A 40,715-nucleotide genomic window follows, 5' to 3' on the forward strand; every position below is an offset into this window, starting at 1 on the left:
GGCAATCTCGCGCTGGGCGATCCGGGCCAGCATGTCGGCGTCGGGCTGCGGCGGTTCGGCGCCAAAGTAGCGGTCATCAGAGGCCAGGTCGCGGAAATACTCGGCAATGGCCTTCATTGTGCCGAAGGAATCCTCAAACCCTTCCAAAGTGCAGGAAAAGGTTCCATAGGATACGGTCAAGACTTTGTTGTTATGTACCATCAGCTCGCTCGTCTTCGTCACATCAGTTGTCATTTACCATATTGGCTTGAAGGACCAATTTTGCTCGAATCCGTGCAATTGATCGTATCATTTTGTGTTCACATTGTGACTTGTTTCCGAAACTGCCAGGAATGCGCCCCATGAACTGTCTGATTGTTGATGTACCGGAACCAATCACACTGATTGGCGGCGGTGAGCTTGGATCCGGCGATCTGGAGGCGGCGCTGGCTCTGGCGCCGGTGCTTGTGGCGGCAGATGGCGGGGCTGCTGCGGCACTGGCCGCGGGGCATGTGCCAAGCGCGGTGATCGGTGATTTCGACTCGCTGACAGAGGGTGCGCGCGCGCAGTTGCCGCCGGGCAGCCTGTTTCCGGTGGCGGAGCAGGACAGCACCGATTTCGATAAGGCCTTGCGGTCTGTTGCGGCGCCGGTGGTGCTGGCGGTGGGGTTTCTGGGCGCGCGGGTGGATCACCAGCTGGCGGCGTTTAATACGCTGGTGCAGGGGCATCAGACCCCATGCGTGCTGATTGGTGAGACGGAGGTGATCTTTCACCTGACCCATGCAGTGGAATTGCCCGCGGAGAAGGGGGAGGTGATTTCGCTGTTTCCGATGCAGGAGGTGACCGGGCGGTCCGAGGGGCTGGAGTGGCCCATCGACGGGTTGCGGATGTCGCCGATGGGGCGGGTCGGCACCTCGAACCGGGCGCTGGGGGCGGTGCGGCTGGCGCCGGAGGGGCCGGGGCTGCTGGCGATTGTGCCGCGGCGGCTGCTGGCGGATGTGATGGCGGCGGTCAGGCTGGATTGATGCGTTTCCGGGTTTCCGAGTCCCTGCGCTCGCGCATCACGGCATAAAGGCCTGCGCTGATGGTCAGCAGGATGCCGATGGCGGCGAGCGTGTTGGGCAGTTCGGAAAAGATCAGCCAGCCAAAGAACACTGCCACCGGGATTTCCAGGTACTGCATCGAAGCGAGGGTCGAGGTGGGAGCGAACCGCAGGCTCCAGGTCATCAGGAGATGCGCCACGGTGCCGAGTGCGCCGGCGGCGGCCAGCAGGGTCCAGGTGTCTTGCGGCGGCAGGGCTGTGGAGAGGGCGGCCACACCGGCGGCATCGCCGATCAGGATCGCCGGCGCCAAGAGTACAGTGCCCATGACGCCCGCCACTGCCTGGACGGAAACCGGATCGGTTTCCTTGGCGATCTTGCGGGTGATCAGCATGAACAGGGCAAAGATGACCGCCACCAGCAGCGGCCACAGGGCATTCCAGCCGACGGCGGCAAAGCTGGGTTGAATGACCAAGAGGGTGCCGGTGAAGCCGACGGCACAGGCGCCGAGGCGGTGCAGGCCGACGTTCTCGTGCAGGGCGTATTTTCCCAGCAGCAGCATGATGAACGGCATCACAAAGGCAATGGCCACCGCATCGGCCAGCGGCAGGTATTTGAAGGCGGTGAACATGGCGGCGATGCCGCCCATCTGCAAGAGCGTGCGCAGGAACAAGAGCGGCGCCACCCGGCGCGACAGGCTGAGCGGCAGCCGCATTGCCAGTGCCAGCGGCAGCAGGATCGCGGCCTGGGCGGCAAAGCGGATGAACACGATCTGGGCAACCGGCACCCGGTTGGTCAGCAGTTTTGCAATCGCGTCCCCGAGCGGGATCACCATGCAGAAGCCCAGCATCAGGGCGATGCCGAGGAGGGGGCGGTCCTGTGTCATGGCGCCACGCTAGGCGGGGCAGGGGCGGGATACAAGAAAAGGTTGTTTCTATCAGGTTGCGCAATCGGGGGCGTGTTGCGCAGCAGCACGGCCCGTGCCTGACCTTGGGAAGGCGCTTTGACACCTCCCCAAGGTCAGGCACGGGCCTTTTGTTGGACTAACTGTGTAGGGAAGCCGCGGCGTCAGCAGTTCGGCACGTTCACCGCGAGGCCGCCGAGCGAAGTTTCCTTGTACTTGTCGTGCATGTCGGCGCCGGTCTGGCGCATGGTCTCGATGCAGGCATCGAGCGGCACAAAGTGCTGGCCGTCGCCGCGCAGGGCGAGGGAGGCTGCGGAGACCGCCTTGATCGCCGCCAGGCCGTTGCGTTCGATGCAGGGGACCTGGACCAGGCCTTTTACGGGGTCGCAGGTCATGCCGAGGTGATGCTCCAGCGCGATCTCGGCGGCGTTTTCCACCTGTTCGGGGGTGCCGCCCATCACCGCGCAAAGACCCGCGGCGGACATGGCGGCGGCGGAGCCGACCTCCGCCTGGCAGCCCGCCTCGGCGCCGGAAATCGAGGCGTTGTATTTCACCAGGCCGGCAATCGCGGCGGCGGTCAGCAGGAAATCCTCCACATGGGTCTCGGACGCGCCCGGCACATGGTCGAGGTAGTAGCGGATCACCGCCGGAAGGGTGCCTGCAGCGCCGTTGGTCGGCGCGGTCACAACCTGGCCGCCGGCCGCGTTTTCCTCGTTCACCGCCATCGCATAGACGCTCATCCAGTCGTTGATGGTGTGCGGCGCGGTCAGGTTCATGCCGCGTTCGGCCATCAGCGCGTCATAGATGCCCTTGGCGCGGCGGCGCACCTTGAGGCCGCCGGGCAGGATGCCGTCGCGCTCCAGCCCGCGGTTGATGCAGTCGTTCATCACCTGCCAGATGCGGGCGGTGCCTTTGGCGAGGCTGACTTCGCAGCCGCGGGCGATTTCATTGGCGCGCTTCATGCCGGCAATGGATTTGCCGCTGGATTTGGCCATCTCCAGCATCTCGGCGGCGGATTTGAACGGGAAGGGAACCGGGTCGCCTTCGTCGGTTGCCTTACCCCGGTCCAGTTCTTCCTCGGTGACGACAAAGCCGCCGCCGATCGAGTAGTAGACCTGTTTCAGGATCACGTCGCCCTGGGCGTCGGTGGCCATCAGGATCATGCCGTTGGAGTGGCCCGGCAGCGCGTGATCATAGTCAAAGATCATGTCGGCCTTGGGGTCGAAGTGCAGTTCGCCCAGCCCCTCGGGGTGCATGGTATGGGTCTTGTCCAGCTCCGCCAGGAAGGCCGTGGCCTTGGCGTCGTCATAGTCATGGGCGACAAAGCCGCCAAGCCCGAGGATGGTGGCGCGGTCGGTGGCGTGGCCGACGCCGGTGAAGGCCAGCGAGCCGTGCAGCGAGGCGCGCAGCCCGTGGAATTCAAACGGCGACGCGCGCATCATATCGAGGAAGCGCGCGGCGGCGACCATCGGGCCCATGGTGTGCGAGGACGACGGGCCAATGCCCACTTTGAACATGTCGAAAACGGAGAGGAACATCAGGTGGCTGATCCTTCTGGGGGATTGGCATAGGCCGGGGCGGTGAACGGGGTGGCGCCGAGGCCCTCGGCCTCGCACGCGATGGCAACGGCGGGGCGGTGTTCGAGCACGGCGCAGAGGCGCTGCAGGCAGGGGTAACCGGCAATGCGGAACCAGGATCTGTCCGCATTGGCAGGGTAAAGCCCCATCCAGCGCATCTGGCAGGCCAGGTAGTAGTCCAGCACCGAGGGCTGCGGCGCGCCGAGCCAGGCAGGCCGTTCAGCGGCGGCGCGGTCGAGACTGGTCAGATGCTGATGCAGCCGCTGGCGGATGACGGACTGCAGCTGCGCCTGCTGGGCGGAGTCAGCGCCGATGTATTTTTGCGGATAGAACAGCATCCGCAGATCAGCATGCAAGGTGTTGGAGGCAAAGAACAGCCATTTCAGGAACGGCGCGTAATCCGCGAACCCTGCTGCCGGGGCCATCGCCCCATGCCGGGCGGCCAGCCACAACAGGATGGCGGCGGTTTCAAACAGCGGCCCGTCGGGGGTTTCCAGCACCGGGATCAGCCCGCCCGGATTAAGCGCCAGGTATTCGGCGCTGCGCTGTGCCATTGCCTTGCGGTCGACGAGAACGGCGTCAAACGGCAGGCTAAGCTCGTCCAGCACCAGCCGGATGACCAGTGAAGCGTTGTCGGGGGCGTAGTGCAGGCGGTATTCGGGTTTCATGACGCAATATTATGACGCAGACGCCCGAAATACGTGTCCGTTTCCGGCGTTTCCAATAGGAAACCCGCCTTTGTGATGCATGTTTCGCTGCCGGGGCGCCGGGTGGCTGTTTCCTGCTTGTGCTTCAGGCGGCTATTGCCGCCGGGCGGTGCAGACAAAATGGGTGAGCGACATGAAGAATCTGCCCTCGGCGGCCAGTTCCTGCTGCTCGCGGGTCCAGGCGGCGGCATCGTCGGGGTCGGTGGCGCCGATGTCCACCGCAAAGGCGCGGATCAGCTGGATCATCATCGCTGCCAGCCCGTCCGGGCGCAGGGTGATGTCGCAGACGGCAAGCGGCTGCATCTGCTGGACTTCGAACCCGCAACTGCGCATTTCGGACGGCAGTTTTGCAGGCAGATCGCGCACTGCCATATGGCGGTTCCAGGCCTCCAGCATCCGGTTCATACGGGTGGTATTGTCGCTGTGCCAGGCCAGGGTGTCCCAATGCATGTCGCCAACCACCAGCCGCCCGCCGGGCTTCAGCACCTTGTGCAAGGCGCGCAGGGCAAGGCGGCGGTCGGTCAGATATTCGAACACTTGCAGCGAAACGGCTTTGTCAAAGCTTTCCGGTTCAAACGGCAGCCGGGCAGCATCGCCCTCGGCCAGGGTGGTATTGGCGCGCCCCTCCAGCCGGTTGCGGGCGGCGGCCAGCATGTCGGGGCTGGCGTCCAACCCGGTCACGTGGCCCGCGGCGCCGACAGCGCGGGCCAGTTCCAGCGTCAGCAGCCCGTTGCCGCAGCCCAGATCCAGGATGCGGTCGCCCGGCTGCGGCAACAGTGCGTCGAAACTGGCCCGCCGCCGCTGCGACACATCGGCGCCCTGATAGGCGTCTTCCAGGACCCGGGCGGTTTCCTCGTCGAATTGCAGCATGGTTTTGATCCCCCAAGTTGTTGATCAATAGCCCGGCTGCGGCGCATTTCCAGCCGCGGTGCCGGAATCCGCTGCAAGCCCCCTCGCACAGAGGCGGCAAACCGCCTATAACCGCGGCAAACGCGTATTCATGGAGTCACCTGATGACCGGAGAACTGTCGCCCATCGACAAGGCGAAATTTGTGGCTGCCAAACGGGCCGCTGAAATGGTTGAGGATGGCATGCGGGTTGGTCTTGGCACCGGGTCCACCGCCGCCTGGCTGGTGCGCTGCCTGGGCGAGATGGTGAGCCGCGACGGGTTGAAGATCACCGCAGTGCCGACCTCCAGCCGCACAGCCGCGCTGGCGCGGGACGTGGGCATCAATGTGGTGTCGCTGGACGAGGCCAAATGGCTGGATATGACCATCGACGGCGCCGATGAGTTCGATGCCGATCTGAACCTGATCAAGGGCGGCGGCGGCGCGCATCTGCAGGAGAAAATCGTGGCCACCGCCTCTGATCAGATGGTGGTGATTGCCGATGCCAGCAAATCGGTTGAGACGCTGGGCGCCTTCCCGCTGCCGGTTGAGGTGCTGCCGTTCGGCTGGCAGAGCAGCCAGGCGCTGATCGAGGAGACCCTGGTGTCGATGGATGTGATGGGCCGCACCACGACGCTGCGGATGAACGGCGATGCGCCCTTTGTGACCGACGAGGGCAATTACATTCTTGACCTGCATCTGAAACGCATCGGCAATGCCCGCCAGCTGGCGCTGGTGATGAACCAGATCCCCGGCGTGATCGAGAACGGGCTGTTCATCGACATCTGCGACACGGTGGTGATCGGTTTCGGCGACGGCCGGGTCGAGGTGCGCGACATCAACGAAGGCACGGTTGAGAAGGACAAGCTGGACTTTGTCGAGAACGACAATCTGTTCACTGATCTGCAGGATTAATCCTGGCTTCGAATGAAATGCTCCGCCCGGGTGGGAGGCGGGGCACTGCCCTGCGCAAATTTGTGCAGGGCTTGCCTTTACCAAATTGAGACCATTCCGCCTCACAACCTCGCGTGAATACGCAGCAAAAGGTTGAATGCGGCGCAATAACGCCCACTTGGGCATATAGCGTTTGGTGGCCCGTTATGGGATACACCTGCACAAGACATGCAAAGGGCGGAAACTCATGAGCTTTGATTACGATCTGTTTGTCATCGGCGGCGGCTCGGGCGGGGTGCGGGCGGCCCGCGTGGCAGCACAGGAAGGCGTCAAGGTGGCGCTGGCTGAAGAGGACCGCTATGGCGGCACTTGCGTGATCCGGGGCTGCGTGCCGAAAAAGCTGATGGTGTTTGCCTCGGAATATTCCGGCATGGCCGAGGACGCCCAGGCTTATGGCTGGGACATCCAGCCCGGCGCCTTCAACTGGGACGCCTTCAAGGGCAAGCTGCATGCCGAGCTGGACCGGCTGGAAGGCATCTACCGGGGTATCCTGAAGAACAACGGCGTCGAAAGCTTTGACCAGCGCGCCAGGCTGGCCGATGCCCACACGGTTGAGCTGGCCGACGGCACCCGCAAGACGGCCAAGCATATTCTGGTTGCCACCGGCGGCTGGCCGACCGTGCCGGAGTTTCCGGGCTCGGAGCTGGCGATCACTTCGAACGAGATCTTCCACCTGGATACGCTGCCCGAAAGCCTGCTGATTGTCGGCGGCGGTTATATCGCGTCTGAATTTGCGGGCATCATGAATGGCTTGGGCGTCAAGACCACGCAATTCTACCGCGGCCCGCAGATCCTGCGCGGCTTTGATGAGGAAGCGCGCGGCGTGATTGCGGAGGGCATGGTGGAAGCGGGCGTGGACTTGCAGCTGAACACCAATATCACCGAGATGCGCGCAGAAGGCGGCAAGATCCGGGTGACCGATACGCACGGCAATGAACATCTGTTCGACAAGGTGATGTACGCCACGGGCCGCGCGCCCAATGCGGACAACCTTGGCCTTGAAGACATCGGCGTCGAGCGCGGCAAGGGCGGGGCCATTATGGTCGATGCCTACAGCCAGACCGCGGTGCCCTCGGTCTTTGCCGTCGGCGACGTGACCGACCGGGTGAACCTGACGCCGGTGGCGATCCGCGAAGGCATGGCGTTCGTCGAGACCGTGTTCAAGGGCAACCCCACCAGCCCCGATCACGAGCTGATCCCGACGGCGATTTTCACCCAGCCGGAAATGGGCACTGTGGGTCTCAGCGAAGAAGACGCGGCCAAGCAGGAAGCGATTGAGGTGTACTCCACCTCCTTCAAACCGATGCAGCAGGCCTTTGCGGGCCGCGCCCAGAAGGTGCTGATGAAGCTGGTGGTGTCGAAAGCCACGCGCAAGGTGCTGGGCTGCCATATCGTCGCACCGGGTGCGGGAGAGATGATCCAGCTGGCCGGAATTGCGGTAAAGATGGGCGCAACCAAGGAAGATTTCGACCGTACGGTTGCGGTCCACCCGACAATGTCGGAAGAGTTGGTAACGCTGAAGACTCCGGTGCGCACGACCTGATCGGGCAGACCGGCAATAATTTAGACCTCATGCCGCCCATTGTGAAACATTCATGGGCGGCAGCAAACGGATAGGAGACAAATGGCGGGCAATAGCGGTGGCCCATGGGGGGGCGGTGGCTCCTCTGGCGGCGGAGGAGGCAACCGGGGCAATAACGGCGGCAACAATGGCGGCGGCGGCGGCCGCAAGCCGGAGGACCCCCAGATCCCCGAGATTGACGAACTGGTGAAGAAAGGCCAAGAGCAGCTGCGCGTCCTGATGGGCGGGCGCGGCGGTTCCGGCGGACGGGGCGGCCGCGGCGGCGGCTCCGGCGGCGGCGGGCCGCTGTTCACCAAGGGCACCTTGGGGCTGGCTGTCATTGCCGGCGCCGTGCTGTGGGGCTTTGCCAGCTTTTATACCGTGAAGCCGGAAGAGCAGTCGGTTGAGCTGTTCCTGGGCGAATATTCCTCGACCGGGCTGCCGGGGCTGAACTTTGCGCCCTGGCCGCTGGTGACCAAGGAAATCCTGCCGGTGACCCGCGAACAGACCGAAGACATCGGTGTCGGCGGCGGCCGCAGCTCGGAAGCCGGGCTGATGCTGACCGGGGACGAGAACATTGTCGATATCGATTTCCAGGTGGTCTGGAACATCAATGATCCGGCGAAGTTCCTGTTCAACCTGCGCGATGCCCGCACCACCATCCGGGCGGTATCGGAATCGGCGATGCGCGAGATTATCGCCCAGTCGGAACTGGCGCCGATCCTGAACCGCGACCGTGGCTCGATCGCCTCGCGGCTGCAGGAGCTGATCCAGTTCACGCTGGACGATTACGACAGCGGCATCAACATCATCCGCGTCAACTTTGACAAAGCGGATCCGCCTGCGTCCGTGATTGCCGCCTTCCGCGATGTTCAGGCTGCTGAACAGGAACGCGACAGGCGCCAGAACGAAGCCGACGCCTATGCCAACAATGCGCTGGCTGAGGCCCGAGGTCAGGCGGCTGAGCTGCTGGAACGGGCCGAAGGCTACCGTGCGCGCGTTGTCAATGAAGCCCAGGGTGAGGCGAGCCGCTTTAGCGCGGTTCTGACCGAATACCAGAAGGCGCCTGAGGTGACACGCAAACGGCTGTACATTGAAACCATGGAAAAGGTGCTGAGCCGGGTCGACAAGATCATCCTCGACGAGCAATCCGGCGAAGGACAGGGCGTCGTGCCTTACCTGCCGCTGAATGAACTGCGCCGCGGAGGAAGCAACTGATGCGTAAGACAACTCTTTTGCTGCCGTTGCTGGTGATCGCTGCGATTGCCGCGCTGTCGTCGGTGTTCATTGTGGACGAGCGTGAAAAGGCGCTGGTGCTGCAGTTCGGCCGGGTGGTCTCGGTCAAGGAAGATCCGGGCCTGGCGTTCAAGATCCCGGTGATTCAGGAAGTGGTGCGCTATGACGACCGCATCCTGAGCCGCGACATTGACCCGCTGGAAATCACCCCGTCGGACGACCGCCGTCTGGTTGTTGACGCCTTTGCGCGCTATCGCATCGTGGACGTGAACCGGTTCCGTCAGGCGGTTGGTGCCGGCGGTATCGCCACTGCGGAAAACCGGCTGGATTCGATCCTGCGGGCGCAAACCCGCGAGATCCTCGGCTCGGTCAGCTCGAACGATATCCTGTCTTCGGACCGTGCCGCACTGATGCTGCGGATCCGCAATGGCGCCATCGCCGATGCGCGCGCTTTGGGCATTGCCATCATCGACGTGCGTCTGAAGCGCACCGACCTGCCTTCGGAAAACCTGGATGCGACGTTTGAGCGGATGCGGGCCGAGCGTGTGCGCGAAGCCACCGACGAACGCGCCCGCGGCAACGAAGCCGCACAGCGGATCCGGGCCCAGGCCGACCGGACCGTGGTTGAGCTGGTGTCGGAAGCGCAGCGCGAGGCGGAGATTATCCGCGGTGAATCGGATGCCGAACGCAACGCGATCTTTGCCCAGGCTTATGGTGCGGACCCGGAGTTCTTTGAATTCTACCGCAGCCTGAACGCCTATGCGAATTCGCTGCTGGCGGGGAATTCGACCATGGTGCTGTCGCCGGACAACGAGTTTTTCAACTACCTGAAATCCTCGGACGGCAAGCGGCCGGCAGGGCAGTAATGGGGTTCATCCTCCTGGCCCTTGGGCTGGTACTGATTGCAGAGGGGCTGGTGTACGCACTGGCCCCTTCGCTTGTGGAGCGCCTGCTGGAGATGCTGCGCGCGCTCTCTGAAGACCAACGCCGCAATGCCGGGCTGGCGGCCTTGGCGCTGGGGCTGATCCTGGTCTGGCTGGCGTTCTGGTTCGGGGTTTGAAGACGCCGTTTTCCCCCTAGATTTTCAGCGAAAATGCAGACTTTCCCTGCTAGAATAACCTGCAGCAGGACGCGCGCGTGCCGTTGCGGGCGGAAAACCCGGTCACAGCGGCTTTATTCCTTGCAACATTTGTTGCGGGGCGGGCGGAAGTTCCTACATTGGAGCCATAAGACTCTGCCCGGCTATCCTGGTGTTTATGCCGGTCCGTGGCGGACAAGAAGAATTAGAAGTGACAAGGAGTAGATCCGTGCAGCCACAGGCAATTGCAATTTCCGGCCGGGCAGGCGGCAGCAGCGCGATGATGCGCATGATCTGGCTTGCGGTGCTGGCCATGGCGGTCCTGCTGATGCAGGCGGTATCCGCGATGGCGCGCCCCGAAAGCCTGGCACCGCTGGCCGATCAGGTGAGCCCGGCAGTGGTCAACATCACCACCACAACCGTGGTCGAGGGCCGCACCGGCCCGCAGGGCATTGTCCCCGAAGGCTCGCCGTTTGAAGATTTTTTCCGTGAATTCCAGGACCGCAACGGCAATGGCAATGGCAACCGCCCGCGCCGGTCTTCGGCGCTGGGGTCGGGGTTTGTGATTTCCGAGGACGGTTACATCGTCACCAACAACCATGTGATTGAAGGTGCGGATGAGATCGAGATCGAGTTTTTCCCCGGCGACGGCCAGCCTAAGGAGCTGCTGCCGGCCAAGGTGATCGGCACCGATCCCAACACAGATATCGCGCTGCTCAAGGTGCAGGCGCCCGCACCGCTGAAATTCGTCAAATTCGGCGACAGCGATACCGCCCGTGTCGGTGACTGGGTTGTCGCCATGGGCAACCCTCTGGGGCAGGGGTTCTCAGTTTCTGCCGGCATCGTGTCGGCGCGCAACCGCGAGCTTTCGGGGTCTTATGACGATTACATCCAGACCGATGCGGCGATCAACCGGGGCAACTCGGGCGGGCCGCTGTTCAACATGGATGGCGATGTGGTCGGTGTGAACACTGCGATCCTGTCGCCTAATGGCGGCTCCATTGGCATTGGCTTTTCGATGGCGTCGAATGTGGTGGTCAAAGTGGTCGACCAGCTGAAGAAATTCGGCGAGACCCGCCGCGGCTGGCTGGGTGTGAAGATCCAGGATGTGGATGCGGATCTGGCTGAGGCGATCGGCCTGGACAAGGCGCATGGCGCGCTGGTGACCGATGTGCCCGAAGGCCCCGCCAAAGAGGCCGGAGTGCTGGCGGGCGATGTGATCGTCAGTTTTGACGGCGGCGAGGTGAAGGACACCCGCGGCCTGGTGCGCCGGGTCGGCAATGCCGAGGTCGGCAAGACCGTGCGGCTGGTGGTTTACCGCGAAGGCAAGACCGAAACTCTGCGGGTGACCTTGGGCCGCCGAGAGGATGCCGAGCGCGGGCCGTCCAGCCAGCAGAACGGCGACGGCGGGTCCGGCCAAACCGAAAAGGAACTGCTGGGCCTGTCGGTCGGAGTTCTGACTGACCAGATGCGCGGAGAGCTTAGTGTGGGCGAAGATGTCGAAGGGCTGGCTATTCTGTCAGTGGATGAGACTTCGGAGGCCTGGGAGAAAGGCCTGCGCGCCGGCGATGTGATCACCGAGGCGGGCCAGCAGAAAGTCGCCTCGATCAGCGAGCTGGAGACCCGCGTTGCCGAAGCGAAGGAGGCGGGCCGCAAGTCGTTGCTGCTGCTGGTGCGCCGCGGCGGCGAGCCGCGCTTTGTGGCGCTGAACCTGGCGGAGTAGGAGCCGCCAGGCAGAGTAAGAAAGAACGATTAAAGGCCGGGCATTTGCCTGGCCTTTTTTGTTCCCGCAGGGGGGCTATGCGCGTTTCATGAACAACACACCGCGGCTGTCCTGTTCAGTGTGCCAGGCACCCGGTTCCGCGGCAAAGATCCGGCGGAAATCCTCTAGGTTGCCTTTTTCATCAGAGATCAGAACCCAGCCGCCCGGACACAGATGCGGCAGGCTGCGGGTCAGGACCGCCCGCCGGTCCGGCGCGGCCAGCATGTGCAGGGTCCGGTCGAACAGCAGGATGTCATAGTCCTCCTGCGGCTCCCAAGCGGTGAGGTCGGCGGCAATGCCGGTGACGTCCAGGCCTTCCTGCGCGGCGGTGGCCAGCATGCCCTGGATGCCATGCGGGGCACAGTACCGGCCCGGTTCCAGGAAGGCTAAGTGAAATATTCCGTGAGGTCCCGGGGGCCGGGGGAGGAGCCGGAAAAAGGGAAGAGCCATGCGCTGGCGGGCGCATGGCTCTTTGGGGACAGGCAGCCATTGGGATGGAACGGATAATGGCTGTCTGTATCCGGTTATCGCCAGCTGCGCGCGCGCGTTCTGTAACCCGGATTACAGAACAGGGATTTTCTTGCAGGTTTAGAACAGATCTCCGCAGGCAAGCGCCCTTAGATCGAGTCCGGCTCGGCCAGCACCGCCAGTTCCGTCCGGTCCAGGATCTGCACGCCGCCGCGGCTGATGCTGACCAGGCCGTTGCGCTTCCAGGCGGCCAGGGTTTTTGAAACCGCCTCGCGGGTGGCGCCGACGAATTCAGCCAGTTCCGCTTGCGACAGGGCGACACGGCCGTCGCGGCCTTCCGGTGCCAGATACAGCAGCTTGCGGGCCAGCCGCACCGGCATCGGCAGAAACACCTGTTCGTTCAGCTGGGTGTTCATCCAGCGCATCCGCTGCCCGGCCAGCCGCAACAGGTCGGCGGCCAGATCCGGGTGCTGGCGGATCTGAGCCAGGACATCGCCGCTTCGCAGCCGCAGCACCCGGCTGGGCTCGGCGGCGATGGCGGTGGCGGTGCGCTCGCCCGGATCGAACAGGGTGATCTCGCCGAACACCGCGCCGGGGCGCATCATGTCGAGCGACAGTTTGCGCCCCGAAGCAGACAGCACCGAAAACTCCAGCGCGCCTTCGGCAATGGCATACAGCGCATCGCCCGCATCGCCCTGTTCAAACAGCACTTCGCCCTGGTGGAGCTTTACTTCTGCGGCCTGGCTTTCCAGCATCCGCCTGAGCGGGCCGGAGGCGCCGGAGAGAAAGCCGGTATCGGGCAGGCGGGTTGTCAGCATGGCCAAATCTCTTTGTGTCTGGTGCCCAGTCCGGCGGACCTTAGCAGAGGCATGGACACCGGGGAACCGGGGAGCTGAACCGGCTGGTTCAGCCCCCCACAGCCACCAGTCCCAGCTTGCGGGCGGAGGTGAGTGTCAGGGTGCCGCTGTCCAGTCCCAGCGGTGCCTGATAGCGTTGCACAGCTTTGCGGGTGGCTGCGTCCATCTGTCCGTGAAGGGGGCCGCGGTAGATCCCGCGGGCGGCCAAGGCGCGTTGGATTGTCCGGATAAAGTCCGGCGTCATCATTGCGGGGCAGGGGATTTCGATCCAGCGTTTCTGCCGCGGCTGCACGATCTGCTGGCGGGTCTCGGTGCGGAAGGCGGCGGGGCGGATGATCTGGCCGTTGCTGCCGGTTAGCGCCGGTTCTGCCATGACCTGGCTGGTGACGGTTTCGATCACCGCGGGGGAAGTGTGCGTGCTCCAGCAGGTATCGGGCGCCGCGCCGGGCGGGGCATAGCGGCCGGCGCGGGAAACGTCGCCGCCGGGCGGCGGCGGGACGCAGGCCGCCAGCAGTGCCAGCAGCAGCCCGGGCCAAAGCCGGAGGCTGGTATCGAATATGCTCGGCGTCATGCCCGGGTGCCTTTGTCACTGTGCCTCTGCCGGCGCGCATGTCCGTTCCGGGCGCCGGTGCTTTGACGGCAGGTTAGCCCAGTTCCTGCCCTTGCGCAAAGGCGGGATCATCCCGGCGGCCTTGTTCCGCCAGCAGCAGGTCCAGCATCGGCGAAATGTCCTCAACCGTCTCGGCAATCACATGGGTGACGGAATGCGCCCGCTGCAGCCGCCCGGTGACGCGCAAGAACCGCCCCGAGATCACCGCACGGCGGAAAGCCTCGTGAATCTTACACCAGACGATCACGTTGACGATGCCGGTTTCATCCTCAAGCGTGACAAAAATCACCCCCTTGGCAGTGCCGGGGCGCTGCAGCAGGATCACCAGCCCGGCCACGGTGATGCGGGCGTTCTGGGGCGGTTCCTGCAGCCGGGCGGCGGGCAGGCAGTGCGGCGGGCGCGGCCAGGGCTGTGATTTGTGCCGGTCTGCTGCACAGGCTGCGGCAGGGATTGGAGCGGGGGCGGGGGCTGGCATGAGGAAAACGGCTCTGCAGTTGAAAAATATCCGGAGTGAACAAATACAGAACATTGGCTCGAAAAGCCCAGCTGCGGCAGGGCGGGGTCGCAATTGGGGGTGGCACCGGCGCAGGGGCTTGGCTACACAGTCGCGCAAGTACCGGAAAAGGGAAGAGAGCTGACAATGGCAAAGATCACTTACATCGAGCACAACGGCACCAGCCATGTGGTGGACGTCGCCAACGGGCTGACCGTGATGGAAGGCGCGCGCGACAACAATATTCCGGGCATCGAGGCCGATTGCGGCGGCGCCTGCGCCTGCTCGACCTGCCACGTCTACATCGCGCCGGACTGGGTGGAGAAGCTGCCGGCCAAGGACGATATGGAAGAGGATATGCTGGATTTCGCATATGAACCCGATCCCGCCCGCTCGCGCCTGACCTGCCAGATCAAGGTGAGCGACGCGCTGGAAGGGCTGGTTGTGCATATGCCCGAAAAGCAGATCTGATGACCGCGGGGGCAGCGGCGCGGCGTCTGAGGATGCGCGCCCGGCCCCGTTCCGCCCGCTGCGCATGGCGGGCGTTGTGCCTGGGGCTGGCCTTGGCTGGCCCTTCTGCACTGGTGGCTGAGGACCGGGTGGTCTCGGCGCGTTACGGCGATCCCACCACCCGCTACGGGCACGGTGTGCTGGGTGATGATGTGGAATACGGGACGCTGGTGCTGACCGTAGAAGGCACAGATGAGGTCGGACTCACTAACAGAGCGGTCAACCGGAAATCCAAAATTCTAGTCCGCCTGCCGCAGGATCATGTGTTCGAGGACACCGCGCCGCGGCTGGCGGATGTGGACGGCGATGGCAGCCCCGAGGTCCTGGTGGTCGAAACCGATGTGGCGCAGGGCGCCCAGCTGGCCATTTATGATGCGCGTGGGGAGAAGATTGCCGCTACTCCGCATATTGGCACCCGCAACCGCTGGCTGGCCCCGATTGGCGCCGCGGATCTGGATGGCGACGGGTATGTGGAGGTCGCCTATATCGACCGGCCGCATCTGGCGAAAACCCTGCGCATCTGGCGGTTCAAGGACGGCGCGCTGACTGAAACTGCCAGCCAAGCCGGGCTGACCAATCACCGGACCGGCCAGGACTTCATCACCTCCGGCATTCGCAATTGCGGGCTGGGACCGGAGCTGGTGACGGCCAGCGGTGATTGGCGCAGGATCATCGCATCCCGTCTGCAGGACGGCAGGATCGCCAGCCAGGATATCGGCCCTTTCGGGCAAGGAACGGGTCTGCAGGCCGTATTGGCCTGCCGTTAGGCGCTGCCCGCGGCGCGCATGGCGCGGCGCCGTGCCCTACTGGGAAGTGCATCCGCAAGGATGGGCTGGAGCAGGCGGGAGTGCTTGCCGGCTCTGCCGCCCGGAAAGACAGGCTTGCTGCACCGCGTCCAACCCGGTTTTTGCGCGGTGTTTCATATTTATTCATCACCTTTGGTTACCTTGCCTCTGACGAGCGGCGCCAGGCGGCTACCTGTCTGGGCCGGTTTTACAGGAGACAGGCGCGTGAGCTTTACACCCTATGTGTTGGGCACCGGTATCAGCGGGTGGACCTTCCTGCAGCGGACCCGCGACCAGCAGCAGGAAATTTATGAGAAATCGCCGGTCATCGACCGGACGGTGCAGGACTTCAGTCAAAAAATCACCGGCATTCAGACTGCGGACGAGCTGCTGGATGACTACAACCTGCTGACCGTGACGCTGGGCGCCTTTGGCCTGGACGAGGATATCGGCAACAGGGCGTTCATCAAGAAAGTGCTTGAATCCGACGTCAGCGATTCGGGATCTTTTGTGAACCGGCTCAACGACGTCCGGTATCAGGCGCTGGCGGCAACCTTTGGTTTCAACAGTCCGGATGGACCAACGCTCCCCACTGCCAAAGGGGGCGCTGAATTTGCCAGCGTCGCCTCGCCGGATGATTTGCTGGCAAACGGCACCCTGCTGCGCAAGGCACTTGGAAATGTCGGGCTTGAAGGTCTCGAAAATAATCAGTTCTTTTTGCAGAAAGTTCTGGAATCCGACCTGGAAGATCCGGACTCCTTTGTCAATAAGCTGAGCAATCCCAAATACGCCGAGTTTGCTCAGCAATTCAGTTTCAACGCGCCGCCGGTGTATGACAACAGCATTCAGGCGCTGGTCGGGGAATTCAACGAATACACCAACGGCCTGGCAAGCGCGGATGATCTGCTTGAGGATGAAAACCTTCTGCAAGCTGTCATCGAAACCTTTGACCTGGAAAGCTCCAATCCCGTTTTCCTGCGGCGTGTTCTCGAATCGGATACAACCGATCCGGATTCCTTTGTGAACCAGCTGGAGGACACAAGGTATCTTGCGGTTTCAGAGGCCTTTGCCTTCGGCTGGCCGGATATCAATGAAATGACCGATCCGGATGAGCTGTTGTCTAATCCGGAGGTGCTGGAGCATGCGCTGGACACTTTCGGCCTTTTTGGCAGGGACGAGGCCGAGCTGCGCCAGATTCTGGAATCCGACCTGTCAGACCCGAACTCCTATGTGAACCAGCCGGAAAATGCTGCCTACTATGACTTTGCCGACGCGTTCCAGAACGGCTGGCCGGATCATGTCAGCAAGATGCAGGTGTTCTCCAATGAGATCACCGACAAGCTGGGCACCTTCTCCGACCCAAGGGAGCTGGTCTTTGATTTGAGCCTGTTTGAGGCGACTCTGGACATTTTTGGCCAGAGTAAACGGAATGTGGATTTTGACACTGTGATCCGCGCCTTTGAATCTGACCTGTCATCCAGCACGTCATATGCAAACTTGCATTATGACACGGGCTTGAAAGCCATGGCGCATGCCTTTTCCTTCAACGGGGGAGAAACCGGCCGGGAGTATCCCGAAGGCTTTGCCGAGCAACTTTCAGAGCTTTACACCACCCGCCAGTTTGAAATTGAGATCGGCGAGAGCGATCAGAACATGCGCCTGGCGCTTGCCTTTGAGCGCGAGCTGCAAACTATTGCTGATGCGGGCGGCAGCGAAAACGCCCATTGGTACGGTATTATCGGTTCGCCGCCGCTGAAAACGATTTTTGAAAGCGCGCTGGCGCTGCCGTCCGGTTTCGGCCAGCTGGATGTGGACAGGCAGGTGGAAGAGATGAAGGAGCGTTCGTTTGCTGCCTTTGGAACCACCCATCCTGCAGATTTTCTCGAAGCCGGAAAACTGGATGAATTCCGCAACAGGTTCCTGATGCTGGCAGATCTCAACGCACCTTTGAACACAGGCGTCAGCGATCCGATCTTGTCGCTGTTCTGACCCGGCGGATGAGTTTTGGTCTGATGACGGCTCAGGCACTGGCTGGCTTCGAGGTCTGGCGCTAAAGCGCCAAGCGCATGGTGATGTCCGTCACCCTGTTGTGGCCGGGATGGGAGTTTTCTGCGGTCTTGACGAACCCCAGCCGGGCAAACGTGCGGTGGTTTTCCACCAGTTCGATCCTTGTCTGCAGCTCAAGCGCCGGCAGGCCAAGATCGCTGGCGCGCTGCGCCGCCAGATCCACCAGCTGCCTTGCCAGGCCTGACCCGCGGTACGCCTGATCGACTGCCAGCTTGCCCAAATACAGGCAGCCCGCCTTTGGTGTCAGGAATATGCAGGCCACAGGCGGGTTGCCGGCGGCCCAGATCTCGCCGCCGGCCTGACAGTGATCTTTCATTCGATCCACTGTCAGCCGGTGCATGGAAGAGGGCGGATCAATGCGCCCGTCCATATAGGCAAAGCTGCGCCGGATCAGGGCCAGCACGTCTGCAAGCAGCGGATCGTCAGCATTGATCCGGCGGGGCAGCTTCACGGCTGGGCCTTCCGGAGGGCGGCGGGAAAGTGCTGTCGGCCGGCCAATACCAGAAGGCAAGCCGCGCAGACGGCGAGAGAGGCTGCAGGAAGGGACTGGCACGGCCTGCCGCTTTCCTGCAGGTGCTGGTCTTTGCCGCCTTGGACCGATCTCATCGCTTTACTGCATCCCGGTTCTGACTGAAGTCCAGCGTACCGCAATCCACCGGTCAGGGATACTGCCGGCTGGTGCAACAACGGCCGGCCAGGCAAAACCGCCGCGCCGGACGTATTTGCGCCCGGCCACGCCCAACTGAGACTGTCAATCTGCGATTGACTGGAAACAGACGGGAGAGCCGCCGCCGCGGCAGACGCTCAGTCCAGCGCGCGCCAGCCGATGTCGCCGCGGAAAAACCCCTGCGGCCAATCAACCCCGTCCACCATTGCATAGGCGCGGTCGCGGGCCTCCTGCAGGGTTTTACCGCGGGCAGTCACGTTCAAAACCCGGCCGCCGGCTGCCAGAACCTTGCCATTTTCCGCCTTGGTGCCGGCGTGGAAGACCATGCTGCCGCTATCCTCGGGCAGAGCCTTCAGCCCCTTGATTTCCGAGCCTTTTTGGTAAGGTCCGGGATAGCCGTCAGCCGCCATCACCACCGTGATTGCATGATCGTCGCCCCAGTTCACCTGCGCCTCGCCCAGACGGCCCTCTGCCGCGGCGTGCATCAGGTCCAGCGCCTGCGCGCCCAGCCGCATCATCAGCACCTGGCATTCCGGATCGCCAAAACGGACGTTGTATTCCACCAGCCGCGGCTGCCCGTCCTTGATCATCAGACCAGCATAAAGCACGCCCTGATAAGGCATGCCGCGTTCGGCCATCACCCGCATGGTGGGCTTGACGATCTCATCCATCGCGCGAGCTTCGATCTCGGCGGTCAGCACCGGTGCCGGGGAATAGGCACCCATGCCGCCGGTGTTGGGGCCAGTGTCGCCTTCGCCCACGCGTTTGTGGTCCTGGGCAGAGCCGATCGCCAGCACATCCTCGCCATCGACCAGCACAAACAGGGAGGCCTCTTCGCCTTCCATGAACTCCTCAATCACCACCTCGGCGCCGGCCCCGCCAAAGGCGCCGCCGAACATGTCGTCGATGGCGGCGATGGCCTCTTCTTCGGTCATGGCGATGATCACGCCCTTGCCGGCCGCCAGACCGTCGGCCTTGACCACAGTGGGCGCGCCGTGTTCGCGCACATGCGCCTTGGCAGCCTCTGCCCCGGTGAAATGGCCATAAGCGGCGGTGGGCGCTTTGGCTGCGTCGCAGACCTCTTTGGTAAAGCTCTTGGAGGCTTCCAGCCTGGCCGCCGCTTCCGTCGGGCCAAAGACCAGCAGGCCTGCCTCGCGCAGGCGGTCGGCCACACCTGCGGCCAGCGGCGCCTCCGGGCCGATGATCACGAAATCAATGGCGTTTTCCTCGGCAAAGCCGGCCACAGCACCGCCATCTTCGATATCAAAGGAGGCGCAATCAGCAATCTGGGCAATGCCGGCATTGCCCGGCGCCACGATCAGCCTGTCGCATTTGGGGTTCTGCATTACCGCCCAGGCCAATGCATGTTCGCGCCCGCCGCTGCCAAGGATAAGGATGTTCATCTGCGTGTTCTCCGATCTGCCTGAGCCAGGAGAGGCCAACAAAAGTCTTTGGCGGTCTCCAGGGCTTGCCTTGCTTGCGGCGGGTTCTATGCTGCGCGCGACTTCAAAACAAGAACCACCTGTGCCGCAGGAGAGCAGCCCGTCCATGTCCGACCTGTTTGACGATCCCAACCCTGTTGACCAGCCGGGTCAGAACGCCCCTGAATTCACCGTTTCGGAAATTTCCGGCGAGGTGAAACGCACGCTGGAGGGCACTTTCGGCCGCATCCGGGTGAAGGGCGAAGTGGGCCGGGTGTTCAAGGCGCGCTCGGGCCATTTGTATTATGACATCAAGGACGACCGCTCAGTGCTGGCCTGCACCACCTGGAAGGGGCAGGTGGCGGGCCTCTCGGTGGTGCCCGAAGAAGGGCTGGAGGTGGTTGTCACCGGCCGGCTGACGGCCTTTGGCGCCCAATCCAAATACAACATGAATGTGGATGAGGTTGCGGTTGCGGGCCAGGGCGCGCTGATGGCGCTGCTGGAGAAACGCAAGAAACAGCTGGAAGCGGAGGGCCTGTTTGCCTCCGAGCGCAAAAAGCCGCTGCCCTATCTGCCGCAGATCATCGGTGTGGTGACATCGCCGTCGGGCGCGGTGATCCGTGATATTCTGCACCGCCTTCGCGACCGGTTCCCGCGCAAGGTGCTGGTCTGGCCGGTTGCGGTGCAAGGCCAGAACTGCGCGCCGGAAGTGGCCCGCGCCATCGAAGGCTTCAACCGCCTGACCCCCGGCGGCGCGCTGCCGCGCCCCGATCTGATCATCGTCGCGCGCGGCGGCGGCTCGATCGAGGACCTGTGGGGTTTCAATGAGGAAATCGTCGCCCGTGCCGTGGCTGCCTCGCAGATCCCGCTGATCTCAGCCGTGGGGCATGAGACGGATACGACGCTGATTGATTTTGTGTCTGACCGCCGGGCGCCGACCCCGACGGCGGCGGCGGAACTGGCGGTGCCGGTACGGCTGGAACTGATGGCCTGGGCCGAGACCCAGGGGGCGCGGCTCACCCGTGCCGCGGGGCAGGCGGTTCAGCTCAGGCGCCAGCGGCTGAACGATCTGGCCCGTGCATTACCCAAGCCCGATACCCTGCTGGAAACCCCGCGCCAGCGGCTCGACCGGATATCCGACCGGTTGCCGGGTGCGCTGATATCCGGTGTGCAGCGCCGCCGGGTGCATCTGAGTGAAACCGCCGCGTCCTTGCGCCCTTCCACCCTGCGCCAACTGGTGCAGGGGCGCCGCGACCGGTTGCAAAACCTGTCCTCCCGTCTGACCCTGCGCCCGATCCAGCGCGAGATCACAGCCCGCAAGGACGCGCTGGGCCGTCTTGCGCAGAGGCTGGATGCCGCACAATCGCTGCGTCTTGACCGCCAGCGCCAAAGCCTCTCCGCCGCAGGCCGCCAGTTGGAGATCCTCAGCTACAAGGCCACGCTTGAGCGCGGCTATGCGGTGGTGCGTTCGGGCGCGGAGATCCTCACCACCAGGGATGCAGCAGCCAAGGCCGGCTCGCTGCAGATCGAATTTGCCGACGGCACGCTGGATCTGGAGGAGGGCACTGTGGACCCGGCGGCCAAGACCGCCGCGCCGAAACCGCCCGCCGGCGGTCAAGGCTCGCTGTTTTAGCTTCTTTCTGGTCCTAAATACCCAATGCGCTGCCGCAACCCTCAGACCCCGGCGTCAGGGCCGTAGCACAGCATTTCCTCGCCGATGTCTTCGGCCTCGTACAATTCGGTCGAGGCCGGGTCATCCTCAAACCGGGCGGTCAGCCCGCCGGGGGTGAGCTCAAAGCTCCAGCACTGCGGATCGCCCCGGTTTTCATAGATAAAACAGATCCGGCCTGCGTCTTCGTACCAGCTGCCTTCCTGGCATCTGCCGTCCAGAAAAGACCAGATCACCCGCCGTCCGGGCAGGTAGCGCTCCACCCCGTACATGCTGCCGCCGAAACCGTAAAACAGGGTGCGGCCCTGGGTGTAGCGGTCGAATTGCTCGGCGTTCAGCGGCTCGGCAGCCTGCAGCGGCCCAGTGAGGGCGGCAATCAGGGGAATCATCATCAGACAGCGCATGGGCTCACTGTGCCAGAGTGTCCGGGTCCCGGCCAAGGGAAACACACCGGGCGCAAACAGGCCGCAAAGCGGAGCGGCGCTGCCAAGCTCCCGTTTGGTCACCTTTGACCCGGCGGGTGTCTTGCGGCCAACTGGCGCAAACGGGCAGGGGGCAGCAACGTGATGATGCAATGGACAGCAGCAGGGGCCGCGATCTGCGCCGCCGGGTATTTGTTTCTGACCGCGCAACCGCCCGGTATTCTGCGCAGCCTGGCAAAAACCGCGGCGGTTGCGCTTCTGGCTCTTGGCGGCGGGCTGGCGGGGGCACCGCTGCTGCTGGTGCTGGCGCTTGGCCTTTGTGCGCTGGGTGACCTGTTCCTGTCGCGCGACGGCGAAAGCGCCTTTATGGCAGGGGTGGGGGCCTTTGCCGCAGGGCATCTGGCTTATGCGGCGCTGTTCCTGGGTCCTAAATACCCAATGCGCTGCCGCAACCCTCAGACCCCGGCGTCAGGGCCGTAGCACAGCATTTCCTCGCCGATGTCTTCGGCCTCGTACAATTCGGTCGAGGCCGGGTCATCCTCAAACCGGGCGGTCAGCCCGCCGGGGGTGAGCTCAAAGCTCCAGCACTGCGGATCGCCCCGGTTTTCATAGATAAAACAGATCCGGCCTGCGTCTTCGTACCAGCTGCCTTCCTGGCATCTGCCGTCCAGAAAAGACCAGATCACCCGCCGTCCGGGCAGGTAGCGCTCCACCCCGTACATGCTGCCGCCGAAACCGTAAAACAGGGTGCGGCCCTGGGTGTAGCGGTCGAATTGCTCGGCGTTCAGCGGCTCGGCAGCCTGCAGCGGCCCAGTGAGGGCGGCAATCAGGGGAATCATCATCAGACAGCGCATGGGCTCACTGTGCCAGAGTGTCCGGGTCCCGGCCAAGGGAAACACACCGGGCGCAAACAGGCCGCAAAGCGGAGCGGCGCTGCCAAGCTCCCGTTTGGTCACCTTTGACCCGGCGGGTGTCTTGCGGCCAACTGGCGCAAACGGGCAGGGGGCAGCAACGTGATGATGCAATGGACAGCAGCAGGGGCCGCGATCTGCGCCGCCGGGTATTTGTTTCTGACCGCGCAACCGCCCGGTATTCTGCGCAGCCTGGCAAAAACCGCGGCGGTTGCGCTTCTGGCTCTTGGCGGCGGGCTGGCGGGGGCACCGCTGCTGCTGGTGCTGGCGCTTGGCCTTTGTGCGCTGGGTGACCTGTTCCTGTCGCGCGACGGCGAAAGCGCCTTTATGGCAGGGGTGGGGGCCTTTGCCGCAGGGCATCTGGCTTATGCGGCGCTGTTCCTGACCCGCCCGGACAGCGACCCTGTGCGGGTCATGCAAATGCCGGCTGCAGCGGTTGCCGCCGGGCTGCTGGTGCTGGGGCTGATCATGATGCGCGTTCTGGCGCCGCGGGCGGGCGCGCTGAAAGCGCCGGTGCTGGCCTATATCCCGATCATTCTCGGCATGGGGGCGGCAGCGCTGACCCTGCCGTTTGGCACTTGGGTCTTTGCTGCCGCCTGTGCCTTTATGCTGTCGGACATGATCCTGGCGGCGGAAACCTTTGTTCTGAGCGACGAGCACCCGCTGCGGCGGATCACGCCATATGCGGTTTGGGTGCTGTACTGGGGAGCGCAAGCCGGGTTTCTCGCTGCATTTTCCTGAACCCGGCGGTGCCTTGCGCTTTGCACTCCGGGTAAATCCGCATTAGGTGGGGTGCAGACCCTTTTGCGGAGACCAAGATGGCGTTTTTCTCAAAGCTCAAGGAACGGCTGTTCAAATCCTCTTCCAAGCTCGAGCAGGGGCTTGATGCGATTGTCGAGGAGGGGGCCGGGAGCGGTGCGGCCGAAGCCCTGGCAGAGGCCCCGGCAGTGACGCCGGAGCAGCCCGCCCCGGCACCTGTTCCGCAGCCGAAAGCTGTTGCCGAGACCGCACCCGAGCCGGAGCCTGCGCCCGAACCTGAAACCGCCCCCGCGCCGCAGATTGCACCGGAGCCTGAGAAAAAATCGCCGGGACTGCTGGGCCGTTTGATGGGCCGCACCGCCGCCGCCGAGCCGCGCCGGGCGCTGGATGACGACATGCTGGAGCAGCTGGAAGAGCTGCTGATCGCCGCCGACATGGGAGTGGACACGGCGCTGCGCGTGACCTCCAACCTGGCCGAAGGGCGGATGGGCAAGAAGGTTTCCAGCCGCGAGATCAAGGAGCTGCTGGCACAGGAAGTCGCCCGCATCATGGAGCCGGTGGCAAAGCCGCTGCCGATCTATGCAAAGCGCCCGCAGGTGGTGCTGGTTGTGGGGGTCAATGGTTCCGGCAAAACCACCACCATCGGCAAGCTGGCGAGCCAGTTCAAAGGCGCGGGCAAGAAGGTGGTGATTGCCGCAGGCGACACCTTCCGCGCCGCCGCAGTGGAGCAGCTGCAGGTCTGGGGCGACCGGGCCGGGGTGCCGGTGCTGACAGCACCCGAAGGCTCCGATCCGGCCTCGCTGGCTTTTGATGCCATGACCAAAGCGCAGGAAGAGGGCGCAGACCTCTTGATGATCGACACCGCGGGCCGCCTGCAGAACCGCGCCGACCTGATGGAAGAGCTGTCGAAAATCGTCCGCGTGATCCGCAAGAAAGATGAAACAGCACCGCATAACACCCTCTTGGTGCTGGATGCGACCACCGGGCAGAACGCGCTGAGCCAGGTGGGCACCTTCCAGAAGCTGGCGGATGTTTCCGGCCTGGTGATGACCAAGCTCGATGGCACCGCCAAGGGCGGCGTGCTGGTAGCTTTGGCCGACAAATTCGGCCTGCCGATTCACGCCATCGGGGTGGGCGAGCAGATCGACGATCTGGCGCCGTTTGATCCAGAAGAATTTGCCGCAGCCCTGACCGGCCTGGAAAAGACCTGATCCTTCATTCATCTGGCTGAAAATATCCCCCGGGGTCCGGGGGCAGGCAGCCCCCGGCGCCCTCACCCCGCGCAAAGGTATTTGATTTGAGCGATTGGCTGATCTCCCTGGAAGGCACCGAAGCGGGGCATCAGGCGGCGCTGTTTCTGGCCATCTGGGCGGCGTTCCTGCATGCGGTCTTTGGCGCGCTGCAAAAAGGGCGGCATGATCCCTGGCTGTCGCGCGGAGCGATCGACTTTTCCTACTGCGTGATGGCGGCGCCTTTTGCGCTGTTCGTGGTGCCTTGGCCGGAGCCGCATATGTGGCTGATCTTCGCTGTCGCCTGGGGGATCCACGTCTTCTACAAGCTGTTCCAGGCGCTGGCCTATACCAAGGGCAGCTATACCGTGGTCTACCCGGTGGTGCGCGGGACCGGGCCGCTGTTCACGGTGATCGGCTCCTTCTTTCTGTTTGGCGAGATCTTCACGCCGGTGCAATGGCTGGGGGTGGCGGTGCTGCTGGCCGGGATTTTTGGTCTGGCGGCCTATAACTTTGTCTTTCTGGAAGCCAACCGCGACACCTTCGGGATTGCGCTGCTGTTTGCCTTCATCACCGGGTTGTTTGTGGCCGCCTACACCACATATGACGCCTATGGCATCCGGGCGACTGCGGATCCGTTCACCTTCCTGGCGTGGTTTTTCATGATCGACGGGCTGGTGTTTCCGGTGATTGCCTTCCTGCGCTGGCGGACTATGCCCGCGCCGCCGGCGCCGGGGCCGCTGATGATCCGGGGGGTCTTTGGCGGGCTGGTGGCCTTTGCGTCCTTTGGCGCGATCATGCTGGCCACCAGGCTGGACAAGGTGGGGGAGGCGGCGGTGCTGCGCGAGACCTCGACCGTGTTTGCCGCCCTGATCGGCTGGCTGGTGCTGAAGGAAACCGTGGGGCCGCGGCGGATCGCCTTGATGGCTTTGATCGCGCTGGGCGCCGTGATAGTGGAAATGGGCGGCTAAAGCCCGCGCGCAGAACTGACAGGAGGCCCCATGGCCGCAAAGAAGATCAACCCGACCCTGAAGATGCTGCTGGAACTGGGCCCGGTCGTCCTGTTCTTCATCGGCTATCTGAAGCTGAAGGATGAGGTGTTTCTGATCGGTGGCAGCGAGTATCAGGGCTTCATCGTCATCACCGCAGTCTTCATCCCGCTGATGGTGGCTTCCACGCTGGCCTTGTGGAAGCTGACCGGGCATCTGTCGCGGATGCAATTTGCGACCCTGGTGCTGGTGGTGCTGTTTGGCGGCATGTCGGTGTGGTTCAATGACGACCGCTTCATCAAGATGAAGCCGACGATGCTGTATCTCTTGTTCGGCGGCTTGCTGGGCATCGGCCTGTTGCGCGGGCAGAGCTGGCTGAAGGTGGTGATGGAGGAAGTCATGCCGCTGCAGCAGGAAGGCTGGATGATCCTGACCCGGCGGCTGTGTGCGTTCTTCTTTGGCCTGGCGGTGGCGAATGAGCTGATCTGGCGGACCCAGAGCACCGAGACCTGGGTCTATTTCAAGACCTTCGGCCTGCCGGTGGCGATGTTCGCATTTTTTATGGCTCAAGGGCAGCTGCTGCAGAAATTCGGGCTGGAGGAAGAAACCGGCCCGGCGGAGTAACCGGTGGCCGTCAGCGACGGGCTCCCGCGCCTTGGCACCTCATCAGAGATGAGATGTAAAGCCTTGGGCCGGGCGGCGCACCTGCGGTGCGCTGCGGGTGCGCATCCGGCTAACGTCTAGTTGCCAAACAGCACCTGCTGGGCCTTGGTATCCGACCGGTCACCGCGCAAGTCCGCATGCAGTGCGCGGCCAGCGATCACGCCGGGACGGGACCACATCAGATCCAGCCAGCGAGCCAGATGCGGCTTGTCTTCCAGTGTTTGCTGCTGGCCTTCCCACAATGAGGCCCAGGGCCAGATCGCCATGTCTGCAATCGTATAGTCCGGACCTGCCGCAAATTCATTCTCCGCAAGCTGCCGGTCCAGAACACCGTAGAGACGGGCAACCTCATTCCGGTAGCGGTCTTTGGCATAGGGCAGGTCTTCGGGAGCGTATTTCAGGAAATGATGCGCCTGGCCCGCTATTGGCCCGACCCCGCCCGTCTGCCACATCAGCCATTGATCCACAGCCAGCCGCGCGCGTTCATCCGCGCCGTAGAACCGGCCGGTCTTGCGGGCGAGGTACTGCAGAATGGCGCCGCTTTCGAACAGGGAGACCGGCGCAGCGCCGGGGCCGTCAGGGTCCGCAATCGCGGGTATCCGGTTGTTGGGGGAGAGGCTCAGGAACTCCGGTGCGAACTGATCACCCTTGCTGATGTCAATCAGCGTGACCTCGTATGGCAGGTCCATCTCCTCCAGCGCAATGGAGATTTTCCAACCGTTGGGCGTGGGCCAGTAGTGGAGCTGGATCGGATCCTGCATCTGTTTCCTCCGTCAGGTTACCCGGCCACAGGAACACGGCGGGCGCAGGGTGGGCAAGAGGCGTCTGCCCTCGCTCGGGTGTGACCGTTTTGGCCCGGGCGGCGTGACTGGAGCCTGTAGCATCCGGCGTGCCCGGGCATCGCATTGCGGCGAAAGCCATCTTGCTTGCGGCGCGTCCGAAACGCATAACCTTCGACGCTTCGCGGCAGCCGATTCCAGGGCGAGCCGGGTGCTGAAGATCAGGTGACGCCCCACCATCGCAGGGTCTGCGCATAGTGATGCTGGATTGCGCTGATTGCCGCGTCAGCTTCGTGGCGTTCAAGGGCGTCTATTATGGCGAGATGTTCCTCCATAGCCGATAGGATCCGGTCCTGGAGGAAAGGGCGGGCGTTCTGGATAATGGCGGTCCGCATCCGGTTGGCAGCATACGCGGCCGCCAGCTGGGGGTTGCCAAGTCCAGCGGCCAGGAAGTCATGCAGCGAGAGGTCAACTTCTATGGCGCCCTCCGGTGTGCCGCTGGCCTCGCCCCGCCGCGCGGCGTCGCGAAAGGCCTGATGCCGGTCCCGAAGTGCATCCAGGCCGGTCAGATCATCGCTGGATATCCGCCGCCGTGCCCCCTCCTGGTCCAGCACCATCCGGAAGTCGAGGCAGTCGCGGATCGTTTCGGGGCGCGCCTCCATCACCTGGATCCCGCGCTTGGGCAAAGTGATCAGCAGGCCTTGCGAGCTGGCGTGCTTTACCGCTTCGCGGACCGCGGACAGCGGGAAGCCGAGCATGGTAACAAGCTGAGACATTGACAGAAACTGCCCGTCGCGCAGCTGCCCGTTGCGCAGCGCCGCCGACAGGGCTTGCTGCGCCTTCACCGCCAAAAGCTGAACATCTTGAGACTGAGTCATCCGGCTGTCCTTAACGGGCATTACCTGCGGTTTCAATAAGGTGCTATCTGAAATTCCTAACAGACTGCCACATAGGATACCTGCTAACATGTTAGTTGCAAGTTTAGATTGCCGCGCTGTTTGGGAGGGGCACGAAGCCGCCATCCGCGGAACAGCATCAGGGAGGAAAAAATGACTGTAACAGACGACGTGCATATCGCACACGGGGGGACACTCGACCCCAAGGGCAATGCGCTTAACCCCGTTGGCAGCGACGAAAAAACATGGGGATGGTTCGCCATCTTCAACATCTGGGCCAATGACGTGCAGTCGCTGTTCGGCTATTCGCTGGTGGCGTCGCTGTTCATTTCCTATGGCGTCGGCGGCTGGACTGCCTTTGCGGCCCTGATCTGCGCCGGGCTGTTCGTGATGTGGATGGTGAATCTCTCCGGTGCAGCGGGCGAGAAATACGGCATACCCTATCCGGTTCTGGCGCGCGCCAGCATGGGGACCCAGGGGGCCAAACTGCCGGCCATTCTGCGCGCAACGGTGGCGGTGTTCTGGTACGGGGTCCAAGTCTACTTCGCCTCAACCGCGCTGGCGCTGCTGATCCGCTCGCTCACCGGTGCCGCTGGCGGTACCGAAATTCTCGGCCTTACCAGTATCGACTGGCTCTCCTTCGTGGTCGTCTGGGGTTTTCATATCCTCATCTTCTGGCGCGGCATGAGCTGGGTGGAAACCTTTCTCAATATCGCGGGGCCCTTCGTGTATCTGGTGATGATCGGCCTTGTCATTGTGCTCTGGCAGCGTTCGGACGGTCAGCTGCTCACCGCCACGGCCACGATCTTTGCCAACCCCGAAGGCACCTTTTGGAGCGAACTCAAAGGGTTTATTGCCATAGTCGGCACCATGGTGGCCTATTTTGCTGCCGTGATGATCAACTTCAGCGACTTCTCGCGGTATGCCAAGGACAAGCGGGCCATGGTCTTGGGCAACTTTGCCGGTCTGCCGTTCAACATGATCTTGTTCTCGGCCCTGGCCCTGCTGACCACCGGCGGTGCGGCTGTCGTCTTTGGTGAAGAGATCATCAATCCGACCGAGATCGTTGAGCGGACCGACAGTGTGCTGCTGGGTATCATTGCCGCAATCACTTTCTTTGCAGCGACTGTCGGCATCAACCTGGTCGCCAATTTCATCCCGGCGGTGAATGGTATTGCCAATCTGGCCCCCGAAAGGATCAGCTTCCGCAAGGCTGGTCTGATCACCTCGCTGTTTGCACTGGTCATCGGCGGCTTCTGGAACAGCTTCATCAGCCAGTTCGGCATCAGCGGTTTCGTCAACACGCTCGGCGCGACGCTGGCGCCGATCTTCGGCATTATGATCGTCGACTACTATCTGCACCGGCAGGAGCAGCTGAACGAAGACGACCTCTACAACATGGAAGGCGGCATCTACCACTATGACAACGGCTGGAACAATGCCGCGGTCAAAGCCTTTGCGGCGGCGGCCATCTTCTCGGTCGCGACTGTCTGGGTTCCGTGGTTCGCGTTCTTGTCCGGCTTCAATTGGGTGATTGGTGCAATCCTCGGCGGACTGGCCTACAACCTCTTTGCCAGGCACCATGCAAAAACCTGAGGGTATTCCGAGGCTGCGGCCGGTGGAGTTGGTTGTTCCACCGGCAAACTGTCTGATACTGCTTGCAGCCGGCACGACCCTGCGATTACGTCGGACGTCTGGGCTGTCCCGTTGCCGGTCAAAGACCGGCCAGCCCTGCAACCCAGGCCGAGGACGCGGGCTCCAACATGGAGGTTCAGACCGTTTGCAGGGCAAGTCATCCGGCCTTGCAGGCCGTATTCGGCCTTGCATAACCGGGCTTTTCTGCTGTATTCCCGCGTAATCCTTCCTGGTGCCTGGACCATCCAGATGGCCCCAGGCAGCCAAGTTCGCCAAAGCATGCCGCAAGGCTTGAAGTTCAGCTTTCAGGCATGCCCAAGCGGGGAGGGAGGGCAGGCGTTAGGGTCGCGGCAAAGATCCTTCTATGGAAAATGATCAGTGTATTGTTTTCTTTAGGCCGTTTAAATCCTGAGGGTTGCCGCCTTGGGCGTGCGTGATTTGTTACCGGATTGCGGGCCACGTAAAACATTCCCGCTAAAGAGGTCAGGACGTGAAGGACCCCCTTTCGCTTGGCCGATTGGGGTTTTTTTATGCGCGATTGGCGCGAGGAGACAGAAGATGAGCGACAACTGGAACAGCCGCACCAAGCTGGTTCACGCCGGCACCCGCCGCAGCCAGTACAACGAGGTGAGCGAGGCGATCTTCCTGACCCAGGGCTTTGTCTACGACAGTGCCGAGCAGGCTGAGGCGCGGTTCATCGAGACCGGCCCGGATGAGTTCATTTATGCCCGCTACGGCAATCCGACCGTGGACATGTTCGAAAAACGCATCGCTGCGCTGGAAGGGGCTGAGGATGCCTTTGCCACCGCCTCCGGAATGGCGGCGGTCAACGGCGCGCTGACCTCGCTGGTGAAGGCAGGCGATCACATTGTCTCGGCCAAGGCGCTGTTCGGCTCCTGTAACTATATCCTGGCGGATGTGCTTGGCCGCTTCGGCGTTGAGGTGACCTTCATCGACGGCACCGACCTGAATGCCTGGCGGGAAGCCGTGCGCCCGGACACCAAGGCGGTGTTTTTTGAAAGCATGTCGAACCCGACGCTCGAAGTGATCGACATCGCGGGCGTTGCGGAGATTGCGCATGCTGTTGGCGCGACCGTCATGGTGGACAACGTGTTCTCGACCCCGGTGTTCTCCCGCGCCATCGCGCAGGGCGCCGATGTGGTGATCTATTCCGCCACCAAGCACATCGACGGCCAGGGCCGGGCGCTGGGCGGGGTGGTTCTGGGCACCAAGGATTATATCCGCGGCACGCTGGAACCCTATATGAAGCACACCGGCGGCTCGCTCAGCCCGTTCAATGCCTGGGTGATGCTGAAGGGACTGGAGACGCTGTCGCTGCGCGTCGACGCTCAGGCCGAGACCGCGTTGAAGATTGCCGAGGCGCTGAACGGCCACCCGGCGCTGGCGCGCACCATCTATCCGGGCCTTAAAGACCACGCGCAGAATGCACTGGTGCAGACCCAGCTGGGCGGCAAGGGCGGCACGGTGCTGTCGCTGGACCTGAAGGGCGGCAAGGCAGCCGCGTTCAAGTTCTTGAACGCGATGACCATCCCGGTGATTTCCAACAACCTGGGCGACGCCAAGTCCATCGCCACCCATCCGGCGACCACCACCCACCAGCGGCTGACTGACGAGCTGAAGGACGAGTTGGGTATCACCCCGGGCCTGGTGCGCTTCTCGGTCGGATTGGAGGATGCAGATGATCTGATCGCCGACCTGACGGCGGCGCTGGAGGCCTCGCAGGCCTGAGAGGCTGCCGGAAAGCTGCTTCTTTCTGGCCGAAAATACTCTCGGGGGTGAATTGAGCCATAGGCTCAAGAGGGGGCAGACAGCCCCCTCTCTTTTTTCACATTTCCCAGGGGAAACTGTCGAGCCGCACCGGGCCATCCGCGGTGACCAGCACCTGGGTTTCCAGCTTGACCGACTCGGAGCCTTGCGCGCCGATCAGGCTTTCGATGCAGATCACCATGTTCTCCTCGAACTGTCCGCCGTGTCCGCCGTCAAAGTCCACATGCAGGGGCACCACCGGCCATTCATCGGCCATGCCGACGCCATGGGCCGCCAGTGAATACCGGTATGGCTGAAAGGGTTCCGGGATTTGCCAGCTCTTGGCGTTGAACTCGGCAAAGCTGAGGCCGGGCTGCAATAGCGCTATGTTGTGGCCGATCTGCTGCCGCGCCGCCGAATACAGGCGCTTCTGGGTATCGTTCATCGGCTGATAGCCGCAGGTCCAGCTGCGCGAGAGATCGGCGCAGTATCCGTAAGGCCCGATCATGTCGGTATCGAATGAGATCATCTCCCCTTCGCGGCATTCGCGGGCGGAGCATTCCTTGTACCAGGGATTGGTGTTGGGGCCGCAGGTGAGAAGCTTGGTTTCCAGCCATTCGCCGCCCGAGCGGGCATTCTCGAAATGCAGATGCGCCCAAAGCTCTTGTTCGGTCACGCCGGGCACCGAATGTTCATAAATCCGCGCCATGCCAGCTTCGCAAACGCGGATGGTCCAGCGCATCAGCTCGATTTCTTCGGCTGACTTGATGGCGCGGGCAGTTTCGGTGATCTGGCCGCCGTCAATGACCTGGATACCGTGCTCTGACAGGGCATGCACGCCCTCGGGTTCCATCCGGTCAACACCCAGACGCAGGTTGCCGCCGCCGTGCTTCCGGAGCAGATCCGCGATCTGCGCAGCCCACGGGGTCAGCCGCTCCGCGGCCTTGTCGCCTGCACACATGAACATCCAGCCGATGGCGTTCCTGACCTCGTCAATGCCGGGCAACCCGTCGTTCAGATGCTCGCAGCCCTTGAATTCAAACATGATGCCGGGGCCGCCGTTCAGGATCAGCGCGTAGCGGATCGGGTTGTGGGCGGTCCAGATCGACATGTTGGAACAATCAAACGCATAGCGGATGTTGACCGGATCATAGAGCAGGAGACCCGCCACATCCTGGCGCGCCATTTCATCGCGCAGCCGCTGCAGGCGGTAGGCGCGGGCGCGGTTCAGAACGTCCTCGCCCAGAGGTGACTTCAGCGGTTTGTCGGCACCTTCGGCATTCAGGAAGGTGCGTTTGCGTTCGTCCTTGAAAACGGCCAGTTCCGTCATGACGCACGGCCGTAAAAGCCGATGTTTTCCTCGTCCGAGAACCGCACACCGGGGCGTTCGTAGAAGGTGAAGACAGCGATCACCCGCGTCTTGCCGCCTTTGACGGTGCCGACGCGGTGGGGGGAGTTCTTGCCGCGGAAGATATTCAGCGTGCCCGGTGCCAGGGTGATTGAACGCATGTTCGGGTCTTCGCCTGCCAGCAGCCGTTCGACACCGCCGTAATTCGGATCGTCATCCGTGCGCAGTTCGGGGCTGTAGATGAACTCTCCGCCTTCATCCGGGGCCTGCAGCAGCATGGTAGTGGTAAACTCTGAGCGGTCGAAGTGCCAGTTCAGCGCTTGCTCTGCGCCATAGGACATGATGTTCAGCCGCGCCAAGGGGTCGTCCATGGTGTAGAGCGCGGGTTTCCCCATGGTAGCGGCCAGAAACCCTGCAAAGGGCGGCCAGTCATACAGCCGCAGGACCGGCGAGCCGGGGAACTGGTCGGCGCAGAGTGTGAAGTTTGAAGTCTCGACCTTTTGCAGCGCCGGGTGATCCGGTGCCAGACCTTCGACGCTGTCCTTGAAATAGATGTTGTGCCAGCGCTTGTGGTGGAAGCTTTCGGATTTGAATTTCCCCTGCAGCGCATCGGCGGCGCCCTGGGCCACTTCCGGGTTCATCAGCCCGTCCAGGCTGAACATGCCGTCCGCAGCCAGTTCGGCGCGGCAGCGGTCCACCAGGGCCTGCCATTCCGGGGCGCCGGGGCGGTCGAGCGGGTAACGGTCGAGATCAAGAATGTCGCGCATGGGGTGTTCCTTGGGGTCTTTTGAGCTTTGCCCGAGATTGCGCGCCGGACGGGGTTCTGACCACTATAAAATATCTTGGCGAGCATAAGATTTTCTTGCACTGTGCCGTCATGAAACTGCCGCCCCTGAATGCCCTGCGGGCCTTTGAATGCGCCGCCCGCGCCGGCAGCTTTTCGGCTGCGGGGGCAGAGCTGGGTGTCAGTTCGGCGGCAGTGTCGATGCAGGTGAAGAACCTGGAAGAGTGGCTGGGGCTGAAGCTGTTCACCCGCCGCGCCAATCAGGTGCGGCTGACCGATGCGGGGCGCGACTACTACCAGAAGGCGGCGATGTCGCTGGCGGAGATTGCCAGTTTCACGGAAGCGCTGACCGAAGGCGGCGCCCGGCGCCCGCTGGTGATTTCGGCAACGCCGGCGCTGGCGCAGCTGTGGCTGCCGGAGCGGCTGAAGGCCTTTGCCAGCCTGCGGCCCGATGTACCGCTGCGGCTCAGGATCGAGGATGACCGGATCGACCTGGAGGCGGAGGGGATTGATGCGCGGCTGACCTATGGCGGCGAGCATCCGGAGCACCGGACGCAAGCCCTGTTCACGGACCAAATGGTCCCGGTCGGCATGGGCCCGCAGATGGACATCCGGACGGCGCCGCTGGTGGAGGTCAGCTGGGGCGAGACGATTTCCTCGGTGCCGGGCTGGCGACAGTATTTTATTCAGCACGGGATTTCGCGCGAAGACCCGGCGGCGGCGATCATCGGGCAGTCGGTTCCATCGGTGGTAGCACTGGTGCAGGCGGGGTTGGGAATTGCGCTGTTGCCGGCGCAGGTCGTGGGCGGCGAAATCCGGGCGGGCAGGCTGCACCGTCTGGACGGCCCGGCGCTGGAAATGCCACGGCCCTATGTGCTGGTTACTGCGCATTACAAGTCGCGCTCGCGGCGCCTGCGGACCCTTGCGGAGGTGCTTGGGGTCCGTTAAGGCGCCGGTTCTGCCGCAAATGGCGGATCCGTTTTGAAAATTGCCGCGTAACAGTATATGAGGGTGGCCTGCCGCACCCTATATGGGGCCCGTATCACTGGGGGAAACGCCGATGAACATTCATAACCGCGACGCTGCCGAGGCGCCGGACCGCGAGGCTGCGGCTGCTGCGCTGGATGTGCTGCGGGCCTGGGCCGGCACTGTGACAGAGACCGAGATTGCCGAGCTGGATCCGGCGGTGGCGCGGCTGCTGCCGGGCCGTGCGGTTGGCAACTACCCTGAGCTGTCGCGGCAGTATCCCGAAGATTTCAAGTCGGACGAGGCCTACCGCGCGACGCTGCCTGACCTTCAGAACGGGCCGACTAGCCTGATCCGCGGCGCCAAGGAGCAGATCCAGCATGTGGGAATCTCCAACTTCCGGCTGCCGATCCGGTTTCACACCCGCGATGATGGCGACCTGACGCTGGAGACCAGCGTGACCGGCACCGTCAGCTTGGATGCGGGCAAGAAGGGCATCAACATGTCCCGGATCATGCGCACCTTTTACAAGCACGCAGAGCGCACCTTCAGCTTTGAGGTGATGGCATCGGCACTGGATGACTACCTGAGCGATCTGGACAGCCCGGATGCGCGCATCCAGATGCGGTTCTCCTTCCCTGCAAAGGTGGAAAGCCTGCGCTCGGGCCTCAGCGGCTATCAGTATTACGACTTTGCGCTGGAATTGGTGGACCATGACGGTGTGCGTGAGAAGATCATGCACCTGGACTATGTCTATTCCTCGACCTGCCCGTGCTCGCTGGAGCTGTCGGAGCATGCCCGCCAGTCGCGCGGCCAGCTGGCGACGCCGCATTCGCAGCGCTCGGTGGCGCGGATTTCTGTTCAGTCTGTGCCAGGCAGCGACTGCCTGTGGTTTGAAGATCTGATCGAGCTGTGCCGCCGCGCGGTGCCGACCGAGACCCAGGTGATGGTCAAGCGCGAGGACGAGCAGGCCTTTGCCGAGCTGAACGCCGCCAATCCGATCTTTGTGGAAGACGCGGCGCGGCTGTTCTGCGAAGCGCTGCAGGGCGATGCGCGGATCGGCGATTTCCGGGTGGTGGCCAGCCATCAGGAAAGCCTGCACAGCCATGATGCCGTCAGCGTGCTGACCCAAGGCCCGCTGTTCAAGGCGATGAGCCTGGACCCGAAACTGTTCTCGACCCTGATCCACCAAGGGTAACCTGCCGGGTTGACGTGCCCGGTTTGAAGGCAGGCACACGGCTGACCTCCCGTAGTTTCTGCATTGCCGCATTTTTTGTGCTGCCTTGCAGCGAAGCATGATAAGCTCCGGGCTGTAGCCTGGAGGATTCTCCAGGTGTTCTGGGGAGCCGTTGTGCATGGGGCAGGGAACTTACACCCGATTGCCGATGCTGCAGGCCCGGATCTGCTCCGGTGCCGCGCCTCTCCTTCTTTTGCCCGGCCGCAACACGAACAGGCAGGGTAAAACCGGTGCATGAAGTAAGGAGTATCTGATGAGCAGTTTTCACCAGCATAGCGCATTCTCAGCCTTGGCGCATGAATGGGCAGGCTATACGGCAGGCACGCAGCTGAAGCTGTGGCGGCAAATGACCGAAGCAGTGATTGCGACGCCGATGGGACAGATGCGGGCCGCGCATTCCTTGTTTGAATTGCAGCGGACAATCCTTGGCCTTGTGGTGCCGCAGCCGGCATGGCCGGAAACTGCAACGCCGCAGACTGCGCAACCGTCAGCGCCTGTGAAAGAAAGCACATTGGTTTCGCCCGCAGTGAAAGCCACGCAACCGCCCGCCGTGAAATCAGAAGCAAAGCCCGGTGCCAAAAGGAAGGCGGTTGCTAGAAAGCCGGCAGTGCGCAAGGTCGCGGAACAAAAAACGGCCGTGCAGGCTGCTGCAGGAAAGGCCGCTGGTGGGCAAACCGTACCGGCCAAGACTGCAGTTGCGACGCCGGAAGTGTCAAAGCCGGTGGCGGAGAAAGCAAATCAGGCAAAGACAAGCGCAACTGGAAAGCCGGACACCGATGCGGCTGCGGAGCCAGCCGCAGTATTCCGGGGATCCGCCACCAGCCGCCGCAGCCCGGAAAAACAACAAAACACGACGCAGTCTGCCGCAGTGGCGGCGGTGACAAAGTCATTCGCTGTGAAAATGCCCGCTCCGGAAACAGAGCCCCTGGCCGCCAAACCAGCGCAATCAGTGAAGGCGGCGCCAGGAAAACGCCCGCGCAAGCCGTCCAAGCCGCGGAAGATGCCCGCGCGCAACGCAGGCAAAGCCGGTGAGGGCAAGGATTAGAGCCGCAGGCTTGACACTTGCCGCGCGCAGGTCCAACGCTGCCCCGCATGTTGGATCTCCGCCCGGTTGGATATGTCATCGGCCTTTTGGTCGTCATCTTGGGAGCGATGATGCTGTTCCCGCTGCTGGTCGACCTGCTGGATGGCCGCGGTGAATGGCATGTGTTTCTGGAAAGTGCGGTGTTCACCATTCTGGTCGGCGGGCTGCTGGCGTTGAGCTGCGCCAATGGCGTTAAGGAAGGGCTGACGATCCGCCAGACCTTCCTGCTGACCACCACGGTGTGGCTGGCGCTGCCGCTGTTCGGGGCGATCCCGCTGATGCTGGGAGCAACCGAGCTGCGCTTTGTCGATGCGTTTTTCGAGGCGATGTCCGGGCTGACCACCACTGGATCAACGGTGATTTCCGGCTTGGACGGGCTGCCCCGCGGCTTGCTCTTGTGGCGCGGTATCCTGCAATGGCTGGGCGGTATCGGCATCATTGTTGTGGCAATGGTTTTCCTGCCCGAGCTGCGGGTCGGCGGGATGCAGATCTTTAAATCGGAAAGCTTTGATACCTTTGGCAAAATCCTGCCCCGCGCGCAGGCGATCGCCAAGCAGATCTCGTTGATCTACGTGTCGCTGACCATGGCCTGCATGCTGGTCTATATGGTGATGGGAATGGGGCCGTTTGATGCGCTGGTGCATTCCATGACCACCATCGCCACCGGCGGTTTTGCCAATTATGATGCCTCTTTCGGGGCCTTTGCCGGGCCGGTGGAATATGCGGCGGCGATTTTCATGATCCTCGCGGCGCTGCCGTTTGTGCGTTATGTGCAGCTGATCAACGGGTATGGCGCGCCGATGCTGCGGGACAGCCAGATCCGCGGCTTCATGATGACACTGGGCATTCTGGTCGCAGTGGCAGCCGGAGTTCTGTATTACGCCAATCCGCACAACGGTGAAGAGGCGCTGCGCTCGGCCTTGTTCAACATCACCTCGATCATGTCGGGCACCGGTTATGCCAGTGCGGATTACATGCAATGGGGCAGCTTTCTGGTGATGATCTTCTTCTTCACCGGGCTGATCGGCGGCTGTGCGGGATCGACCGCCTGTTCCGTCAAGATCTTCCGCTACCAGCTGCTGCTGGCCTCGGTCAGGACGCAGATCCAGCGCATCCGTTCGCCGCATGGGGTGTTCTTTACCCGCTACGAAGGCCGCCCGGTGGACGCTGAGGTGCTCAGCTCGGTGATATCTTTCTTCATGTTCTTCGTTGTGACGCTGGGCATGGTGGCCTGGGCGCTGGCGCTGACGGGCCTGGATTTTGAAACCGCGGTGTCCGGTGCGGCCACCGCCCTGGCGAATATCGGTCCGGGTCTGGGAGACACCATCGGGCCTGCAGGCAATTTCTCTACCCTCAATGATCCGGCGAAATGGATCCTAAGCGCGGCGATGCTGATCGGGCGGCTGGAGCTGATGGCGGTCTACGCGATGCTGACTGTCCGCTTCTGGCGCAGTTGAGCACCCGGCGGATTGGCAAATATTGCGCCGCCTGATCCTTGTGGCGGTTTGCCGCGCTGAACCGGCCGCCTGAACCGCAGCTTCCTTGCCCGATGGGGATGCATGCTCTTGCTCTCCAGGGACCGCTCGCATATGAGGCACGGGACTGAAACCCGCAAGCGCAGGGAGACCCGCTCCATATGCCCGTACTTGTGATGAAATTCGGCGGCACGTCTGTCGCCAACCTGGACCGCATCCGCCGCGCTGCCAAACGCGTCGGCGTTGAAGTGGCCAAGGGCTATGACGTGATCGTTATCGTGTCGGCGATGTCCGGCAAGACCAACGAACTGGTCGGCTGGGTAGATGAGACCTCGCCGCTGTATGACGCGCGCGAATATGATGCGATTGTGTCCTCGGGCGAGAATGTGACCGCAGGCCTGATGGCGCTGACGCTGCAGGAAATGGATGTTCCCGCCCGCAGCTGGCAGGGCTGGCAAGTGCCGCTCAGGACCACCTCGGCGCACAGCCAGGCGCGGATCGAAGAGATCCCGCCGGAAAACATCCGCGCCAAGTTTGATGAAGGCATGAAAGTGGCGGTTGTGGCCGGCTTCCAGGGCATCAGCCCCGAAGGCCGCATCACCACGCTGGGCCGCGGCGGTTCGGACACCACCGCGGTGGCCTTTGCCGCTGCGTTTGAGGCCGAGCGCTGTGATATCTACACCGACGTGGACGGTGTTTATACCACCGATCCGCGGATCTGCGACAAGGCGCGCAAGCTGGACAAGATCGCGTTTGAGGAAATGCTGGAGCTGGCGTCGCTGGGCGCCAAGGTGCTGCAGACCCGCTCGGTTGAACTGGCGATGCGCTATAAGGTGAAGCTGCGCGTGCTGTCCAGTTTCGAGGAACAAAGTGACGAGGCCGGTACCCTGGTCTGTGCCGAGGAGGAAATCATGGAATCCAATGTTGTGGCCGGTGTGGCCTATTCCCGTGACGAAGCCAAACTGACCGTGCAGTCGGTGGCGGACCGCCCCGGTATCGCGGCGACCATCTTTACCACGCTCAGCGATGCAGGCGTGAATGTTGACATGATTGTGCAGGATATCTCGGACGAGGGCCGCACCGACATGACCTTCTCCTGCCCGACCGATCAGGTTGCCCGCGCCGAGCAGGCGCTGCTGGCGATCAAGGAAAAGGGCGAGCTGAACTATGCCGAACTCTTGGCCGACAAGGATGTGGCCAAGGTTTCGGTGGTCGGTATCGGCATGCGTTCGCAGTCCGGCGTGGCTGCCAAGATGTTCAAAGTGCTGTCGGATGAGGGCGTCAACATCAAGGTAATCACCACGTCCGAAATTAAGATTTCGGTGCTGATCGACCGCAAATACATGGAACTGGCTGTACAAGCGCTGCATGACGCATTTGAGCTGGAAAAAGCCGGCTAAGTACTCGTCAGTAAACAGCTTTCTGTAACCAGCAAAGGCGCCGCTCCGGCGCCTTTGTTGTGTCTGGCCTGCCACTGGCGGTATTTTGCGCAATGCCGTGTCAGGCTGCTCTGATTGCGGGCAATGCTGCAAAAACACTTGGACTTTTTCCGTTGGGGTGGGACAAGTGGGTGGAGGAGAGAGCGCTGACGCACTACTCTGGGCGGAGTCCGTTCCAGGGCCTGACAGGGCGGCGGCGTAAAGGGTAAGTGCCCGGGAGAGGGTGACAATGGCTGACACAACAGAATCCGAAAGCAGGAAGCTTCTGGTTCGCTTGCGCGAGGCGATGGCGGGCGACGATGCCGGCCAGGCGCGGCTCGACAAGATCACCCATCTGATCGCCGACAGCATGGGGACCGAGGTGTGCTCGGTCTATCTGTTCCGCGATGACGAGACGCTGGAGCTTTGTGCAACGCAGGGTTTGAACCTGGAATCGGTGCACCAGACCCGGATGCGGATCGGCGAGGGCCTGGTGGGGCGGGTGGCGAGATACGGCAAGGTGGTGAACACGCCGGATGCGCCCAATGCCAAGGGGTTCCGTTATATGCCGGAAACCGGGGAGGAGCGGTTTTCCTCCTTCCTCGGGGTGCCGGTGCAGCGGCTGGGCGAGATGCTGGGTGTTCTGGTGGTCCAGTCCAAGGAGGGGCGCGAGTTTTCAGCCGATGCGGTCTATGCGCTGGAAGTGGTGGCGATGGTCATCGCGGAGATGACCGAGCTGGGCGCCTTTGTCGGCGAAGGCGCGGCTCTGTCGCCGTTGCACCAGCAGCCGGTTCTGATCCACGGTACCTCGGCCCAGGAGGGCGCGGCAGAAGGCCACGTCTGGCTGCATGAGCCGCGGGTGATCGTGACCAATCCGATTGCCGATGATCCCCAGCGTGAGCTGGAGCGGATGAACGCCGCGGTCGAGGAACTGCGAGTCGGCGTTGACAAAATGCTGGAAGTTTCCCGCAACGGCGACAAAGACCAGCTGCAAGTTCTTGAGGCCTATCGGATGTTTGCCAATTCCAAAGGCTGGATGCGGCGGATGGAAGAAGACATCGCCCGCGGTCTGAGCGCCGAAGCCGCAGTGGAAAAAGAGCAATCCCAGGCCCGCGCCCGGA

39 protein-coding genes, 2 pseudogenes and 1 riboswitch are annotated in these 40,715 nt (G+C 62.9%); of the genes and pseudogenes, 24 read left to right on the forward strand and 17 right to left on the reverse strand.

Annotated features, from left to right (window positions below; translation table 11 throughout):
* A pseudogene (locus A2I95_RS20235) lies at positions 1 to 201 on the reverse strand (hypothetical protein); the annotation flags it as partial.
* A 140-nt stretch (positions 202 to 341) separates the two neighbouring features.
* Between A2I95_RS20235 and A2I95_RS20240 the strand changes: the two are divergent.
* Positions 342 to 1,004: a thiamine diphosphokinase gene (locus A2I95_RS20240; RefSeq protein WP_291732625.1), complete on the forward strand. Its 663-nt coding sequence runs from the start codon at positions 342 to 344 to the stop codon at positions 1,002 to 1,004.
* On the opposite strand, the gene A2I95_RS20245 is transcribed toward A2I95_RS20240, so the two are convergent.
* The 4 genes from A2I95_RS20245 to A2I95_RS20260 all read right to left on the reverse strand — a co-directional run bounded on the left by A2I95_RS20245 (position 991) and on the right by A2I95_RS20260 (position 5,077).
* The gene (locus tag A2I95_RS20245) at positions 991 to 1,905 is read right to left on the reverse strand and encodes a DMT family transporter (RefSeq protein WP_291732627.1); all 915 of its coding nucleotides are present in this window, start codon (positions 1,903 to 1,905) and stop codon (positions 991 to 993) included. The genes A2I95_RS20240 and A2I95_RS20245 overlap by 14 nt on opposite strands.
* 182 nt (positions 1,906 to 2,087) lie before the next feature.
* The gene (locus A2I95_RS20250) at positions 2,088 to 3,461 is read right to left on the reverse strand and encodes an L-serine ammonia-lyase (protein WP_291732629.1); all 1,374 of its coding nucleotides are present in this window, start codon (positions 3,459 to 3,461) and stop codon (positions 2,088 to 2,090) included.
* The gene (locus A2I95_RS20255) at positions 3,461 to 4,168 is read right to left on the reverse strand and encodes a glutathione S-transferase family protein (RefSeq protein WP_291732631.1); all 708 of its coding nucleotides are present in this window, start codon (positions 4,166 to 4,168) and stop codon (positions 3,461 to 3,463) included. Before A2I95_RS20255 ends, A2I95_RS20250 begins: the two co-directional genes overlap by 1 nt.
* A 132-nt stretch (positions 4,169 to 4,300) precedes the next feature.
* Positions 4,301 to 5,077, reverse strand: coding sequence for a methyltransferase domain-containing protein (locus A2I95_RS20260; RefSeq protein ID WP_291732633.1), 777 nt, complete (start codon positions 5,075 to 5,077; stop codon positions 4,301 to 4,303).
* A gap of 143 nt (positions 5,078 to 5,220) precedes the next feature.
* Between A2I95_RS20260 and rpiA the strand changes: the two genes are divergently transcribed.
* The 6 genes from rpiA to A2I95_RS20290 all read left to right on the forward strand — a co-directional run bounded on the left by rpiA (position 5,221) and on the right by A2I95_RS20290 (position 11,646).
* Positions 5,221 to 6,009 carry a ribose-5-phosphate isomerase RpiA gene (gene rpiA, locus A2I95_RS20265; RefSeq protein WP_027259609.1) on the forward strand — a complete coding sequence of 263 codons (789 nt, stop codon included), beginning with the start codon at positions 5,221 to 5,223 and terminating at the stop codon, positions 6,007 to 6,009.
* 226 nt (positions 6,010 to 6,235) lie between these two features.
* Positions 6,236 to 7,591, forward strand: a complete 1,356-nt coding sequence (gene gor / locus A2I95_RS20270) for a glutathione-disulfide reductase (protein ID WP_291732635.1) — start codon at positions 6,236 to 6,238, stop codon at positions 7,589 to 7,591.
* Between the two features lie 81 nt (positions 7,592 to 7,672).
* Positions 7,673 to 8,827 (forward strand): FtsH protease activity modulator HflK, encoded by a 1,155-nt coding sequence (gene hflK / locus A2I95_RS20275; RefSeq protein ID WP_291732637.1) that lies wholly within the window; start codon positions 7,673 to 7,675, stop codon positions 8,825 to 8,827.
* Positions 8,827 to 9,711, forward strand: a complete 885-nt coding sequence (gene hflC / locus A2I95_RS20280; RefSeq protein ID WP_259998014.1) for a protease modulator HflC — start codon at positions 8,827 to 8,829, stop codon at positions 9,709 to 9,711. The genes hflK and hflC overlap by 1 nt, the downstream gene beginning before the upstream one ends.
* Positions 9,711 to 9,905 (forward strand): DUF2065 domain-containing protein, encoded by a 195-nt coding sequence (locus tag A2I95_RS20285; RefSeq protein ID WP_259998015.1) that lies wholly within the window; start codon positions 9,711 to 9,713, stop codon positions 9,903 to 9,905. The genes hflC and A2I95_RS20285 overlap by 1 nt, the downstream gene beginning before the upstream one ends.
* A 298-nt stretch (positions 9,906 to 10,203) precedes the next feature.
* Positions 10,204 to 11,646: a Do family serine endopeptidase gene (locus A2I95_RS20290; protein WP_291732696.1), complete on the forward strand. Its 1,443-nt coding sequence runs from the start codon at positions 10,204 to 10,206 to the stop codon at positions 11,644 to 11,646.
* A gap of 75 nt (positions 11,647 to 11,721) precedes the next feature.
* Here A2I95_RS20290 and A2I95_RS20295 read toward each other — a convergent pair whose 3' ends face one another.
* From A2I95_RS20295 to A2I95_RS20310, 4 genes are all read right to left on the reverse strand, one after another.
* Positions 11,722 to 12,024, reverse strand: coding sequence for a hypothetical protein (locus A2I95_RS20295; protein ID WP_291732641.1), 303 nt, complete (start codon positions 12,022 to 12,024; stop codon positions 11,722 to 11,724).
* A 278-nt stretch (positions 12,025 to 12,302) separates the two neighbouring features.
* On the reverse strand, positions 12,303 to 12,971 hold the full coding sequence (locus A2I95_RS20300) for a Crp/Fnr family transcriptional regulator (protein WP_291732643.1): 669 nt from the start codon (positions 12,969 to 12,971) through the stop codon (positions 12,303 to 12,305).
* An 88-nt stretch (positions 12,972 to 13,059) separates the two neighbouring features.
* A complete protein-coding gene (locus A2I95_RS20305; RefSeq protein WP_291732645.1) occupies positions 13,060 to 13,581 on the reverse strand; it encodes a peptidoglycan-binding domain-containing protein in 522 nt (173 codons plus the stop codon).
* A gap of 73 nt (positions 13,582 to 13,654) precedes the next feature.
* Complete coding sequence (locus A2I95_RS20310; protein ID WP_291732646.1) at positions 13,655 to 14,095, reverse strand: OB-fold nucleic acid binding domain-containing protein; 441 nt, start codon at positions 14,093 to 14,095, stop codon at positions 13,655 to 13,657.
* 165 nt (positions 14,096 to 14,260) lie between these two features.
* Here A2I95_RS20310 and A2I95_RS20315 point away from each other — a divergent pair, with 165 nt between their 5' ends.
* The 3 genes from A2I95_RS20315 to A2I95_RS20325 all read left to right on the forward strand — a co-directional run bounded on the left by A2I95_RS20315 (position 14,261) and on the right by A2I95_RS20325 (position 17,397).
* Positions 14,261 to 14,584: a 2Fe-2S iron-sulfur cluster-binding protein gene (locus A2I95_RS20315; protein ID WP_129370324.1), complete on the forward strand. Its 324-nt coding sequence runs from the start codon at positions 14,261 to 14,263 to the stop codon at positions 14,582 to 14,584.
* On the forward strand, positions 14,584 to 15,390 hold the full coding sequence (locus tag A2I95_RS20320) for a VCBS repeat-containing protein (RefSeq protein ID WP_291732649.1): 807 nt from the start codon (positions 14,584 to 14,586) through the stop codon (positions 15,388 to 15,390). Before A2I95_RS20315 ends, A2I95_RS20320 begins: the two co-directional genes overlap by 1 nt.
* 243 nt (positions 15,391 to 15,633) lie before the next feature.
* The gene (locus tag A2I95_RS20325) at positions 15,634 to 17,397 is read left to right on the forward strand and encodes a DUF1217 domain-containing protein (RefSeq protein WP_291732651.1); all 1,764 of its coding nucleotides are present in this window, start codon (positions 15,634 to 15,636) and stop codon (positions 17,395 to 17,397) included.
* Positions 17,398 to 17,458: 61 nt separating this feature from the next.
* Here A2I95_RS20325 and A2I95_RS20330 read toward each other — a convergent pair whose 3' ends face one another.
* Both A2I95_RS20330 and purD read right to left on the reverse strand, forming a co-directional pair.
* Positions 17,459 to 17,926, reverse strand: coding sequence for a GNAT family N-acetyltransferase (locus A2I95_RS20330; RefSeq protein WP_291732653.1), 468 nt, complete (start codon positions 17,924 to 17,926; stop codon positions 17,459 to 17,461).
* 353 nt (positions 17,927 to 18,279) lie between these two features.
* Positions 18,280 to 19,545, reverse strand: a complete 1,266-nt coding sequence (gene purD, locus A2I95_RS20335; RefSeq protein WP_291732655.1) for a phosphoribosylamine--glycine ligase — start codon at positions 19,543 to 19,545, stop codon at positions 18,280 to 18,282.
* A gap of 145 nt (positions 19,546 to 19,690) precedes the next feature.
* Between purD and xseA the strand changes: the two genes are divergently transcribed.
* Positions 19,691 to 21,196: an exodeoxyribonuclease VII large subunit gene (gene xseA / locus A2I95_RS20340; protein ID WP_291732657.1), complete on the forward strand. Its 1,506-nt coding sequence runs from the start codon at positions 19,691 to 19,693 to the stop codon at positions 21,194 to 21,196.
* 41 nt (positions 21,197 to 21,237) lie between these two features.
* Here the strand turns inward: xseA and A2I95_RS20345 are convergent, their stop codons facing one another.
* Positions 21,238 to 21,624 carry a hypothetical protein gene (locus A2I95_RS20345; protein ID WP_291732659.1) on the reverse strand — a complete coding sequence of 129 codons (387 nt, stop codon included), beginning with the start codon at positions 21,622 to 21,624 and terminating at the stop codon, positions 21,238 to 21,240.
* 174 nt (positions 21,625 to 21,798) lie between these two features.
* Here A2I95_RS20345 and A2I95_RS20350 point away from each other — a divergent pair.
* Positions 21,799 to 22,077: pseudogene (locus A2I95_RS20350) on the forward strand (lysoplasmalogenase family protein); the annotation flags it as partial.
* 32 nt (positions 22,078 to 22,109) lie between these two features.
* Here the strand turns inward: A2I95_RS20350 and A2I95_RS20355 are convergent.
* The gene (locus A2I95_RS20355; RefSeq protein WP_291732659.1) at positions 22,110 to 22,496 is read right to left on the reverse strand and encodes a hypothetical protein; all 387 of its coding nucleotides are present in this window, start codon (positions 22,494 to 22,496) and stop codon (positions 22,110 to 22,112) included.
* 174 nt (positions 22,497 to 22,670) lie between these two features.
* Between A2I95_RS20355 and A2I95_RS20360 the strand changes: the two genes are divergently transcribed.
* The 4 genes from A2I95_RS20360 (at position 22,671) to A2I95_RS20375 (ending at position 26,166) form a co-directional block, all read left to right on the forward strand.
* Positions 22,671 to 23,306 (forward strand): lysoplasmalogenase, encoded by a 636-nt coding sequence (locus tag A2I95_RS20360; protein WP_291732660.1) that lies wholly within the window; start codon positions 22,671 to 22,673, stop codon positions 23,304 to 23,306.
* Positions 23,307 to 23,383: 77 nt separating this feature from the next.
* Entirely contained in the window at positions 23,384 to 24,535 is a 1,152-nt protein-coding gene (ftsY, locus tag A2I95_RS20365; protein ID WP_291732662.1) for a signal recognition particle-docking protein FtsY, read from the forward strand.
* Between the two features lie 86 nt (positions 24,536 to 24,621).
* A complete protein-coding gene (locus A2I95_RS20370; RefSeq protein WP_291732665.1) occupies positions 24,622 to 25,524 on the forward strand; it encodes a DMT family transporter in 903 nt (300 codons plus the stop codon).
* Between the two features lie 30 nt (positions 25,525 to 25,554).
* On the forward strand, positions 25,555 to 26,166 hold the full coding sequence (locus A2I95_RS20375; RefSeq protein WP_291732666.1) for an inner membrane-spanning protein YciB: 612 nt from the start codon (positions 25,555 to 25,557) through the stop codon (positions 26,164 to 26,166).
* A gap of 116 nt (positions 26,167 to 26,282) precedes the next feature.
* Here A2I95_RS20375 and A2I95_RS20380 read toward each other — a convergent pair whose 3' ends face one another.
* Both A2I95_RS20380 and A2I95_RS20385 read right to left on the reverse strand, forming a co-directional pair.
* Positions 26,283 to 26,966: a glutathione S-transferase N-terminal domain-containing protein gene (locus tag A2I95_RS20380; RefSeq protein ID WP_291732668.1), complete on the reverse strand. Its 684-nt coding sequence runs from the start codon at positions 26,964 to 26,966 to the stop codon at positions 26,283 to 26,285.
* A 239-nt stretch (positions 26,967 to 27,205) separates the two neighbouring features.
* Positions 27,206 to 27,862 (reverse strand): GntR family transcriptional regulator, encoded by a 657-nt coding sequence (locus A2I95_RS20385; protein WP_291732671.1) that lies wholly within the window; start codon positions 27,860 to 27,862, stop codon positions 27,206 to 27,208.
* A gap of 171 nt (positions 27,863 to 28,033) precedes the next feature.
* Between A2I95_RS20385 and A2I95_RS20390 the strand changes: the two genes are divergently transcribed.
* Positions 28,034 to 29,476 carry an NCS1 family nucleobase:cation symporter-1 gene (locus A2I95_RS20390; protein ID WP_291732673.1) on the forward strand — a complete coding sequence of 481 codons (1,443 nt, stop codon included), beginning with the start codon at positions 28,034 to 28,036 and terminating at the stop codon, positions 29,474 to 29,476.
* 458 nt (positions 29,477 to 29,934) lie between these two features.
* Positions 29,935 to 30,014: riboswitch (SAM riboswitch) on the forward strand.
* Between the two features lie 59 nt (positions 30,015 to 30,073).
* Complete coding sequence (metZ, locus tag A2I95_RS20395; protein ID WP_291732674.1) at positions 30,074 to 31,264, forward strand: O-succinylhomoserine sulfhydrylase; 1,191 nt, start codon at positions 30,074 to 30,076, stop codon at positions 31,262 to 31,264.
* 97 nt (positions 31,265 to 31,361) lie between these two features.
* Here the strand turns inward: metZ and A2I95_RS20400 are convergent, their stop codons facing one another.
* Together A2I95_RS20400 and A2I95_RS20405 are read right to left on the reverse strand one after the other, a co-directional pair.
* Positions 31,362 to 32,612, reverse strand: a complete 1,251-nt coding sequence (locus A2I95_RS20400; protein ID WP_291732676.1) for a Xaa-Pro peptidase family protein — start codon at positions 32,610 to 32,612, stop codon at positions 31,362 to 31,364.
* Positions 32,609 to 33,397, reverse strand: a complete 789-nt coding sequence (locus tag A2I95_RS20405; protein ID WP_291732678.1) for a 2OG-Fe(II) oxygenase — start codon at positions 33,395 to 33,397, stop codon at positions 32,609 to 32,611. Before A2I95_RS20405 ends, A2I95_RS20400 begins: the two co-directional genes overlap by 4 nt.
* A 110-nt stretch (positions 33,398 to 33,507) precedes the next feature.
* Between A2I95_RS20405 and A2I95_RS20410 the strand changes: the two genes are divergently transcribed.
* The 6 genes from A2I95_RS20410 to A2I95_RS20435 form a co-directional block, all read left to right on the forward strand.
* Positions 33,508 to 34,362, forward strand: a complete 855-nt coding sequence (locus A2I95_RS20410) for a LysR substrate-binding domain-containing protein (RefSeq protein ID WP_291732681.1) — start codon at positions 33,508 to 33,510, stop codon at positions 34,360 to 34,362.
* 112 nt (positions 34,363 to 34,474) lie between these two features.
* Positions 34,475 to 35,578, forward strand: coding sequence for a GTP cyclohydrolase FolE2 (folE2, locus tag A2I95_RS20415; RefSeq protein ID WP_291732683.1), 1,104 nt, complete (start codon positions 34,475 to 34,477; stop codon positions 35,576 to 35,578).
* A gap of 535 nt (positions 35,579 to 36,113) precedes the next feature.
* Complete coding sequence (locus tag A2I95_RS20420; RefSeq protein ID WP_291732686.1) at positions 36,114 to 36,662, forward strand: hypothetical protein; 549 nt, start codon at positions 36,114 to 36,116, stop codon at positions 36,660 to 36,662.
* Positions 36,663 to 36,709: 47 nt separating this feature from the next.
* The gene (locus tag A2I95_RS20425) at positions 36,710 to 38,158 is read left to right on the forward strand and encodes a TrkH family potassium uptake protein (RefSeq protein ID WP_291732688.1); all 1,449 of its coding nucleotides are present in this window, start codon (positions 36,710 to 36,712) and stop codon (positions 38,156 to 38,158) included.
* 179 nt (positions 38,159 to 38,337) lie between these two features.
* Positions 38,338 to 39,576: an aspartate kinase gene (locus A2I95_RS20430; RefSeq protein WP_291732690.1), complete on the forward strand. Its 1,239-nt coding sequence runs from the start codon at positions 38,338 to 38,340 to the stop codon at positions 39,574 to 39,576.
* Between the two features lie 268 nt (positions 39,577 to 39,844).
* Positions 39,845 to 40,715, forward strand: an 871-nt coding sequence (locus tag A2I95_RS20435) for a GAF domain-containing protein (RefSeq protein WP_291732693.1), incomplete at its 3' end; no start/stop codon positions are given.

The organism is Leisingera sp. F5, assembly GCF_001593695.1.

Bases quoted from the DNA above. Each gene is read 5' to 3' on its own strand.
- A2I95_RS20245 (WP_291732627.1), bottom strand. From the start codon at position 1,905: ATGACACAGGACCGCCCCCTCCTCGGCATCGCCCTGATGCTGGGCTTC.
- A2I95_RS20295 (WP_291732641.1), bottom strand. From the start codon at position 12,024: ATGCTGGCCACCGCCGCGCAGGAAGGCCTGGACGTCACCGGCATTGCC.
- A2I95_RS20240 (WP_291732625.1), top strand. From the start codon at position 342: ATGAACTGTCTGATTGTTGATGTACCGGAACCAATCACACTGATTGGC.
- A2I95_RS20400 (WP_291732676.1), bottom strand. From the start codon at position 32,612: ATGACGGAACTGGCCGTTTTCAAGGACGAACGCAAACGCACCTTCCTG.
- A2I95_RS20255 (WP_291732631.1), bottom strand. From the start codon at position 4,168: ATGAAACCCGAATACCGCCTGCACTACGCCCCCGACAACGCTTCACTG.
- A2I95_RS20425 (WP_291732688.1), top strand. From the start codon at position 36,710: ATGTTGGATCTCCGCCCGGTTGGATATGTCATCGGCCTTTTGGTCGTC.
- hflC (WP_259998014.1), top strand. From the start codon at position 8,827: ATGCGTAAGACAACTCTTTTGCTGCCGTTGCTGGTGATCGCTGCGATT.
- xseA (WP_291732657.1), top strand. From the start codon at position 19,691: ATGTCCGACCTGTTTGACGATCCCAACCCTGTTGACCAGCCGGGTCAG.
- A2I95_RS20250 (WP_291732629.1), bottom strand. From the start codon at position 3,461: ATGTTCCTCTCCGTTTTCGACATGTTCAAAGTGGGCATTGGCCCGTCG.
- folE2 (WP_291732683.1), top strand. From the start codon at position 34,475: ATGAACATTCATAACCGCGACGCTGCCGAGGCGCCGGACCGCGAGGCT.
- A2I95_RS20355 (WP_291732659.1), bottom strand. From the start codon at position 22,496: ATGATGATTCCCCTGATTGCCGCCCTCACTGGGCCGCTGCAGGCTGCC.
- A2I95_RS20405 (WP_291732678.1), bottom strand. From the start codon at position 33,397: ATGCGCGACATTCTTGATCTCGACCGTTACCCGCTCGACCGCCCCGGC.
- A2I95_RS20290 (WP_291732696.1), top strand. From the start codon at position 10,204: ATGATGCGCATGATCTGGCTTGCGGTGCTGGCCATGGCGGTCCTGCTG.
- gor (WP_291732635.1), top strand. From the start codon at position 6,236: ATGAGCTTTGATTACGATCTGTTTGTCATCGGCGGCGGCTCGGGCGGG.
- hflK (WP_291732637.1), top strand. From the start codon at position 7,673: ATGGCGGGCAATAGCGGTGGCCCATGGGGGGGCGGTGGCTCCTCTGGC.
- A2I95_RS20305 (WP_291732645.1), bottom strand. From the start codon at position 13,581: ATGACGCCGAGCATATTCGATACCAGCCTCCGGCTTTGGCCCGGGCTG.
- A2I95_RS20310 (WP_291732646.1), bottom strand. From the start codon at position 14,095: ATGCCAGCCCCCGCCCCCGCTCCAATCCCTGCCGCAGCCTGTGCAGCA.
- ftsY (WP_291732662.1), top strand. From the start codon at position 23,384: ATGGCGTTTTTCTCAAAGCTCAAGGAACGGCTGTTCAAATCCTCTTCC.
- A2I95_RS20390 (WP_291732673.1), top strand. From the start codon at position 28,034: ATGACTGTAACAGACGACGTGCATATCGCACACGGGGGGACACTCGAC.
- A2I95_RS20380 (WP_291732668.1), bottom strand. From the start codon at position 26,966: ATGCAGGATCCGATCCAGCTCCACTACTGGCCCACGCCCAACGGTTGG.
- A2I95_RS20285 (WP_259998015.1), top strand. From the start codon at position 9,711: ATGGGGTTCATCCTCCTGGCCCTTGGGCTGGTACTGATTGCAGAGGGG.
- A2I95_RS20360 (WP_291732660.1), top strand. From the start codon at position 22,671: ATGATGCAATGGACAGCAGCAGGGGCCGCGATCTGCGCCGCCGGGTAT.
- A2I95_RS20315 (WP_129370324.1), top strand. From the start codon at position 14,261: ATGGCAAAGATCACTTACATCGAGCACAACGGCACCAGCCATGTGGTG.
- rpiA (WP_027259609.1), top strand. From the start codon at position 5,221: ATGACCGGAGAACTGTCGCCCATCGACAAGGCGAAATTTGTGGCTGCC.
- A2I95_RS20410 (WP_291732681.1), top strand. From the start codon at position 33,508: ATGAAACTGCCGCCCCTGAATGCCCTGCGGGCCTTTGAATGCGCCGCC.
- A2I95_RS20430 (WP_291732690.1), top strand. From the start codon at position 38,338: ATGCCCGTACTTGTGATGAAATTCGGCGGCACGTCTGTCGCCAACCTG.
- A2I95_RS20300 (WP_291732643.1), bottom strand. From the start codon at position 12,971: ATGCTGACAACCCGCCTGCCCGATACCGGCTTTCTCTCCGGCGCCTCC.
- A2I95_RS20385 (WP_291732671.1), bottom strand. From the start codon at position 27,862: ATGACTCAGTCTCAAGATGTTCAGCTTTTGGCGGTGAAGGCGCAGCAA.
- A2I95_RS20375 (WP_291732666.1), top strand. From the start codon at position 25,555: ATGGCCGCAAAGAAGATCAACCCGACCCTGAAGATGCTGCTGGAACTG.
- A2I95_RS20320 (WP_291732649.1), top strand. From the start codon at position 14,584: ATGACCGCGGGGGCAGCGGCGCGGCGTCTGAGGATGCGCGCCCGGCCC.
- A2I95_RS20345 (WP_291732659.1), bottom strand. From the start codon at position 21,624: ATGATGATTCCCCTGATTGCCGCCCTCACTGGGCCGCTGCAGGCTGCC.
- metZ (WP_291732674.1), top strand. From the start codon at position 30,074: ATGAGCGACAACTGGAACAGCCGCACCAAGCTGGTTCACGCCGGCACC.
- purD (WP_291732655.1), bottom strand. From the start codon at position 19,545: ATGAACATCCTTATCCTTGGCAGCGGCGGGCGCGAACATGCATTGGCC.
- A2I95_RS20260 (WP_291732633.1), bottom strand. From the start codon at position 5,077: ATGCTGCAATTCGACGAGGAAACCGCCCGGGTCCTGGAAGACGCCTAT.